Consider the following 56549-nt stretch of genomic DNA (forward strand, 5'->3'; position numbering starts at 1 on the left):
GGCTGAGTCGGTTTCTGCGGCGTCACCGGTTTTTGTGGTACGACAGGGTCAGCCGGGTCCTGTGGATCAACCGGGTCGACAGGATCTACCGGGTCAATCGGGTCAACAGGATCTTCCGGAGACAGCGCGCTGCTCAGATACCAGTTCTTAACATTCTGGCCTTCGCCGCGCTGCAGGGTGTAGTCATAGGCGCCAGCAATGATACGCCCGTTCTGTTTAAACTCGCCGTCAGAATCCCCACCCACACTAATCAATTCGATACCGTCAGTGGTAAGGCCGCCTGCGCCGCCTGCGTTCAGCACCTTGACGTTGGTGGTGCCGCTGGTGTTGCCGCTGATCAGCAGACGGTCGGTCGGAGAACTGTCATCACCCAGTTGGGCGTTCATCACGATATTACCGTTATTACCGCGATAATTACCGTCCACGGTCAGGGTTTTGAAGGTGGCAGCATCACGCGTCAGTTTACGCGTCTCAGTTGCAGGTGGCATAAAGGTCAGCGTGGAACCGTTCAGTGTCAGGTTAGTGATGTTGGAATCACCCACCATATCCCACTGACTGTTGCTGCCATTCAGCGCGAGGTTGATGGTACCAGTGCCTGCAGTCGCCGTATCGCCATAGATGTATGAGTTATCACCGGTGGCAATATTAATGCTATGCACACCTCTCGCATACATTTTCCCCCAGGCGACTAACTTATTGTTATCAACAATATTTGTTGAGCCGGTAGTACCGGTGCTATAGCCATAGATGGAGTAAACCGTACCAGCGGCGGAATCATAAGATGCCTGGCTGCCTAAGGTGACGTTCCCGGTAAAGCGATCGGTAGAACCCTGTTGTTCCACTAAATAAACATTATTCCCGCCCTGGGACTGGATGTTAATGTTTTTAATTACTGTATCGGTCGTCGCGCCTGTGACGCTGTCGCTGTAATACCCGGTTAACGTCGCTGCATTTCCGCCAGAAACTTTCACGCTGGCGTCATTAATACGGTACTTTGTGGCCCCCTCCCGCTCAGAATCGCGCAGCCGGATGCCATCAACGGAGTTATTCCCTGATACATCCACCGTAATTTTGTTGATGGCGACGCTTGTTGTTCCCATCTGACTGATGCTTTCGAAACCAGTCACACTTCCACCGGCGCTGGGCCCGGCTTCGCCACGACTGATCGCCTTGATCGAAAGTTCGTTAAACGAGACGTTGTTGGTCAGGTATTCCGGGGTCCAGTCATCGCCACGTCCATGATAGACCGTATCCCAGATTTCAACCCCCCTCGCACTGCCACTGATAATATCGAGATCAATGGTTGTCTTCCCGGCGAAGGTGACATCATCGTCCATGATACCAATCCCTTCGAGACCGCCTGGAGAGCCCTCAAACATCTTGATATTCACGTTACCTGTAAAGTTGGCCTCTTTACCTTCTAAATCCAGTGCAGCATGATGTCCACGTCTGGAAAGTGGATCCTCGTCAATATAAGTAATATTGACGTTTTCTGCATTGAGGATAGCGTCCTGCCGGGTCTCAATATTTCCTGTTGTGATGGTAGTCGTTCCTTTTAGATCAGCACGCGTACTACCACTAAGATAAATAGCGCTGACGGTATTGGTATCGCCAACCCTGGTTTCATGTTCGTTAATGGTCAGGTTTTCAGCCTTCAGCACGCCAGTATTTGTCAAACGAATGGCATCAGCCCTGTAATTACCATTCGTTAAATAATCGAACATGTAATTGAGAGTGAAATTCTTGCCAAGATCGACTGTACCGGCCTTAGCCGTAATGAAATAACCGGGATTATAATAAACGGAATCATCCGGATAGTCCCCGGCGCTGGTGATGGTCGTGTTATCCCCCATCGTTACCCGCGCATCATCAGCATCGATGTTGATATAGGACACATTGCTGCCGGTCGGCAGGTTGACGGTGCGATTGTCCGATGCGGTTGAGTCATCAATAATAATACTGGCAGGTGCCGATGCAGCAACGACGGCTGCAGAGGACAATATTGCGCTGACAAACAACGCTATTTTAGTAGGTTTGAAAGACGTACTCATATAATACGATCCTTGTTTTTCCCATGGATATTAAATAAAAAAATTATTCCATTACACTTCCGAACAAAATTCCTCATATGACCAGGAGCAACCAGCGAATTCAGATATGTTGCAGCGGCCAAAATCACACTTAATACCTGTGAGTTTCGGTATTAAGTGAAATAATTGCCTGGAATATTTTACCAATCCAGATTATTTCAAGTTTGTTCAAACCAGGTAATACACGCATTGTATTTTCGAAGTTTAGAGAGGTGATCTCAAATGAAATAGCTTTAAACGCGGAACAAATTAGTGGTTCAAATCACGGGGGAAAAGATCGCCATCACGCTGTTTTTTAAGTCTTTTTTACAATAATAATCATTTAAGATGCTATTGATTATTCTTAAGTGAGACCTTAAAACAATTGTGCGAAGATAAAACGAAAGGTATGAATACCGAATTCGTAATGTGGACGTTTGGTTTTTTTGAAGGGAATAGATATAAAAAAACCGCCTGAGAAGGCGGTTACACGACACTGCTTATCATTGATTTTATGCGATAATCCCAATGGTACCCGGAGCGGGACTTGAACCCGCACAGCGCGAACGCCGAGGGATTTTAAATCCCTTGTGTCTACCGATTCCACCATCCGGGCTCGGGATGTAAAGTGGAGGCGCGTTCCGGAGTCGAACCGGACTAGACGGATTTGCAATCCGCTACATAACCGCTTTGCTAACGCGCCTGAGTACTGCCACACCCGCAAAATTGCCGATGCCTTAAACTGGAGCGGGAAACGAGACTCGAACTCGCGACCCCGACCTTGGCAAGGTCGTGCTCTACCAACTGAGCTATTCCCGCATCATCAAGCGTGGTTAATCACTTGATTTTATTGTCGTCTGGCAATCTGTGCTGCCGTTCGATGCGTTGCATTCTACTTACCTGACGCACTGAGTCAACGATATTTTTCGCATTCAGGATCGTTTGCTGAATTTTGCGGCGAAACGATCACTGTTCAAGCAAATCGCCGCGTGCAGCGTTGAGATACTGCAGCATGGACCACAACGTCAGCACGGCAGCCACGAAGAACAGGCCAATACCAGCCCACTCCACCCAGTCGTTCGGACGCCACAACATCCACACCAGCGCCGTCATTTGCGCCGTGGTTTTCACTTTGCCGATCCACGATACCGCCACGCTGCTGCGTTTACCCAGCTCCGCCATCCACTCGCGCAGCGCCGAGATAATGATCTCACGGGCGATCATCGTCGCCGCTGGCAGCGTGACCCACCAGGTGTGATAGTGCTCGGCCACCAGCACCATCGCGATCGCCACCATGACTTTATCGGCCACAGGATCGAGAAAGGCGCCAAAACGGGTGCTCTGGTTCCAGCGACGCGCCAGAAAGCCATCGAACCAGTCGGTTACCGCTGCCACCAGGAAAATCAGCGCACACAGAAACGGCGCCCAGGTGAATGGCAGATAAAACGCCAGTACAAAGAATGGGATAAGAATGACGCGAAACAGAGTGAGCAACGTAGGGATATTAAATTGCATGGTGACGGTAACTATCTGTTGTCAGTAAAATATTAGCCCTATGTTGCTACAGAGCCCCTAATGTTTCAACGAGTAGTAGATCTTTTCTGCCAGACCGTGCGATATGCCCGGTACTTTGGCAATTTCCTCAACACTCGCTTTCTGCAAACCTTGCAGACCGCCCATGTACTTTAACAACATCTGGCGGCGCTTTGGCCCCACGCCTTCGATGGTCTCAAGCGTACTGGTGCTCTTAACCTTAGCGCGTTTTTTCCGGTGCCCGGTAATCGCGTGATCATGCGATTCGTCGCGGATATGCTGGATAACATGCAATGCAGGCGAATCCGGCGGCAGACTGAACCCCTCGCCTTCCGGTTCGAAGAACAGCGTTTCCAGACCGGCTTTACGATCTGACCCTTTTGCCACACCGAGCAAAATCGGGTGATGTTTGTCCCACGTGACGTCCAGCCCGGCAAACACCGCTTTCGCCTGCCCCAGTTGGCCTTTACCACCATCAATAAGAATGACGTCGGGGATTTTGTTGTCATCAATCGCCTTGCCGTAACGACGGCGCAGCACCTGATTCATGGCCGCGTAATCATCACCCGGCGTGATGCCAGCAATATTATAGCGGCGATACTCGGCGCGCAGTGGGCCATTTGTGTCAAACACCACGCAGGAAGCAATGGTCTGTTCGCCCATCGTATGACTGATGTCAAAACACTCCATGCGCTTAATTTCAGGCAGTTTGAGCACCGTCGCCAGCGCCGTTAAGCGCTGAGTGATGGTCGACTGCTGCGACAGCTTCGTCACCAGCGCAGTCGCCGCATTGGTGCGGGCCAGTTTCAGGTAACGGGCACGGTCACCGCGCGGCTTCGTCTGCACGTTGATCCGCCGTCCGGCGAATTCAGAGAGGGTATCCGCCAGCAGGGTTTTATCCGTAAGGGCGAAATCGAGCAGGATCTCAGACGGCAGGGTCCGCGACTGACTTCCCTGCAGGTAAAACTGCCCGACAAACGTCTCGACGATTTCGCCTGGTTCTGTGCCACCCGGCACTTTCGGGAAATAGCTGCGGCTACCCAGCACTTTCCCCTGGCGAATAAACAGCACATGGACGCAGGCCATGCCGGCATCGAACGCGACGCCGATAACGTCGAGATCGTCGCCAGTATTGGAGACAAATTGTTTCTCTGTGACCCGACGCACGGCCTGGATCTGGTCACGAATGCGCGCCGCCTCTTCAAATTCCAGCGACTGGCTGGCTTTTTCCATCCGTGCGATCAGCTGTGTCAGCACCTGATCATCTTTCCCGGAAAGGAACAGGCGAACGTAATCCACCTGCCGGGCGTACTCGTCCTCACTCACCAGCCCGGCCACGCACGGCCCGAGACAACGGCCAATCTGATATTGCAGACAGGGGCGAGAGCGGTTGCGATAAACGCTGTTCTCGCACTGGCGAATCGGGAAGATTTTTTGCAATAGCGCCAGCGTTTCCCGTACCGCATAACCGTTCGGGAACGGGCCGAAATATTCCCCCCTGGCGTGCTTCGCACCGCGGTGGATAGCCAGACGCGGGTGGGTATCGCCGCTGAGGAAAATGAACGGATAGGATTTGTCATCCCGCAACAGCACGTTATAGCGCGGTTGATACAACTTGATGTAGTTATGCTCCAGCAGCAATGCTTCCGTCTCGGTATGGGTCACGGTCACGTCGATCTGGGTGATTTGCGCCACCAGCGCTTCGGTTTTACGGGAGGCGAGATTGCTGCGGAAATAGCTGGAAAGCCGTTTTTTCAGGTCTTTCGCTTTACCGACATAAATAACCGTGCCGCCGGCGTCGTACATACGATAAACGCCGGGCTGGCTGGTAACAGTCTTCAGGAAGGCTTTCGAATCAAACACATCACTCACTGATTTGCTAACGACTCCGCATTGCACAGGCCATGGCGAATTGCCAGGTGCGTCAGCTCAACATCGCCATGGATGTTAAGTTTACTAAACATTCTGTAGCGGTAGCTGTTCACCGTTTTAGGACTGAGATTCAATTGTTCTGAGATCTCATTGACCTTCTGACCTTTGGTGATCATCAGCATAATCTGCAATTCGCGTTCAGACAAACTGGCAAATGGCGATTCTGTTTTTTCCGGCTCTATCTGACTCAGCGCCATTTGCTGAGCGATGTCAGAAGCAATGTAACGCTGACCGGCGAAGACCGAACGAATGGCATTCACAACGTCCTGTGGCGCGGCCCCTTTACTCAGGTAACCTGCCGCTCCCGCCTGCATAACCCTGGCGGGGAGTGGGTTTTCAGTATGCACTGTCAGCATAATGACTTTGGTGTCGACACAGGCGCGGGCAATTTTCCGCGTCGCTTCGAGTCCACCAATGCCGGGCATGTTCATATCCATCAACACGACGTCGACAGCATTTGCGCGGCACCATTTAACGGCATCCTCACCGCAGCACACTTCGCCGGCAACTTTAATACCCTTTATATCTTCCAGAATGCGTCGTATCCCTGCGCGCACCAGTTCGTGGTCATCAACAAGAAGGACGTTGATCAAAGGAATAATCTCCAGAATAGGGATAACGCTACTGATTCTATATCACTACTATATTAACGGGTTTTATCTTAACTTTGAAACTTTAAAAATGTCCTGCTCCGCATTTTACTCCTTTTTCTGGAAATCAGACTGTACATCTACTGGAAAGCCACCTGAAACATAGGCTCTGTATTGAGTTTTTTTAAGCAATTTCCATACACTACTTCCTAAAAACCCAAGAAAAGTCTGAGAGAATAATGACGAAATTAAATATGTAACAAGAATTAACCAGAGAAGAACCTGATTTAAACAATATTGTCGGCCATATATCGGAGCGGCAGTTTAATGTCATCCACAATTGCATTTTTCATTGATAATTAGGACAAAAAACAAGCACTCCATTTTTTGACTAATCTTGTGGTATACTTCGCCGCCTTAACTTTACGTAACGCCTATATACACAATCATCACCAGCAAGCCCGGCGCGACAAGGCCACCGGCGGGATGATGTGAGATGAGCGGAAGACCTTAACGAGGAAATAGATGAGCACACCTGATTTTTCCACTGCCGAAAGTAATCAACTACTTGCCCAGGAAGTCACCTGTCTGAAAGCACTGCTGACGCTGATGCTGCAGGCGATGGGTCAGGCCGACGCGGGCCGCGTGATTATCAAAATGGAAAAGCAAATCATGCAGATGGAAGATGAGGCTCAGGCTGCCGTTTTCTCCAGCACTGTTAAGCAGATTAAACAAGCGTACCGTCAGTAATCACGTTCAGACCGGCTGACGGCACTGCTTCAGCCGGTTTCCCGTCGCGTATCGCGCTCAGATGATCCCCGTTGCCGCCGCATAGCAGGCAATCTGCGTTTTATTCGGCGCGTTGAATTTCTTTTGCATATTCTTCTGATGAAAATTCACCGTATTCTCTGATATAGAGAGGATCATCGCGATTTCTGCGGAGGTCTTACCTTCCGCCGTCCATTTCAGGATTTCCAGCTCCCGCTTGCTGAATCGCATTTCTGCCGGAACCACCATCTCGTCTTCCAGCCGCAGCAGCGCCAGCAGGCTCTGTTCGGTCAGCGTTTGCAACCGAAGCTCCATTTCATCGTCTTCACAGACGGCATAGTCCGGCTCATTTTCCCTCGATACGGATAAAAAGCCCATCGCCCGGTTCGGCAGCATCAGACATTGTGTTACGCCGTTACGCAACCCGTGATCGCGGGCAGAATCCCATAACAATGAAGCGTCACTAAATAAGTCATCGTCCCAGCGTAAATGTCCGCGACTAAAATTCTCTGCTTTCAATACCGGATCGATAGTATGGAATTTCTCCGCCATATAATGCGACCACCAGCGTTCGGGATAGGTGGTATGAATAGAAAGCTTCGGACGCGTAAAAGGAACCGGGTGCCGGACACAGAGCGAAAAATAGTCATATTCCAGCCGTTCGGTTTGCTGCTGCAAAAGCGTAAAGATCTGCTCGCTCGTTGTTATTGCCTGGAAATGTTGCAGCATTTCCCGCCGCCATCTGAAAAAATCATTGTCCCTCATAACCAACGAATAAACCTCTAAGTAATAATCATTATTATGAATCTCGAAATTAGCACATATTTCTTATCTATATGTATGAAATATCCCATTCCGTGAAATAAAAGGAAAATTCGTTCCTCGGAAAAGGTTAATGGCGATGGCTTCCGGGCATACTCACGACGCATCTGCCGTACCAGCCAGATGCGTCGTGGGATACAGAAAATATTACTGAATGAGGAATTTAGCGAGGAACTGGCGAGTACGCGGCTGTTTCGGATCGGCGAACAATGTTTTGGCATCGCCCTGCTCCACGATGCGGCCCTGATCCATAAAAATCGCTCTGTCCGCGACATCGCGGGCAAAACTCATTTCATGGGTGACGATGACCATGGTGCGCTTTTCCTTCGCCAGCTGGCGGATGGTGTTCAGCACTTCACCCACCAGTTCGGGATCCAGCGCCGAGGTCGGTTCATCAAACAGGATCACGTCCGGGCGCATCGCCAGCGCGCGGGCAATCGCCACACGCTGCTGCTGACCGCCTGAAAGACGACGCGGATAGCTGGTTTCTTTCCCTTTCAGCCCCACTTTCTCGAGCAGATCCAGCGCGCGCTCACTGGCATTGGCCTTGTTTTCGCCTTTCACGAACACCGGTCCTTCAATGATGTTTTCCAGCACCGTGCGGTGCGGGAAGAGATTGAAGTTCTGAAAAACAAATCCCACATGCTGGCGCAGACGGCGGATAAGCCCTTTCTGCTGACTGAGCGCCCGGGCGGTATCAATGGTGATATCCCCCACTTTGATCGTGCCGCTTTCCGGTTGTTCCAGCAGGTTGATACTGCGCAGCAGCGTGGTTTTGCCGGAGCCGCTGGGGCCGATGATGGCGACAATCTCACCCTCACTCACTTCCAGATCAATGCCGTGCAGCACCGTCTGTCCATGGAATTTCTTCACCAGGTTTTTGACTTCGATAGCACTCATTTCGGATCACGCTCCTGGCGGTTAAGCTGATTTTCAAAATAGTTTTGCAGGGTCGACAGTACCGTCGCCATCACCCAGTAAATCAGCGATGCCGCCAGATACATGGTGAACACTTCCAGCGTACGCGAGGTGATGAGCTGCGCCTGGCGAAACAGCTCCGGCACCTGAATGGTGGCGGCGAGCGAGGTGTCTTTCACCAGACTGATGAAACTGTTCGACAGCGGCGGCAGCGCCACGCGCGCCGCCTGCGGCAGAATGGCGCGACGCAGCGTCTGCCACGGCGTCATGCCGATACTGGCGGCGGCTTCCCACTGCCCTTTATCAATCGACGAAATGGCGGCGCGCAGCGTTTCAGACGCATACGCGGCGGTATTGAGCGACAGACCAATCATCGCCGCCGGGATCGGATCCAGCTCGATGCCAAACTGTGGCAGGCCGTAGTAGATCATAAACAGCTGCGCGATAAGCGGCGTCCCACGGAAGATGGAGATGTAAAACCGCGCCAGCCATCTGACCGGCCAGAGGGTCGACATGCGCATCAGCGCCAGAATAAACCCCAGCAACAGGCCAAAAATCATGCCACCGATACTGAGCTGAAGGGTAAAAATGGCCCCGTTTAACAGAAACGGCGCCGAGTCGAATACCAGTTGAATACTTTCTTGCATTATCAATTTTCTGCGTTAGATGTGAGGATGGTAAGCAAACAGCGCTGGCGCCCCGCCCGTATGAACAAACAAAATGGCGCCGTCATCCCTGAAACGCTTCTGAGTAATGCCGTCGATAAGCCCGGCCATCGCTTTGCCGGTGTAAACCGGATCGAGCAGGATGCCCTCAAGCGACGCCAGCAGTTTAACCGCTTCCATCCCCGCTTCGTTAGGCATTCCGTAACCAGGGGCGAAGTATTCATCCCACAGCTGAATGTCCGCTTTCGCCTCGAGTTCGAGGCTTCCGGCAATCGCCTGTTGCAGTGCCACCACTTTTGGCTTCTGTTCCGCCACGGTGCGCGACACAGTAACGCCAATCAGCGAAACGTCCGGCAACAGCTGTTCAAGGCCCACCGCCAGCCCGGCGTGAGTGCCTGCGCTGCCGGAAGCAACCACGATTGACGACAAATCCACGACATCTTCACACTGCTGAGCAATTTCCAGCGCGCTTTCGACATAACCCAGCGCGCCCAGTGCGTTCGAACCGCCCACCGGGATCACATACGGGCGAAAGCCCTGCAATTCCAGACGCGTCGCCAGCTCGTCGAGCTGCGCGGTGGGATCGGTCAGCGCGTCGCACATTTCAACCTGGGTGTTGAACAGATCCAGCAGCAAACGATTGCCGTTGGTGAGGTAGTTTTCTGCACGGGTGTTGATGGGGTTTTCCAGGAGCGCGACGCAGTGCAGGCCGAGCTTTGCCGCAACTGCCGCGGTCTGGCGTACGTGGTTGGACTGAATCGCGCCGGCGGTCACCAGCGTATCAGCGCCTTCGCGCAACGCGTCGGCGGCGAGAAACTCCAGCTTGCGCAGCTTGTTACCGCCCATCGCCATCGGCGTGACGTCATCACGCTTGATGAAAATTTCGCGTCCAAGGTGATCGGAAAGGCGAGGCAAAAACTCAAGGGGTGTCGGTGCGCCAATAAATTCCAGCCGCGGAAAGCGTGTTAAATTTTGAAGTGACATAGCATCTCCTGACTCATATGTTTTTATTATGCACGCACTTGCCGTGGAAATAAAAAAAGGCGCCAGAATCAGCGCCTTTTTTAATCAATGGTGCTTATTGGGTCACATCAGCACCAAACCATTTCTCAGACAATGCCTTCAGACTACCGTCTTTTTGCATGTCGGCGATCGCACCGTCAATCGCTTTCAGCAGATCGTCGTTGCCTTTACGCAGCGCCACACCCGCTTCCTGACGGGAGAACGCTTCGCCGGTCACGGCCAGCGTGTTATTGGTTTTCTTCACCAAATCCAGCGCGGCCAGGCGGTCAACCAGAATGGCGTCAATACGGCCGACGCGCAGATCCTGATATTTCGTCGGGTCGTCGTCATAGGTGCGGATATCCACACCCGGAACGTTGCCGCGTAACCACTCTTCGTAATTGGTCCCGAGGCCGACACCCACTTTTTTGCCTTTCAGATCAGCGGCTGTTTTGATAGCGCCTTCATTGCCCTTTTTCACCAGCGCCTGAATACCAGAAACGGTGTACGGCGTGGAGAAGTCATATTTTTTCTTACGTTCGTCAGAGATGGTAACCTGGTTGATGACCACATCGATTCGTTTAGAATCGAGCGCCGCCAGCATCCCGTCCCACTTGGTCGGCTTGAGATCGGCCTTCACGCCAAGGTGTTTTGCCAGTTCATTGGCGAACTCCACCTCAAAGCCGGTCAGCTTGCCATCGTCACCCTGGAAGCTGAACGGAGGATAGGTTCCCTCAAGGCCAACGCGCAACGAACCGCGCTCTTTGACCTGATTTAACAGATTTTCAGCGGCAAACGTTTTGGCGCTAATCCCCGCCATTAACGCCACCGCCATGACACCCATCAGAGCCTGACGGCCAATAAGAGCTAGCTTCATCGTTTTCCCATCATCCCAATAGTTTTAAGTAGTTACTGTAGTGTAAGGTGTTTATCGCCAATGGCAAACACGACTACGCTACATCTTATTCAAATTTAATATATATCCGAGGTTGTGGGATAAGCCAGATTCTGCATCTTTACCGGGGCAGTCAGCGCCTGAAACTGGGCGTACTTGCGCAGGGCGATGCGATAATTATTGGTGCTGGTGGCAGGCAGCCACGGCGCCAGGTTGTCATCTAAATAACCGTTCGTCAGAAGCTCCCGTGGAACATTAAGCTCTGTCAGGTGGTTGCCGAGGCGACGCAGACGGACGACATATTCGCGCACCGTGCCGGGGCTCATGTCGGTCTGCTCGAAAAGGTATTGTTTAAAGCCGATAATATCGAAAAAATCGCTCTGCTCTTTGCAATGCAAATCGCCGCAGAAACGACACAGTGCGACCCAATCCTGGCGCTCCTGTTGCCACTCTTCTTCGTTCATTAAGGTGTCGAGACGGGAAATCGCGATTTTATTGACTATCTCACCGCGCCTGACCAGCGTGATGCGGTCGAGCAACTTATGGCAGTGAGCACAATGCGTTTGGCTATGTTTAAAGTCTTTAAGGTAGCGGCTTAACGGCCGTCTTTTTACTTGCTGCACCGTCATGATAACTCCTGGTTGTCATTGGTTGTGCGGCATTTTTCAGAGGGTAATGAACTCATCAACCGTCTATAACCTACCCAGCTTAGTACGCAGACGTTTGATGGCCTGGCTGTGCAACTGGCTGACCCGCGATTCGCCCACTTCCAGTACCGCGCCAATCTCTTTGAGATTAAGCTCTTCCTGGTAGTACAGCGTCAGCACAAGCTGTTCGCGTTCTGGCAGCGCTTCGATCGCCTCGATCACACGCTGCCGCAAGTTGCCTTCCATTAACTGGAAGAGCGGGTTTTCCTGTTGATTCTCCTCGGTTACCAATTCAATACTGTCGCCATGCTCTTCTCTCCATTCATCGTAAGAGAAAAGCTGACTGTTATTGGTATCCAGAAGCATCTGTCGATACTCCTCAACAGGAATACCGAGTCGTTGAGAGACCTCGGTTTCCGTGGCGTTACGCCCCAGCTCTTGTTCCAGTTGCCCCATCGCCTGCGCCACTTCGCGCGCGTTGCGTCGGACACTGCGCGGCACCCAGTCCCGGCTGCGCAATTCATCCAGCATCGCACCGCGAATGCGTTGCACTGCGTAAGTGGTAAATGCCGTTCCTTGCAGAGCATCGTAACGTTCCACAGCATTCAATAACCCGATGCCGCCCGCCTGAAGCAGATCGTCCAGTTCCACGCTCGCCGGCAACCGCACCTGTAGGCGCAATGCTTCATGGCGCACCAGAGGCACGTAACGCTGCCACAGCGAGTGTTTATCCATTACACCTTCAGCGGTATACAGTGAATTCACGATAAACAGCCCTGCAATAGTTGAGTTATCGGCATGATTATCCGTTCCTGCAGGGGTTTTAATCGGCAGAATAGTGGTCTAAATCGGCGTTTATTTGCAGCTTATGATGCAATTGACTGAAAATTCAGGCGTTATTTTTTACCCTAAGCGAAACGCTTTTAGCCTGTTATACGAGGGGAATGCATGGATACCGCGGGTTGCACGGTATCCGGAAAGACTACTTAAAAACACGCTTATTACTGTTTGAACGATGAATTTTGGCTGGATTGCCAAAAGCGACAGCATTATCGGCCAGATCCTTTGTGACCACCGAACCCATACCGACCACCACATCGTTGCCAATCACCGACTGCTCTTTGATAACGCAGTTCATGCCGAGAAACGTCCCCTCGCCAATCGTCGTTTTACCGCCCAGCGATACCTGGCTGCAGACGACGCTGTGAGCGCCGACATGGCAGTCGTGGCTGATATAAGTGTTGGGCTGGATCAGCGCGTTATCACCGAGCGTGACGTTGCAGGAGATAAACGCCCCCTGCCCGACCAGCACGCCCGCGCCGATTGTAGTATCTTCAGGCACAAACACGCCAGGATGCACCAGTGTCGCCAGGCGGGCTTTTTGCAATACTTTGTTCGCCAGCGTACGGCGATGCGCGGGTTCGCCAAGTGCGATGGAAATTTCCACATCGTGAAAATCCAGCGCCTCAAAGCGGTACACCGGCACGCCGGATACTGATGTCGCGTTGCTCACATCATCAATAAAAAAGATCGCATCCCAGCGCGCGTCAACCTGATTAATCTGGCGGGCAAGCACCAGCGTTTCGCGTCCCTGCCCGCCTGTACCGTAGATACCTAATTTCATGCGACCTTATCCACCTGAGTCAGCCCAACCTGTTGGCGAAATAGGATACACCCTTCGTTGTTTCATATACCAGATATTGTCCATGCTTTCGGTGGAGTCAGCGCCCCTGCAACTACACCAGGAGCTGAATCAACGATAGATCGTCACCGAATTTCACGCTTTCAATATATTGATGAAACTGCGCGCTGGTCTGAGTGTTGTGCTGTGTCAACGAGTGGAAACTATAGATTGCATCAATGACATCGTCTTCTGTCACCCGTCCTTTTTCATATAAACGTCCTGCCAACAGCGTTTTGATGAAATAAAATTCTGAGACAATAAGGTACAAATTGCTGAAGAGATTTTTCCCATTTCCTAACGGAAAGGCGCTCTGCCAGAATTTATACTTAACAAGATTATGAAAAGCATAATGATGGCATGCCAGCATGTTTCCGGCGTTATCCTGCCATCCGGTTTCAATTTTCGCCATCTGAGCACTGGATTTTTTATCATCCGCAAACAACTCAAATAATCTGTCCATGGTCTTGATAAATTCAAGCAGTACCAGGGCTCCGCGTGACGCTGACTTAGCTTTGAAGAAATTTTGCATTAAAAAGATCACAGCGCTTTTAAGATTGTAATTCTGGTTAACTCCTGCCAGTTCGTTTTTGATTTTACCGTTCAATAAATCACTGGCAATAACGTGATATACCGCCTCCAGCTGGTCAAAATGTTCATCAATCCGTTCCAGTTTCTCAGCAAAGAGTAAAAATTTGACGATCCCATAGAGATTCTCTTCAACGGACAGGGTATCGATATTCAGTATATTGAGACAAAACAAACCGATAATTTTCGTTTGGACACTCGCCTTTTCGGCTTTGTTAAATCCGTTGTGGAGCTCGATGGTACTATCCATGGTCATAGCATAGGGATCGGCGATCAGGAGCCGGCTTGCTTCCGGGCAGGATAAGTTAATCCCTTTCTCAATTTCACTTTTGTAAATTCTCTTCAGCCGCGGAAATGTCGCGCAGGTATCACTTAACGCATCACCCCCAAGCGATGAATGAATAGAACAGAGACGTTCTGAATTCATAAAGGGGCAATTTTTATTACCATCAGAAAAGATAATTTCTCCCCACGCTGCGTGGCTCTTTTTAGTGACTTTAATGCTTTGCTGCGCAAGATGTCTAATGGCGTTGTCTTTGCTGTTCTGATAACGGCGGACTGAAGCTTTATCCAGCGTAATAGCCCACCCCTGACAGCAATGTTCGCGGCAACTTCCCCCTACACATGAAAAGTCAGTAACCAGTTTTGGTTGAGTAATAGTGATCTGTTTCATAATGGTTTTCCTGACTTTCAGTAGATAAAAAAAAACCCCGCCGAAGCGGGGTCGGATATGCGCTATATTAACGCAGCAGAGACAGCATAGTCTGCGGAACCTGGTTTGCCTGAGACAGAACAGAAGTACCAGCCTGCTGCAGGATCTGCGCGCGGGACATGTTGGAAACTTCAGTTGCGTAGTCAGCATCCTGGATACGGGACTGAGCAGCAGACAGGTTGTTGATAGAGTTATTCAGGTTGTTGACGGTAGATTCAAAACGGTTCTGAATCGCACCCATGTTAGAACGTGCAGTATCAACAGCTTCAATTGCGGTATCAACAGCATCAACAACAGTTTTAGCAGTGGCGTTATCAGTAATAGCGGTGCCGAGATTACCGCCACCAATAGTTGCCGACTTAGCATCAATCAGCGCTTTGTTATCAATGGTGATGGTATCATTAGCAGTGGTACCCGCGCCAACCTGAATATTCAGTGTTGTTACAGAACCATCCAGCAGGTTTTTACCGTTGAAGTTCGCAGAACCTGCGATACGGTCAATTTCAGCCAGACGCTGTGTGATTTCAGTATTGATGGAGTCCAGATCAGTGTCACCGTTGGTGTCGTTTGCTGCCTGAACCGCCAGCTCACGGATACGCTGTAAGTTGGTGTTGATTTCGTTCAGGTTACCTTCAGCGGTCTGAACCAGAGAGATACCGTCGTTCGCGTTACGAGCCGCCTGAGTCATCCCACGAACCTGGGAAGTCATACGGTTAGCAATCGCCTGACCAGCTGCATCATCTTTTGAACTATTGATACGCAGACCAGAGGACAGACGCTCAATAGCAGTGCCCAGAGAAGACTGAGATTTGTTCAGATTGTTCTGAGTGGTCAGGGACAGCAGGTTAGTATTGATAACTGACATAATTCATTTTCCTTCATATTGGATTCTAGGGTCGGTGCCTAACACCCACGGCGTCTCTCACCGTCAACAGGGGTATCGGCGGCAGTTAAAAAGACTTTAGAATCAAATTCAAAAAAATGGCAACTACTTGATAATTAATGATTTTTAATTTTATTATTTTATCTTCGGTTTGTTTTAGTCTTTATTTGAGTCAAATTTTCGCCAGCACGAATTTTTCATTATTATTAGCTCAGGTTCACTGGATATATTCTCTAAAGTAAAACCTGCCTCTCCCATCTCTGTTTAACCAATCCGGTTATAAAACCGACAAACGCCTGTGTTATTCCGGGGATTATTTTTTCATCTGATGTGTAAACTTTCCTGACACTGCGCCGATAAGAGTCTGAAACGCCCATAGACATCAAGGAAAATTTGTATGGCTTCAATCAGCAACCTCGGTGCAGGAACAAGTCTGGACCTGAACACGCTCTGGAAACCGCGGAACAGAGCAAGCTGACTACCATCACTAACCAGCAGAGCACTTACAATGCCCAGCTGAGTGCGTGGGGTAAACTGCAAAGCTCTCTGCAAAGTCTTCAGACCGCTACGGCGGCACTAGGGAAAACGGATACCTGGAACTCGGCCTCTGTCACCAGCACCAACACGTCGTTTACCGCAACGACGACAAGCGGAGCGCCAGTGGGTTCCTATACGGTTAACGTGTCGAAAGTTGCCAAAGCGCAGGTGTTAACCACCGCCAGCATGGCCAGCAGTTCTACTCAACTGGGCAGCACGACCGGCGGGACACGGACCCTTACGATTACCCAGCCGGGAACCAAAGATCCGCTCAAAATTGAGTTGTCTGACTCGGCAGATACTTCGTTGAATGGCATCGCCAAAGCGATCAACAACGCGGGTGGTAATGTTAACGCCAGCGTGATTAAAGCCACTGATGGCAACTATCGCCTGATGCTGACGTCAAAAACGACCGGTACGGATGGCGATATGACCATTACTGTTACCGGCGATGACACGTTACAGAATGCGATTGGCTACGATTCGACCACCAAAACCGGTGCGATGAACCTGCAGTCTGCCTCGCAGAACGCCAAACTGACAGTCAATAACATTGAAATTGAACGTCAGTCGAACACCATTACCGACGTTTTACCTGGCATTACGCTGTCACTGAAAAGTGAAAGCACGGCGGACGAAACGCTGGAAGTGTCGCGCGCCACCGATGCCAACAAAAAGGCAATTACCGATTGGGTGAATGCGTATAACTCGCTGCAATCCACTATCAACAGCCTGACCAAGTATGTGGCGGTTGATGCGGGCGATACCCAGTCCAGTTCCAACGGCCCGCTGATAGGCGACAGCCAGGTGCGTTCTGTGCAGTCTCAGTTGCGTGGCCTGCTGACCGAAGTTCAGGGTAGCGGTGCCTACAAACTGATGTCGCAGTTGGGAATTACCCAGGATCCGACCATTGCCGCTGACGGTACGCTCGGCAACCTGAAAATTGACGATACGAAGTTAACGAAAGCATTAACTGATAACCCGGACGCGATTCAGGATTACTTCATCGGCGACGGTAAAACCACCGGTTTCGCTACCCAGATGAATAACACCCTGACCACCATGCTCAGCACCACGACGGGCAAAGAAGGGATCGTGCAGAATGCGAAAGATGGCATTAACAGCACCCTGAAAACCCTGGATAAGCGTTACGACGATATGCAGGCGTCTATCGATGCCACCATGGCGCGTTATAAGACGCAGTTTACCAACCTCAGTACGCTGGTGAACAAACTGACTAATACGTCGAACTACCTGACTCAGCAGTTTAATTCGAGCAGTTAAGGAAAGGATATGTATAACCATTCTGGTGCTCAGGCATACCAGAAAGTGGGGCTGGAGAGCGCGGTGCTCAGCGCCAGCCCCCATCAGCTTGTCGTGATGTTATTCGATGGGGCGTTAAGCTCTATGGTACGGGCGCGGCTGTTTCTTGAGCAAGGCAATATCGCCGCCAAGGGCGAAGCGCTGTCCAAAGCGATCAACATCATTGAGAACGGCCTGAAAGCGGGTCTTAACATGGATGTTGGGGGCGATCTGCCCCATAACTTGTCAGCGTTATATGACTATATGGTGCGGCGCCTGTTGCATGCCAATCTGCGCAATGATGCCGGGGCAATTACTGAAGTTGAACAGTTGCTGGCTAACATTGCCGATGCCTGGAAACAGATAGGCCCGAACTCACCATCAACCCAGGACTCGTTCTGATGACAGACTTCACCTCATCCCTGCATAACTGGCACGCGCTTTTTGCTTTAAGTAACACTATGCTCAACCTCGCCCGGGCCGGGAGGTGGGATGAGCTGATTGATCATGAAGTCAAATATGTCTCGTTAGTGGAAGAGATTGCGCTGAACCCTTTGCCAGCGGGCAATGCGATGCTGCAGGAAAAAGCACGCGCTCTGCTGGTGAAGATCCTCAGCAACGAGTCTGAGCTCAAAACGCTGTTGCAGTCCCGGATGTCGGAACTGCAGACGCTGATTGACCAGACCGGCAAGCAGAAGTCGCTGACCACGGCGTACGGAAAACTGTCCGGCAACATTCTTATCCCGAACGAATTTAATCCCTGATTACCCCCTTCGTTAAGGATACGCCATACTCCAGAGGTCAGTCTGTTGGCCATCTGGAGCGAGGCGCATGAACAATCCCACCTTATTACAATGTTTTCACTGGTATTACCCCTCCGGGGGCGAGCTATGGCAGGAAGTGGAAGCCCTGGCCCCCAATCTTAACGAAATCGGCATTAATATGATCTGGCTGCCACCCATCAGCAAAGGCGCGTCCGGCGGCTATTCGGTGGGTTACGACACCTACGATCTGTTTGACATCGGTGAGTTTGACCAGAAAGGTTCCGTCGCGACAAAATACGGCGACAAGGGGCAATTACTCTCTGCCATCGACGCCCTGCAACGGCACGAGATTGCCGTGCTGATCGATGTGGTGGTCAACCACAAAATGGGGGCCGATGAAAAAGAGCCGGTGCGCGTGCAGCGCGTCAACAACAGAATCGCACGCAAATCGACGATGAGATCATCGAATGCGAAGCCTGGACCCGTTATACCTTCCCTGCCCGTCAGGGCAAATATTCACAATTCATCTGGGATTACAAATGCTTTAGTGGCATCGACCACATCGAAAACCCGGACGAGGATGGTCTCTTTAAGATCGTCAACGACTACACCGGCGACGGCTGGAACGATCAGGTCGATGATGAAATGGGTAACTTCGATTATCTGATGGGTGAGAACATCGATTTCCGCAACCATGCGGTGACCGAAGAGATTAAATACTGGGCGCGCTGGGTCATGGAACAGACGCATTGCGACGGGTTTCGCCTTGACGCGGTGAAGCACATTCCGGCCTGGTTTTACAAGGAGTGGATCGAGCACGTGCAGGAGGTGGCGCCGAAGCCGCTGTTTATTGTCGCCGAGTACTGGTCCCATGAAGTGGACAAGCTTCAGCAGTACATCGATCAGGTCGGCGGGCAAACAATGCTCTTTGATGCGCCGTTACAAATGCATTTTCATGAAGCATCGCTGAAAGGCCGTGATTACGACATCAGTCAGATTTTCACTGGCACGCTGGTGGAAGCCGATCCTTTCCACGCCGTAACGCTGGTCACCAATCACGATACCCAGCCGCTACAGGCGCTCGAGGCCCCGGTCGAACCCTGGTTCAAACCGCTGGCTTATGCGCTGATCCTGTTGCGCGAAAACGGCGTGCCGTCGGTGTTTTACCCGGATCTGTTTGGCGCCAGCTATGAAGATACCGGCGGCGACGGCAATACTTATCAGATTGAAATGCCAGTAATTGAGCAGTTACACGAGTTGATCGACGCCCGTCAGCGCTTCGCTCACGGCGTGCAGACGCTCTATTTTGATCACCCTAACTGCATCGCGTTCAGCCGCAGCGGTACCGATGAAGCGCCCGGTTGCGTGGTGGTACTTTCCAACGGTGACGATGGAGAAAAGACGCTCACGCTGGGGGAAAACTACGGCGGCAAACGCTGGGTGGATTTTCTGGGTAACCGCGAAGAAGCGGTAGAAACCGACGATGAAGGCACCGCGACCTTTACCTGCAACGCAGGCAGCGTCAGCGTGTGGGTGATAGAAGAGATCCTCTGATGACACTCCCCGGCGGCGTTGCGCCTGCCGGGGAATTATTATCACCAGGGCTTATTCTGCTAAACCGTTTTTCGCCATCGCGTCCGCGCATTCCGGCGTCGGACGATCAACTCGCTGCAACTCCAGTCGATCATACTCAAGAACGCCATCGTCAATATCAAGGCTGTAGGCCGCCAGTTTACTGTTCGCGACCACATTATAGTAATCATCATCGCGCTGCATCAGTTTGCCGCGCACCGCTGTTACGCGCTGCCACTGGCGGCAATCGAGCGTATCGCCCTCTTTGGTAATAATCAGGCTGGCGATGGCTTCCGGGCTGACCATCACGCTTTGCGGGCCTTTCGACTGCCAGTAACCCGCCAGTTGCGCGGGTGCCGGTGCTTTCACCACCGCATTGTAATTATCGACCTGCACACAACCCGCCAGCATCAGCATCGTGCTCGCTATGACTAATTTCTTCATCACTCATCCTGCAAACGGAGAAAAAAATATTGTGGCATTAACGGATGCGCTCCGCCACCCTTTCGCCGTGCAGAAAAATCTGACGCAGATTTGATTTCAGTGGGGATATCTTTCGGAATTTTCTAATAAATATTGAGGTAACGCTCATTTTCCAGGCAAAAGCCGGACTAGTGTAAGGGTAATTTCCCGGAGGACCTACCTATGAAAAAGTTACTGATATGCTGTCTGTTCGGCAATACCGCGAATTCGCTGGCGAAAAAGATGCAAAAGGTGGCGGATGAACAGGGTTACCCGGTTCTGATCAGCGCCGTGGGGCTGGAGAATTTTGCCAGCGTCGCCCCTGCTTTTGATGCATTTCTGCTCGCGCCGCACGTGCAATATAAACTCGAAGAACTGAATACGATTATTGCGGATTCCCGCCCGATTTATGTCATCGAAAGCTTACCCTTCGCCTCACTGGATGGCGAAAAAGTGCTGATGTTTGCTTTAGAGCAAATGCCAGAGCTGGCTGAATAGTTTCCCACACCAGGCGACTCAGGGAGGAGTCGCGGCAACATGCCTCTGTGCCACTACACCTGCATCGACATCATTTCCTGGTATGCCGACACCAGTTTATTACGCACCTGAATGCCCATTTGCAGTGAAACGGACGATTTTTGCAGATCGGTCATCACGTCATTCAGCGCGACGCCCGGTTCACCGATAGAAAATTTTTCCGCCTGAATGCGTGCGGTGTTCTGCGTGTCGCTGATGCGATCCAGTGCAGCGGTCAGTTGCCCGGCGAAACTGATGCTCTGCTGAGGCGCTTCCACCTGATTTTTCGCAGCACTCACCGCCATCTGCATCTGATTCAGAACGCCTTCGATCCCCTGAACAGCCATGATAATCCCCTGGTTAGATTTTTCTGGTGATGAGATTACCAGCTTGTCAATAAGATAAAGGCGCTAATTAGCGATAAAAAAACAGGTTATTTAACCCATAGAAAATCCTGAAGCATCAAATAATGACATGGCTTTCTTTATGCGATTGTCGACCCGGGAGTCTGTTTTGTTTCTGAATCTCTTTTTCGCCACTGGCCAGGATTTACGAGGTGCGCAATGAGCGCGACTGCAACGACCACGCCACATACTAAAATTCCAGAGTGGGTCAATCGCCTGCGTTCCAATCCCCGGATCCCCTTGATGGTGGCAAGTGCCGCTGCGGTCGCTATCGTCGTCGCACTGGTACTGTGGGCAAAAAGCCCGGACTACCGCACCCTGTTTTCGAATCTGTCTGACCAGGATGGCGGCGCGATCGTCACCCAGTTGCAGCAGATGAACGTCCCCTATCGTTTCGCCGACAATGGCGGCGCGATTGAAGTCCCGTCCGATAAAGTACACGAGCTGCGTCTGCGTCTCGCGCAACAGGGGCTGCCGAAAGGCGGCGCGGTCGGTTTTGAACTGCTGGATCAGGAAAAATTCGGCATCAGCCAGTTCAGTGAGCAGGTGAACTACCAGCGTGCGCTGGAAGGCGAACTGGCCCGCACGATTGAAACCCTCGGCCCGGTGAAAGGCGCGCGCGTGCACCTCGCCATGCCGAAACCGTCGCTGTTTGTCCGTGAACAGAAGTCCCCTTCTGCTTCCGTCACCCTTAACCTTGAAACCGGGCGTGCGCTGGATGAAGGGCAGATTGCCGCCGTGGTGCACCTCGTCTCCAGCGCCGTCGCTGGGTTGCCGCCGGGTAACGTGACGCTGGTCGATCAGGGCGGACACCTGCTGACGCAATCCAACACCGGCGAACGCGACCTCAACGACGCGCAACTGAAATATGCCGCCGATGTTGAAAGCCGCATACAGCGCCGCATTGAAGCCATCCTTTCCCCGGTAGTCGGCAACGGTAATGTCCATGCGCAGGTCACCGCGCAGATCGATTTCGACAACAAAGAACAGACCGAAGAGCAGTATCGTCCGAACGGCGATGCCAGCCAGGCGGTATTACGTTCACGTCAGGTGAATGAGAGCGAACAGATTGGCAGCCCGTATCCGGGCGGCGTGCCGGGTGCGCTCTCCAACTCGCCGGCCCCGGCGCCGACCGCGCCGCTGTCAACGCCACCAGCGAACCAACAGAACGCTCAGAACAACACGCAGCGGACGGAAAACAACGGCCCGCGCAATACCCAGCGTAACGAAACCAGCAACTACGAAGTTGACCGCACCATCCGCCATACCAAAAAGAACATTGGCGATATCCAGCGTCTCTCCGTTGCTGTGGTGGTGAACTATCGCAACCTGCCGGACGGCAAACCCCTGCCGTTAACCGCAGAGCAACTGAAACAAATTGAAGATCTGACCCGCGAAGCCATGGGCTTTACCGATACGCGCGGCGATACCCTGAACGTGGTGAACTCACCGTTCAACAGCACGGACGACACCGGCGGCGAACTGCCGTTCTGGAAACAGCAGATGTTTATCGATCAGCTGATGTCTGCCGGTCGCTGGCTGCTGGTGGCGCTGGTCGCGTGGCTGCTGTGGCGCAAAGCCATCCGTCCGCAGATCCTTCGTCGTCAGGAAGAGATCAAACTGGCGCAGGAAGAAGCCCGACTTCGTCAGGAAACGGAAGACGCGGTGGAAGTTACCCTCAGCAAAGACGAAGTGGTACAGCAGCGTCGTGCTAACCAGCGTCTGGGCGCTGAGGTGATGAGCCAGCGTATTCGCGAAATGTCAGATAACGATCCGCGCGTTGTGGCGCTGGTCATTCGCCAGTGGATGAGTAACGAACATGAGTAACAATCTTACAGGAATCGATAAAAGCGTCATCCTGCTGATGACCATTGGCGAAGACCGCGCGGCGGAGGTATTCAAACACCTCTCCACCCGTGAAGTACAAACGCTCAGTTCGGCCATGGCCAACGTGCGTCAGATTTCCAACAAACAGCTTACCGAAGTGCTGGCAGAGTTTGAGCAGGAAGCCGAACAGTTCGCCGCGCTGAACGTCAACGCCAACGAATACCTGCGTTCGGTGCTGGTCAAGGCGCTTGGCGAAGAGCGTGCCGCCAGCCTGCTGGAAGATATTCTCGAAACCCGAGAAAGCACCAGCGGTATCGAAACGCTCAACTTTATGGAGCCGCAGAGCGCCGCCGACCTTATTCGCGACGAGCACCCACAGATCATCGCTACTATCCTTGTGCACCTCAAGCGTGCGCAGGCCGCCGATATTCTGGCGCTGTTCGACGAGCGTATGCGTCATGACGTGATGCTGCGTATCGCCACCTTTGGCGGCGTCCAGCCAGCGGCGCTGGCGGAACTAACCGAAGTGCTCAACAACCTGCTCGACGGTACCAACCTCAAACGCAGCAAAATGGGCGGCGTGAGAACGGCGGCGGAAATTATCAACCTGATGAAAACGCAGCAGGAAGAAGCGGTTATCACCGCCGTGCGCGAATTCGACGGCGAGCTGGCGCAGAAAATTATCGACGAAATGTTCCTGTTCGAAAACCTGGTCGACGTCGACGACCGCAGCGTCCAGCGCCTGCTGCAGGAAGTGGATTCCGAATCGCTGCTTATCGCGCTCAAAGGCGCCGAACAGCCGCTGCGCGAGAAATTCCTGCGCAACATGTCGCAGCGTGCTGCCGACATACTGCGCGACGACCTGGCCAACCGTGGCCCGGTACGTATGTCTCAGGTCGAGAACGAACAGAAGGCAATTCTGCTGATTGTCCGCCGTCTGGCGGAAACCGGCGAGATGGTGATCGGCAGCGGAGACGATACCTATGTCTGATACCACGCCGTGGAAGGTCTGGCTGCCTGACGATCTGGCGCCCCCGCTCCATGAGTTTATCCCTGAGATAAATGAGCCGGAACTGGAAAGCGAAGGGTTTGAAGAAGAAGCGTTAAGCGAGGAGCAGAAGCTCCAGCAACAGCTGGCGCAGATGCATATGCAGGCGCATGAGCAGGGCTATGCCGCCGGTCTGAAAGAAGGTCGCACTGCTGGTCACGAACAAGGGTATCAGGAAGGTTTGTCACAGGGGCTTGAACAGGGTCTGAAGCAGGCGCAACAACAACAGGCGCCGATCCACGCCCGCATGCAACAACTGGTGAGCGAGTTCCAGCACACGCTGGACGCGCTTGACAGCGTCATCGCCTCGCGGCTGATGCAGATGGCGCTGGAGGCGGCGCGTCAGGTGATTGGCCAGACGCCAACCGTCGACAACTCGGCGCTGATTAAGCAGATCCAGTTGCTGCTGCAACAGGAGCCGCTGTTCAGCGGCAAGCCGCAATTGCGCGTTCACCCGGATGATTTACAGCGCGTGGAAGAGATGCTCGGCGCCACCCTCAGCCTGCACGGCTGGCGTTTGCGCGGCGACCCTACGTTGCACCACGGTGGCTGCAAAGTCTCGGCGGATGAAGGCGATCTCGATGCCAGCGTGGCGACGCGCTGGCAGGAGTTGTGCCGTCTTGCCGCCCCTGGAGCCTGCTGATGACTGCCCGACTGACGCGCTGGCTGAACACGCTGGATAATTTCGAGGCCAAAATCGCCCAGCTTCCGGCGGTGCGGCGTTATGGTCGCCTGACCCGCGCCACCGGTCTGGTGCTGGAGGCGACAGGTCTGCAATTACCACTCGGCGCGACCTGCATCATCGAACGCCAGGATGGCAACGAGACACAGGAAGTGGAAAGCGAAGTGGTCGGTTTTAACGGTCATCGCCTTTTTTTGATGCCCCTGGAAGAAGTGGAAGGGATTTTGCCCGGCGCGCGCGTATATGCCCGCAGCATGACGGGTGAAGGTTTGCAAAGCGGCAAACAGTTGCCGTTGGGGCCGGCGCTGCTCGGTCGGGTGCTGGATGGCAGTGGCAGACCACTGGACGGCCTGCCCGCACCGGATACCACCGAAACCGGCGCGCTGATTACGCCGCCATTTAACCCGTTGCAGCGTACGGCCATCGAGCACGTGCTCGACACTGGCGTACGTCCGATTAACGCCCTGCTCACCGTCGGCCGCGGTCAGCGTATGGGGCTGTTTGCCGGTTCCGGGGTCGGGAAAAGCGTCCTGCTCGGCATGATGGCGCGTTACACCCAGGCGGATGTGATTGTCGTCGGGCTTATCGGCGAACGTGGCCGTGAAGTAAAAGATTTTATTGAAAATATTCTCGGTGCCGATGGTCGCGCCCGTTCCGTGGTGGTTGCCGCCCCGGCTGACGTGTCGCCGCTGCTGCGTATGCAGGGCGCTGCCTATGCCACCCGTATCGCCGAAGATTTTCGTGATCGCGGGCAGCACGTTTTGCTGATCATGGACTCCCTCACCCGCTACGCGATGGCGCAGCGTGAAATCGCCCTGGCGATCGGTGAGCCGCCAGCCACCAAAGGTTATCCGCCGTCGGTGTTTGCCAAACTGCCGGCGCTGGTAGAGCGCGCGGGTAACGGCATCAGCGGCGGGGGCTCGATCACCGCATTTTATACGGTGCTGACTGAAGGGGATGACCAGCAGGATCCGATTGCCGACTCGGCACGCGCTATTCTGGATGGTCATATCGTGCTTTCCCGGCGTCTGGCCGAAGCCGGGCACTACCCGGCCATTGATATTGAAGCGTCGATCAGTCGTGCGATGACCGCGCTGATTACTGAGCAACACTACGCACGGGTTCGTCATTTTAAACAGCTGCTCTCCAGTTTCCAGCGCAACCGCGATCTGGTGAGCGTCGGGGCCTATGCCAAAGGCAGCGACCCGATACTGGACAAAGCCATTACGCTCTGGCCACAGCTGGAAGCCTTTTTACAGCAAGGTATTTTTGAACGCGCAGGATGGGAAGATTCGCTACAGGCGCTGGAATTGATATTCCCGTCAGCGTGATGAAGCAGGAGGACAGCAGTTATGGCGGAACATGGTGCATTAACGACGCTAAAAGAGCTGGCCGAAAAGGATGTCGAAAATGCGGCGCAACGCCTGGGTGAGATGCGACGCGGCTGCCAGCAGGCAGAAGAACAACTGAAGATGCTGATGGATTATCAACTGGAATATCAACACAACCTCGCCGGGGATATGTCCCGCGGGATGGGCAGTCTGCGCTGGCAAAATTACCAGCAGTTTATCGACACGCTGGAAAAAGCCATCGACCAGCACCGACAACAGCTGGCGCAGTGGACACAGAAAGTGGATCAGGCGCTGAATTTCTGGCGCGAGAAAAAGCAGCGTTTGCAGGCATGGCAGACGCTACAGGACAGACAGGCCGCCGCCGCACAGATGGCGGAAAACCGTCTCGATCAGAAAAAGATGGACGAATTCGCTCAACGCGCAACCTTAAGGAAACCCGAATGATTACGTTGCCGAAACTTATCCTTAGCGATACCGATGCCGCCGCGGGTCAAACGGCGAAATTTTCTGGTGATGCGCAGGATTTTCTCTCACTGCTGGCGGGTGCGCTCAGCGGTAAAGGTACTGGCGAAGGCAAAACCGCGCTGACGCTGGCTGATCTGCAAAATGTCGCTGCCGGGTTGCCGAAAGGCGATATTAAAACCAGCGCGCAAAAACTGAGCCAGCTGTTGAATCAGCAGGACGACGCAGCGACGCTGACTGACCCGAACACGCTGTCGGACGCGCAGGCGCTGCTGACTTCCCTCACCTCACGCCTGACAGGTGTTGATGCGTCACAGGCTGTCGCCCGGACCAGCAACAGCAAAGACGCCCTGAAAAACCCGGCCGACACCACCACACTCAGCGACGACGAACTGGCAAGCCTCAGCGCGCTGATGGCGATGCTGCCGCAGGCGCAGACTGTTACGGCGCCGCACGCCGTGACCGCGAATGCCGCCACGTCTGGCGCGTCAGTGTCAGGGCTGGCAACGGCGACCGCCGCCCGCGCGGGCGCTGACAACGCGCTGCCTGGAATGACGACGAAAGGCAATGCGAAAGAACCGGCGCAGGCCGCGAAAGGCGCTGAGAACGCTGCGTTTGCGCAGACCACGCCGCTGGCCGCCAGCGCCACCGTGCATGCCGAGGCCGACAGTACGCTTACCACCACCGCATCCACCACGCCACTGGCCCCCGTAATGAGCCATACCACCGCACAGCCGGCGGCAGTGCCGTCTGCCGCCGCGGCGACGGTAAACGCTCCGCTCGGCAGCCCGGACTGGCAGCAGTCGGTGAGCCAGCACATTACGATGTTCACCCGTCAGGGCCAGCAGACCGCTGAACTGCGTCTGCACCCGGAAGAGCTTGGCCAGGTGCATATCACCCTCAAGATGGACGATAACCAGGCGCAGTTGCAGATGGTGTCGCCGCACAGCCACGTTCGCGCCGCGCTGGAAGCTGCACTGCCGGTTCTGCGCACACAACTGGCTGACAACGGCATTCAACTGGGGCAGAGCAGCATCAGCAGTGAAAGCTCCAGTGGACAACAGCAACAGCAGTCTTTCGCACAGCAACAGCACGCGTCGGGTTCTTCCGGCAATGGCGGGCTGCAGGCGGAGAATGACGAGGCCGTACTCGCGCCCGCCAGTCTGCAATCCCTCTCGCGGGGCAACGGCGCTGTCGACATCTTCGCCTAACGCCAGAGGTAGCGTGATTATTCCCGTCTTTTCCGCGCTTTGACCGACGCGCGAGACGGGATAATCAACCGATAAGCTGTAAACAGGATGACCGTAACAGATGACAGACTCTGCTCTCAGTAAAAAACGTAAGCGCTCGATCTGGGTCCCGCTGCTGGTGCTGGTGACGCTCGCCGCCTGCGCTACCGCGGGCTATAGTTACTGGCGTATGCAGCAGCAACCTACCCCGGTAGCCGCTAACCAACCACCGCCGCCTCCGGCGCCGGTGTTCTATGCTCTTGATACCTTTACGGTAAACCTGGGGGATGCTGACCGCGTTCTGTACGTCGGTATCACGCTGCGTCTTGGAGACGAAGCGACCCGCTTGCGCCTTAGCGAATATTTGCCAGAAGTACGCAGCCGTCTGTTGCTGCTCTTCTCACGCCAGAACGCCAATGAACTTGCCACCGACGTCGGCAAGCAGAAACTGGTCGAGGCGATTAAGAGCACGCTGTCTCAGCCGCTGGTTGCGGGTCAACCCAAGCAGGAAGTGACTGACGTTCTGTACACAGCATTCATTCTGCGGTAATCACATGGGCGATAGCATTCTTTCTCAGGCCGAAATCGACGCACTGCTTAACGGTGACAGCGATCAATCCGATGAGCCGCAAGCGGGCCATCTGGGCGATACCGATATTCGTCCTTACGATCCGAATACCCAGCGTCGCGTGGTGCGTGAACGCCTGCAGGCGCTGGAAATTATTAACGAGCGTTTTGCCCGTCAGTTCCGTATGGGGCTGTTCAACCTGCTGCGCCGTAGCCCGGATATTACCGTCGGGGCGATTCGTATTCAGCCCTATCATGAGTTTGCCCGTAACCTTCCGGTGCCGACGAACCTGAACCTGATCCACCTGAAGCCGTTGCGCGGCACCGGGCTGTTTGTGTTTTCACCGAGCCTGGTGTTCATTGCGGTCGATAACCTGTTTGGCGGCGATGGTCGTTTCCCGACGAAAGTGGAAGGCCGCGAATTTACCCATACCGAACAGCGGGTCATCAACCGTATGCTGAAACTGGCGCTGGAAGCCTACAGCGACGCGTGGAAAGCCATCAACCCGCTGGACGTTGAATACGTGCGTTCCGAAATGCAGGTGAAGTTTACCAATATCACCACCTCCCCGAACGACATTGTAGTTAATACGCCGTTCCATGTTGAAATCGGCAACCTGACCGGGGAGTTCAATATTTGCCTGCCGTTCAGCATGATCGAGCCGCTACGCGAAGTGCTGGTTAACCCGCCGCTGGAAAACTCCCGCAGCGAAGACCAGAACTGGCGTGAGAATCTGGTGCGCCAGGTGCAGCATTCGGAACTGGAACTGGTCGCCAATTTTGCTGATATCTCCATGCGATTGTCGCAAATTCTGAAGCTCCAACCCGGCGACGTGCTGCCCATTGATAAGCCCGATCGCATTATTGCCCATGTCGACGGTGTACCGGTGTTGACCAGCCAGTATGGCACGCTCAACGGTCAATACGCGCTACGCGTAGAGCATTTGATAAACCCGATACTGAATTCGCTGAATGAGGAACAGCCCAAATGAGTGATATTAATAACCCGTCCGACGAAAACAGCGGAGAAGTGGACGATCTGTGGGCTGAGGCGTTAAACGAGCAGAAAACCACGACGGGTAAAAACGCCGCTGACGCGGTATTCCAGCAACTGGGCGGCGGCGATGCCAGCGGCACATTGCAGGATATCGATTTGATCATGGATATACCGGTGAAATTAACCGTGGAGCTGGGCCGCACCCGAATGACCATTAAAGAGCTGCTGCGTCTGACGCAGGGTTCCGTGGTATCGCTGGATGGTCTGGCGGGTGAACCACTGGATATTCTGATTAATGGCTACCTGATTGCCCAGGGTGAAGTGGTCGTCGTTGCCGACAAATACGGCGTGCGTATTACTGACATCATTACGCCGTCCGAGCGGATGCGCCGTCTGAGCCGTTAAGATGAAAACCCAGGCTACCGTTACTCAGCCAACCGTTAATAGCACATCGCCGCTGATGCAGGTCAGCGGCGCCTTGCTGGGCGTAATCCTGTTGATTCTCGCTGCCGCCTGGCTGGTGAAACGCGTCGGTTTCGGCGGCATTAAACCAGTGGGATCGCGTAGCCTGAAAGTCAGCGCCAGCACCGCCCTTGGCCCGCGCGAACGCGTGGTGATTGTGAATGTGGATGATGCCCGCCTGGTGCTCGGTGTAACCGCAAGCCAGGTCACCCTGCTGCACACATTGCCTCCCGCCCCCGCGGAGAGTGAAGAACAGAAAGCGGCGGCTCCCGATTTCTCCTCGATGATGAAGAACATAATGAAGCGTTCCGGGAGATCCTGATGCGCCGTGTATTACGCCTTTCACTGCTGGCGCTGTGGTTGTTGTCCCCTGCCGCCTTTGCCCAGTTACCGGGACTTGTCAGTCAGCCATTACCCAACGGCGGCCAGAGCTGGTCGCTGCCGGTTCAGACGCTGGTATTCATCACCTCACTGACTTTTATTCCGGCCATTCTGCTGATGATGACCAGCTTTACCCGCATCATCATCGTCTTTGGTCTGCTGCGAAACGCGCTCGGTACGCCGTCCGCGCCACCAAACCAGGTACTGCTTGGGCTGGCGCTGTTTCTCACCTTTTTTATTATGTCACCAGTGATCGACAAAATTTATGTCGACGCTTACCAGCCATTTAGCGAAAACAAAATTTCGATGGAGCAGGCGCTGGATAAAGGCGCGCAACCGCTGCGCGAATTTATGCTGCGCCAGACCCGGGAAGCCGATCTGGCGCTGTTCGCCCGTTTGTCCAATACCGCGCCGTTGCAAGGACCGGAAGCGGTGCCAATGCGCATTTTGCTACCGGCGTATGTCACCAGCGAACTGAAAACCGCCTTTCAGATCGGTTTCACCATTTTCATTCCGTTTCTGATTATCGACCTGGTGATCGCCAGCGTATTAATGGCGCTCGGGATGATGATGGTGCCTCCCGCCACCATCGCCCTGCCCTTTAAGCTCATGCTCTTCGTGCTGGTCGATGGCTGGCAGTTGCTGATCGGTTCTCTGGCGCAAAGTTTTTACAGTTAAGGAGCCCGACAATGACACCCGAATCAGTCATGATGATGGGCACGGAAGCGATGAAAATAGCGCTGACGCTAGGAGCGCCGTTATTGTTGGTCGCGCTCATCACCGGTCTGCTGATCAGTATTCTGCAGGCCGCCACGCAGATTAACGAAATGACGCTGTCGTTCATTCCGAAAATCATCGCGGTGTTTATCGCCATTATCGTCGCCGGACCGTGGATGCTGAACCTGCTGATTGACTATGTGCGTACACTGTTCACCAATCTGCCCTATATCATTGGGTAACCCGCCATGTTGCAGGTGAGTAGCGATCAGTGGCTGCACTGGCTAAGCCTCTACTTCTGGCCGATGCTGCGCGTGCTGGCGCTGATTTCTACTGCTCCCATTCTTAGCGAAAGAGCCGTCCCCAAACGGATTAAGCTGGGGCTGGGTTTTATCATTACGTTTATTATCGCGCCGACGCTGCCGCCGACCGACGTCACCCTGTTTTCCCCCAATGCGCTGTGGCTGGCGATGCAACAGGTGATGATTGGCGTGGCGCTGGGATTCACCATGCAGTTTGCGTTTGCCGCCGTGCGGTATGCGGGGGAAGTGATCGGTCTGCAGATGGGCCTGTCATTCGCCACCTTCGTCGATCCGAGCAGCAACCTGAACATGCCAGTGCTGGCGCGTATCGTCGACATGCTCGCCATGCTGCTGTTCCTGGTGTTTAACGGCCACCTGTGGCTGCTGTCGCTGCTGGTGGATACCTTCCATACGTTGCCCATCGGCGGCGAACCTATCAACAGCAACGCGTTCATGGCGCTTTCCCGTGCCGGGGGGCTTATCTTCCTCAATGGACTGATGCTGGCGCTGCCCATCATTACACTGCTGCTGACCATCAACTTTGCATTAGGCATGCTTAACCGAATGGCACCTCAGCTTTCAGTGTTCGTGATCGGCTTTCCGATTACGCTCACCGTCGGGATTTTGTTGATGTCGGCACTGATGCCATTGATTGCTCCTTTCTGCGAACACTTATTTAGTGAGATTTTTGACCTACTTGCGGATATTATTAGTGAGTTGCCGAAAATAAATTCCCCCTGACAGTTGTATTGTTACTCTAAGGAAATTCTTAAAATAAAACTTTAAAAACATCTTCCAGGATATATCTGGTGCGGCTTATTTGTTTTTAAGCAGTTCACAGAACATAACATTTACTTTACTTTGAGATGATTCCTGGCAAATTATAAGACACTTTACGGGATAGTTGAGGTCGCCTGTTTGCCTTCGCCTGCTCTTTTAAACTTTAAATTCAGGCCGTTTGGCAGTGGTAAGGTGATGGGTTAATTATCGTTACACATTGAGTGAGGGTATGCCATGTCAACGATTATTATGGATCTATGCAGTTACACCCGGCTTGGATTGACCGGGTACCTGGCAAGTCGGGGGGTGAAAAAGCGTGATATCTGCGATGTCGACAACGTCGACTTACTCGCCAAAGTCTGTGACGCACGTCAGCCGTCTGTCGTGTTCATTAATGAAGATTGCTTCATCCACGACCCGGGAAGCAGTCAGCTGATCAAGCAGATCATTAATCAACATCCCAGGACACTGTTCATTGTATTCATGGCAATAGCAAATATTCATTTCGATGAGTATTTACTGGTCCGGAAAAATTTGCTTATTAGTTCTAAATCAATAAAACCGGAATCATTGGATGATATTTTAGGCGATCTGCTGAAAACAGAAGAAGATAGCGTTACGCATATTAATCTGCCAACACTGTCATTAAGCCGCACAGAATCCAGTATGTTAAAAATGTGGATGTCGGGACAAGGAACGATCCAGATTTCAGATCAGATGAATATTAAAGCTAAAACCGTATCATCACATAAAGGTAATATTAAAAAGAAAATAAAAACGCATAATAAACAGGTTATCTATCATGTTGTTCGACTGACCGATAACGTGACCTCAGGCATTTACGTCAATATGCGTTGATCCTGACAAACTGGCGGCAGGGGCCGCCGTTTGTCAGATACCTCAATACCCTACTCTACCTTCTCGACAAAAATGCCGTCCGCATGACCGAGTTCATTAAAGAACCAGATGCCTAACGGATAATCTTCCAGTGATACCAGATACATCGTCCCTTCGCTGAACGTTTCAATCGCCAGCACTACGCCTGGACGTCGCGGACCGCCATCCGTCTTCACCGTCACCCGGTCATTCACCTGCATACATGTCATCTCCTGATTGCTTTTGTGCAGTGTAGAACAAATCAGAATGCCTGACAGCGTCTGCGGGCGTGAATGATGATTTTATCGACGTCTATACTTACTGGGGTAGCCGCATGTGTTGAGAGGTAAGTTAATGAAAACCGCCAAAGAGTACAGTGACACCGCCAAACGCGAGGTGAACGTTGACGTTGATGCCTTGCTGGCGGCCATTAATGAGATCAGTGAAAGCGAAGTGCACCGGTGTGCCGATGACCCACATCACGTCAGCGTTGATGGGCGCGAGTATCACACCTGGCGTGAACTGGCCGAAGCTTTTGAGCTGGATGTGCATGATTTCAGCGTGTCTGAGGTCAATCGCTAGCCAGCTTTAGCTGAAAAAAATCCCGACGCCAGTGTGGGTCGGGATGAAAACTTGCGACTGCAAGAAGCACTTGAAAATTCGTTACACCAGGAAATCTGATGCGATGGAAACATTATCCGCAATTATTTTGCGAGACAAGGATTATTCTTAAGGGAAATAATTGAAATCGCCTGATTTTTACTCAGACTCTTCAGCAATCCCGCGCGCCGACTGGTATTTAAGGGATCGGTTCCAGGCGGATTATTTTACCGTTGTGCGAATTTTTAGGATTATTCTTAGCTCATAAAGCAAATCAGGCTAAAAAGGGTTATCGTTTATAACGAACCCGCGTCTGTCGCGCACACCCGGTTTCGCCCGTCCTGTTTCGCCTGATACAAACGGCGATCGGCCACAGACTGCAGCAGTTCAAAATCATACTGGCCGTTTTCATCGCTGCTGCTGACCCCCAGCGACGCGCTGATGCGCATCGTCGTTCCTTTCCCCACCAGGATTTCACGCACGTTGATGCGATCCCGGATACGCTCGGCAATCTCCAGTGCCGTTTCGCGGGACGCTCCTGGCAGCACTACGCAGAACTCTTCACCGCCAACACGCCCGGCGATGTCAGTATCGCGGATTTTACTGCTGATGAGACTGGCAGCATGCGAGAGCACCCGATCGCCCGCCTGATGGCCGAATTCGTCGTTGATGCGTTTAAAGTGGTCGAGGTCAATCTGAATGACCGAGATCGGCTGTTGCTTCAGTTTGCATGCTTCGACCGCATCAAACGCACGCTCAAACAGCGCGCCACGGTTATAGAGCCGGGTCAGCGCATCGTACCAGGCTCGCCATTGCAGCGACTCCTGTAGCCCCGCCATGTTGGCGACCATCCGGCGGATCACCCACCAGGCAATGAGCAGCATGAAAGTAAACAGCATCCATACCAGCGCCAGCGCGATGGTGATGGTGCCAAAGTCGCCGCGCACGCCTTCATGCAGGCGGTGAATACGCAACAGCACGCCGTCAAAATTACGCAGTTTTTCCCAGCTGATATAACTGGTCATCAGTCGTAGTCCACCACGATTATCATAACCAAAATCATTGGCCAGCTGCGCCTCTTCCCGCACCGTCAGACGCAACGGATAGTCGTTGGCGCCTGCCGATGTTGCAATCAGATTCATGCGGCTGTCGTAGAGCTGGTATTCACCCTCTTTCTCCCCTTCCACCGCACTCACTCATCAAAACGTCTTCATCTCGCTGACGGAAAAATCCATCGCCAGCACGCCAAACCAGTAATGATCGACGTCGATGGGCACGGAGGCCGTGACTAACTGGGCTTCTGTTGCGATGCTGTCGGTTTCCTGGATAGTATTCCAGCGAATGCCTCGTGCCGGGTTGTTACGCTGCGACTGCATGGCAAACCACGGACTGGTCACCAGCCCGTAATAGGTGGAAATAATGGCCTGCGGATTCTGTTCCGGATCGCTTGAAAGAAAAAAGCCCCCGCGCGACACGTACAGCATACGCTCCGCCAGGCGCTGCGTAGTGTGAGACAGCCGCAGCAGATAGCCCAGCTCCAGCGTGGCGGTGATTTCATTTTCCAGCAGCGAATTTTCACGGGTGAGAATGGACGTTTTATTGACGAAATCATCAGATACACCGTACACCGGCAGCGTGCGGCGCTTATCGAGCACGATATTCCATTCAGGCGCGTAGCGCTTCTGTTCGAAGTCGCCTCGCGCGTTGTCGAGCACTTCAAACGCCAGCGGCGTGCTGATGGCGGACTGGACGCCATTGCGGAAAAAAAGCAGCCGATCGACATTAAACTGAAGCTGCGCATCCATTTCATGCGCTACGTTTTCGAGGTTATTGCGCTGGCTTGAGATGTAGGCATCTTCAAGCACGACAATCTCACGCCAGGTCAGTAGCGTTGAGAAGAAAAGTACAATGATGAAACAAAAATTGACCACCCGTCCCGGATTTTTACGGCGACTGAGCATTTTCAGCCACGACGGTTTCTCCACGGATGTTTCACGGTGCACACGAACCCCTGATTGTCCCGCCAGGACACAGTCAGATTAACCAGTAAAACGCCCGGCGAAATCGCCGGGCGTTGTTGTTACGCCTCGTCCCTACCCCGACCGTCGCCGGGTATCAGTTCGTCCTCACGGAAAGCTTCCCGCTTCACGCCGAAACCGTCATACCAGCGACACTCCACCATTCCGCTGGAATAGCCGGTAACGACCATACGCGGCCCGCCACTTTTAGGCTTAACTTCATCACTGACCAAAAAGACCATCATTGCCTCCTGTATCAGGGTGAAACTTTTTCACCTTAGACGAAGTTCGCCCGTTTTGCATAATGACAGACCGATTTTTACCCTTGTGACGGACGTAAACGACTCACTACATTCACCACCGCCAGCACCACCGCACCGACGATAAAGCCCAGCACGAGGTTAAACAGTGTTGGCAGCAACCATTGCACCGCACTCGCCTGTTCGGCGGTGAAGTGTTCAATGGCGTGATGCAGTGGCGCCAGCCCGTGGACAATAATCCCGCCGCCAACCAAAAACATTGCCAGCGTTCCCACGATGGAAAGCGATTTCATCAGCCACGGCGCGATAAACAACAGGCTCTTGCCCAACGCCTGCGCCAGCACGCTGGTTTTAGCCGCCAGCCAGTAACCCATGTCATCCAGCTTGACAATGACGCCCACCAGACCATACACGCCAATGGTCACCAGAATGGCGATCCCTGACAGGATCAGCACCTGATTGAGCAATGGCGAATCGGCGACGATGCCGAGCGTAATCGCCACAATCTCTGCCGAAAGGATAAAATCGGTGCGGATCGCCCCTTTGATTTTATCGTGTTCGACCACGCGCATATCCTGATTCGCCAGCGCCTCAAGACGCTGCTGGCGCGCCTGTTCATCATTCTGATGCTTACGGGCATGCAGGGTATGCACCACTTTTTCCACCCCTTCATAGCAGAGAAAAGCCCCGCCGATCATCAACAACGGGGTGATAGCCCAGGGCAAAAAGGCGCTGATCAGTAGCGCCAGCGGCACCAGGATCACCTTGTTAACAAAAGAGCCTTTGGCAACGCCCCAGACCACCGGCAGCTCACGGTTTGCCCGCACGCCGGAGACCTGCTGCGCATTGAGCGATAAATCATCCCCCAGTACGCCTGCCGTTTTCTTTGCCGCCAGTTTGCCCATCACCGAGATGTCATCCAGCAGCGTCGCAATATCATCCAGAAGTGTTAAAAGACTTGAACCCGCCAAAATCGTATTCCTTTGTTTTTTGGTATGTACGGATAAAGTATGAAGTAAAATTCCGCACCTGCATATAGACCTTGCTGTCAACAAAATTAATACATTGTTGTGACAACTAAAGCTCTCGCCAGCCCGGTCGTTTTGACGTTTACTATAAGCCACCTTTCTATTTTGCCGTGAGGAAGTATGCGCGTCCGACAGTTACTGCCGCTCCTGGGATCGCTTTTTGCGCTCTACATCATCTGGGGATCCACTTATTTTGCTATCAGTATCGGCGTGGAAAGCTGGCCGCCGTTCATGATGGCGGGCGTTCGTTTTCTCTGTGCCGGTGTTTTACTGTTAGGTTTTCTGCTGGCGACCGGACATAAGCTTCCGGCGCGCCGCCCGCTGCTGAATGCCGCGCTGATTGGCGTGTTGCTGCTGGCGGTGGGTAATGGTTTTGTGACGGTCGCTGAGCACCAGCATGTGCCGTCAGGGATCGCCGCGGTGATGGTAGCCACCGTGCCGTTGTTCACCCTCTGCTTTAGCCGCTTCTTCGGTATCGCCACCCGCAAGCTCGAGTGGCTGGGCATCGCCATTGGTCTCGCCGGGATTGTGCTGCTTAACAGCGGCGGCAATCTGAGCGGCAACCCGTGGGGTGCGATCCTGATTCTGATCGGTTCCGTCAGTTGGGCGTTTGGCTCGGTGTACGGTTCACGTATTGAACTGCCAGTGGGCATGATGGCGGGCGCGATTGAGATGCTGGCGGCAGGAATCGTGCTGATGTGCGCGTCGCTCATGACCGGCGAGAAACTGACCGTCATGCCGTCGATGTCCGGTTTTCTGGCGGTGGGTTATCTGTCGCTGTTTGGTTCAATTATCGCCATTAATGCGTATATGTACCTGATCCGTAACGTCTCCCCGGCGATCGCCACCAGCTACGCGTACGTGAACCCGGTGGTTGCCGTTCTGCTGGGCACCGGCTTTGGCGGCGAGCATCTTTCTCAGATTGAATGGCTGGCGCTGGCGGTGATTATTTTCGCCGTGGTGCTGGTGACGCTGGGTAAATATCTGATGCCGGGTCGCCCGGAGGTTACGCCCTGCGAAGTGAAGAAGTAATGCCGTGAGTGTCGATCTGCGCAGCGGTGCCGCCGCCGCAGATCCACTCTTCCAGCCGCGCGGTTAAGGCGTCGTCGCTGAGTTTTTTCCGCCCCCGCAGCGCGCATTCCCACACCACCAGCACCCGCCAGCCCTGCTCGATCAGCAACGCGATATCACGCTCGTCACGAGTTACGTTTTTACCGATTTTCTCCAGCCAGAAATCGGTACGGGTTGCGGGCACTTTAAATAAGTAGCAGTCGTGGTGATGCCAGAAACAGCCGTGGGTGAAAATGACGCACTGATAGTCAGCGACCACAAAATCAGGCCGCCCCGGCAGTGACGCGTCCTGAACGGTATACGCAAACCCGGCAGACGCCAGCAGCAACGCGAGCCGTTTTTCGATAGCCGTATCCCGCGTACCGATGGCGCGCATGTTTTTGCTGCGGGTGGCTTTATCGTGAACGTCCGCCACGTTTTGCCTCTTTTTCCCGCAGTGCCACGGCCTGCAAAATGCGCGACTCCAGCATTTTCGCCACCGCCGCGAAAGCCGGCACCACCACCGAATTACCAAACTGCCGGTAAGCCTGGGTGTCCGATACCGGAATGCGGAACTGATATCCCTGCGGCGATTCAAAACCCATCAGGCGGGCGCATTCACGTGGCGTCAGACGACGCGGGCGGCGCTGCTGATTTTGCGGATCATCAAAATACTGTTCGCCGAGCGGTTTATCCCAACCGCGATCCACCAGGATTTCGGCGCCATCTTTGTAGTAACGGGCAGACAGCGTTCGCGCCACGCTGTGTGGATTGGTGGGGTCAACCATGCCGAAACCAAACCCGTTGCCGCGCGCCTGATGCTTTTTCGCGTAGCGATAGAGGTATTTCCACAGCACGGGCGTCAGAATGAATTTGGCGTCGACCGTTGGCTCAAGCAATTCACCAAAGGTCGGACGGCGCGACGGATAAAACGCGGGGATATCGCGCAGAGTGAACCCCTGCTGCAGATGTAAATCGCGACGAAAACCAACCAGCACGATGCGCTCCCGGTGCTGCGGTAAGAAGTGCTGCCCGTCGATAATCTTCGGATCGTCCGGCCCCATCTCGGCAGCATCCGCGACGTCATAACCGAGCTCATCAAGCGTCTGCATGATAATGCGGAAAGTTTTGCCTTTATCATGGCTCTTCAGGTTCTTGACGTTTTCCAGCACGAAGATCGCCGGTCTGCGGGCGTCAATAATGCGCACCACATCGAAAAATAATGTTCCCTGCGTATCACAGGCAAACCCGTGGGCACGCCCGAGGGCGTTTTTCTTCGAGACACCCGCCAGCGAAAACGGCTGACAGGGAAAACCGGCCAGCAACACATCATGTTCGGGAATGACCGCGCGGATATGCTCTGCGGCAGCAACATCAGTGATGTCCGGGCGATGGCTGAGGGTGACATCGCGGATGTCTTCATTAAATTGATGCTGAACGGGGTCGCAGTACCAGTTCGCTTTGTAAGTGCGAACCGCGTGTTTGTTCCATTCGCTGGTGAAAATGCACTGGCCGCCGATGGCTTCAAACCCGTTGCGAATGCCGCCAATGCCAGCGAAGAGATCGACAAAGCGGAACGCGTAATGCGGATGGTGCTGCGGCGGTTTTGGCAGCAGTGCGGAGAGCCGTGTGCATTCAGTTTCACTCAGCCGCTTGTCCGCCCGCGCCATCTCCACCACGCGTTTGAGGATCGCGGGACTCCAGTGCTGTTCCCCCACCGCATTAAGCTGCGCAACCAGGGTTTTGACATCATAAATGCTCATCAACCGGGTCAGGAGCGCATTGGGATCCACCGCGTTCGCTTCAGCGGTTGGCGATGTCGGGACGTTGAACGAGATGTTTTCCTGCATGGGCGTAACCGGACAAGACAAAGTTGGACAGAGAGTATCACAAAAATGCGCGACCAGTCGCCGCGCCGGACGTGTTGCTACTCTTCGGTTTGTTGCGGACGGGTAACCCAGGCAATGTAGCCGAGAATAACCCCGACAAGACTCAGCATCATGAAGCCCAGCAGCGCCCCCAGCCATTTTCCGACGGTAGATCCCAGTTCGCCATCAAGCGTCGCGCCGGGAAAGGCATGTACCTGGCTTATCACCCAAAAATAACGCGCCATCGCCCAGACAAAATAGCCGCAGAAGGCATAGAAAACCCACAATGCCAGTTTGCCGCCAGGGCCGCGTTTTACTCGTTCTTCCATATTGGGTTCTCACCTCTTGTCCTGTCGATGATGTTCTACGTGATAACGTGTCCGCAATTGTGATTGTCGTCACAGTATAGCGGGTAATTCGGGAGGCGATAGTATTTTGCCAGTGGCTTTGCAGGTCGGTAAGCGTGCCAGGCCTCTCGTTTCTGCCTTCCATTTATTATTTTGGTGTATTTATTTGCGTTATTAATAGCCCATCCAAATAATTAAATCATCCGGTTGCGGACTTTTATTTTTACATATTTCGTGTCATTATCTCTTCGTTATTAGCCTTAGTTGTTTTACACTGCCCTCGTTATAACTTCCTGATTAATACTTTACCCAACCTCCCCGTTGGGTATTTTTTTTGCCCGGTTTCCACACATAATAGCAATCGATTATTCATGAGTTTCTATAACGCCATTCAATTCATTAAAAATCAACAAGATAAATAAATCTCATTTAAACATTCATTATATTTATATCGCTCCATTTAGAAACATTTTGCAATATTACAAATAATTTAATTACATTTTTCCCTTAAATTAAAATGAACTATATGGCTAGTATTCCCCCTGTAATCCATGACGGCATTACAAATATTCACGTCAATTATAATCCGAAGGGAATATATAATGAAAAGAAAAGTTCTGGCAATTATTGTGCCTGCCTTATTAATGGCTGGCGCTGCAAATGCGGCTGAGATGTATAATAAAGACGGCAATAAAGTTGACCTGTACGGCAAAGTGGATGCGCGCCATACGTTTTCCGATAACACGGGTGACGACGGTGATGAAACTTACGTCCAGATCGGTTTTAAAGGTGAAACCCAGATTACCGACCAGCTTACCGGCTATGGCCAGTGGGAATACAAAACCTACGCCAATGACACCGAAGATGCCGGTGACACATCCTTTAACCGCCTGGCGTTCGCGGGCCTGAAGTTCGGCAATTACGGCTCTTTTGATTATGGCCGTAACTATGGCGCGGTGTACGACATTGAAAGCTGGACCGATATGTTGCCTGTCTTCGGTGGCGATTCCTACACCTGGACTGACAACTTCATGGTTGGCCGCGCCAACGGTGTGGCAACCTACCGCAACGCAGACTTCTTCGGTCTGGTCGATGGCCTGAACTTCGCGCTGCAGTACCAGGGCAATAACGAAGGTTCCAATGCTAGTGAAGATCAGGAAGGCACCAAGAACCGTGGCGGTTCAGAAGCTCGTTACGATAACGGCGACGGCTACGCGCTGTCCACCACTTATAACTTTGACTTTGGTCTGAGCCTGGGTGCGGCATACTCCGCTTCAGACCGTACCAATGATCAGGTAAATGCGGGCAGGGCTAATTCCTACTATGGCAGCAAAAACGCTGGCGGCGAAAACGCTGAAGTCTGGACGTTTGGCGCGAAGTATGACGCGAACGACATCTATCTGGCGATGATGTATGCCGAAACCCGCAACATGACGCCGTACGGTGATGCTGAAACCGGTGGTATTGCCAATAAAACGCAGAACTTTGAAGCGGTTGCGCAGTACCAGTTCGACTTCGGTCTGCGTCCGTCACTGGCGTGGGTCTACTCGAAAGGGAAAGATCTCGGCGGCAACGACTACAACACAGGTAATGGCTACGACTATGTAGACCAGGATCTGGTGAACTACATTGAAGTCGGTGCGTACTACAACTTCAACAAAAACTTCACTGCCTACGTTGATTACAAAATCAACCTGCTGGATGAAGATGATAACTTCTATTCCGACAACGGCATCTCCACTGATGACGTCGTCGGCGTAGGCATGGTTTATCAGTTCTGATGTTAAAAAACCGGGGAAGCCACTTCCCCGGTCTTGTTTTAGCCCGAAGACGTGATGCGTCACCGGGACCACCATTGAGGCCCGAACCCAGTTACATAACTATGAATAATGGCTAAGCTTTTCCACTTATTAACTAACAGAACACAAACCGCTTTATTCATTTTCCTGCTATTCATTACCATTTAAATCATTTCCTTTCTCTCTCTCCTGTGACCATGATTTTTGGCTGAGAAACATCTTTCTGGGGATCTAACATGAATAAAAGAAACAGGATATTGGCCTGGACGCTGGCTTTTTCCACCTTCGGCGGAGTAAGCCTTCCGGCACTTGCGGAAGGGAATATTAGTATTGCGCAGCAATTTGGTATCGGTTATTTAATTCTTGATGTGGTACGTGACCAGCATCTTATCGAAAAAGAGGGGAAAAAAGAGGGGCTGGATATCAAGGTTGAGTGGCGCACCATTTCCGGGGCAACCGGGATGAATGAAGCGCTGCTTTCTGGCGCACTGGACGTTGCGTCAGCAGGCGTTCCCCCTTTACTGACATTATGGGATCGCACCAAAGGTCAGCAAAATGTGAAAGCCATCGCCTCGCTGGGTTCGATGCCCAATTATTTATTGAGTAATAACCCGGCGGTAAAAAGTATTAAAGATCTGACCGAAAAAGACAGAATTGCCGTTCCGGCAGCCGGGGTCGGTTTTCAGTCCCGGACATTACAAATCGAGACGGCGAAATTATATGGCGACAAAGACTTCAAGCGCTTCGATAATATTAGTGTCAGCTTACCGCACCCGGATGCCAGTGCAGCATTAATTGCCGGTGGTTCGGAAATTACTACCCATTTTTCCAGCCCACCGTTTCAGTATCAGGCCCTTGAACACAGTAATGTGCATAAAGTGCTCAGCTCCTATGATGTGCTGGGTGGACAGGCGACTTTTAATGTTCTCTATACCACGCAGAAATTCCATGATGAAAACCCGAAAACCTATAAAGCGTTTTATCGCGCACTTAGCGAAGCCACGAATATCATAAACCGTGACAAAAATGCGGCGGCCGAAACGTATATCCGCGTCGAGAAATCACGACTGCCCTTACCGCTGGTACAAAAAATTGTCAACGATCCGGAAATCAGCTTTACGATTTCCCCTGAGCGTACCGGCGTATATGCGGAAAAACTCCATGAGCTTGGCGTACTGAAAAATAAAGCTGACTCCTGGAAGGATTATTTCTTTAACGAAGCATGGGAAAACCCAGGCAGTTAAACCGTAATACCGGAGGCTCAGATGGTCACTCAGCACCCCGACGGCCCGCTGCTGCAGGTCCGTAATGTCGATATTGAATACCGTACTCGTGAACGGCAAGTGCGCGCGACGCATGATGTCAGTTTTGAGGTCTGGCCGGGTGACCGCTTTATTCTGCTTGGGCCGTCAGGCTGCGGGAAATCGAGTCTGTTGAAAGCCACTGGCGGTTTTCTCACCCCACGCAGTGGTCAAATTTCACTTGCAGGTACGACGGTTAGTGCTCCCGGCCCGGAACGGATGATGGTATTCCAGGAGTTCGATCAATTACCGCCATGGAAAACGGTGCTGGAAAACGTCATGTTTCCGTTGCTGGCCAGCCGGAAAGCCAGTCGTTCACAGGCAAAAGAGGCGGCGCTGCATTTCCTTCACAAAGTGGGTCTGGCGGATTTTGCCGATGTCATGCCCCATATGCTCTCCGGTGGAATGAAGCAACGTGTCGCCATCGCGCGTGCGCTGGCAATGAAACCACGCATCCTGCTGATGGACGAACCTTTTGCGGCGCTGGATGCGCTGACCCGACGGACAATGCAGGAGGAGCTGCTTGCTCTCTGGGAAGAAGAGCACTTTACCCTGCTGTTCGTCACTCACTCAATTGAAGAGGCACTGGTGGTAGGCAACCGTATCCTGGTGCTCTCACCGCACCCAGGACGTGTCAGGGCAGAACTTAATTGCCATCAGTTCACACTGAATGATTTTGGCAGCGAGGCGTTCCAGCACGCCGCTCGTCATATTCACCATCTGTTATTCCCGACTCTCGGGAATACCCCGTCTCATTCATCCGGCGAGGAGCCAGATTATGTCCCGGTTACCGTACATTCGTCCTGAATTCGAACACGAATTACCGCCACTGCGAAATCTGCCGGTGGAAACACCGCTGCCCTTAAGTCAGCGCTTGTGGAATCAGACATGGCTGCGCAAGTGTCTGATTGTGGCCCTGGTACTGGTGCTCTGGGAGATAGCCGCACGGATGCAGCAAAACGACCTGATGTTACCTGGCGTACTTCAGACGCTGCAGGCGTTCAGCGAAGACATGCGCAATGGTGAACTGCCTGAAAAAATCATCAATTCACTCAGCACACTATTGAAAGGATATCTGGCAGGCAGCGCGCTGGCATTGATTGCCAGCGCACTGGCAGTAACCACACAGTTTGGCCGCGATCTGCTCAGCACAATAACCGCTATGCTGAATCCACTACCTGCCATTGCTTTGCTACCACTGGCTCTGCTGTGGTTTGGGTTGGGGAATGCCAGCCTGATATTTGTACTGATTCATTCCGTGATGTGGCCAGTCTCGCTGAATACCTGGTCTGGCTTTAGCAGTGTGCCAGAAACGCTACGCATGGCGGGACGCAACTACGGCCTCAGCGGACCTCGCTATGTCATCCTGATCCTCATTCCGGCATCGTTACCCGCCATCCTTTCCGGTCTCAAGATCGGTTGGGCTTTTGCCTGGAGAACGCTGATCGCTGCTGAACTGGTATTTGGCGCATCCAGCGGCGAGGGAGGCCTGGGCTGGTATATATTCCAGAATCGCAATGAGTTGTTCACTGACCGGGTATTTGCCGGACTGTTAACCGTCATCGTGATCGGCCTGTTGGCCGAAGGCGTGATATTCGCCAGTCTGGAAAAGATCACTGTGAAGCGCTGGGGAATGCAGCGGTAATTCTGTCTCCTCCAGTGGAGGCAACATTCTGGTTTAACGGTTCTGGGAATTACGGGAGGTCATCACGAGTAAGGCCGATATCCTTCAGTTGTTCATCGCTCAACTTTTTTAGCGCAAGGTGTGATTTCCGGCGTAATTGTACTCTTTGAAGATATTTGATAATGCAAAGGGAAAAGGAGATAGTATTCGATATTGTTTTATATAATAAATATTTAATAAAACAATAACCGCGCTTTCTTTTGCAGTCCATTTTAGATGCCTGTTAATCAATTTAAAATAAACTGACAATATTTATTGTATTGTCAGTTTAAATATCGAGCTCATATGGAATACAAATTTTTAAAGTTATTTTTCTTTTTCAATCAATCTGTGTGATGCAGTAGAATCTAAGTCCAGAGCATATATTTTCTTTAACTCTGCGATACAGGCCAGACTTGTTTCACCAAATGCACACTTACCCTCAAACGCGTGAAGGACTATCCCTTCAACCAGATCCCCTAAGCTAATGTCGTGATACTCCGCCAGACCTTTTAGTACCTTCAGGATACGTTTTTCTATACGGAATCCCGTTTGCACCCGTTCGATGTTGAGCGAATCAGTCATGTGTTGTTCCCGCCTTGTTGTGATCTTGGTAACTTGTTACCAATGTAATTTCAATTTTCAGCGATGTCAAGGCAAAGACGGGGCAAAAAAAAACGGCTCTCTGTAAAGAGAGCCGTCATGCCATGCGGGAATTGTGAATTAATGCAGGTCGAATCGATCCAGGTTCATCACTTTCACCCAGGCCGCGACGAAATCCTTCACAAACTTCTCTCGCGCATCATTGCTGGCATACACTTCGGCCAGCGCACGCAGCACGGAGTTAGAACCAAATACCAGGTCTGCACGGGTTGCGGTGTACTTCACCTCCCCACTCTGACGATCGCGCCCTTCAAACAACTCACCCGATTCGTCCGTCGCTTTCCACTCTGTACGCATGTCCAGCAAATTCACGAAGAAATCAGTGCTGAGAACGCCAGGCCGGTCGGTAAAGACGCCGTTCTTACTGCCATCAAAGTTTGTTCCCAGAACACGCATCCCACCGACCAGTACTGTCATTTCCGGCGCTGTCAGCGTCAACTGTTGCGCTTTATCGATCAGGAGTGATTCAGTGGTGGAAACATCCAGCCGTGCGCGATAGTTACGGAAGCCATCAGCGATAGGCTCAAGCAGTTCAAACATCCCGATATCTGTTTGGTCCTGACGGGCATCCACACGACCCGGCGTAAACGGTACGCTGACGCTTACCCCCGCCGCACTGGCGGCCTGCTCAACGCCTACAACGCCGGCCAGCACGATGATATCGGCCAGAGAGGCTTTGCCCGTCGATTTCTGAAGATTTTCCAGGACGGGTAATACACGTGCAGCCGCAGCGTTAACGTCCCAGTCACGCTGTGGCGCTAATGCCAGGCGCGCACCGTTAGCCCCGCCACGCTTGTCGCCGCCACGGAACGTAGAAGCAGAAGCCCAGGCCACAGAAACCAGTTCGCTGACAGACAGTCCGGAAGAGGCAATCGCCGCTTTCAGGTTAATGATATCTTCTTCGCCTGGCTGATATTCCGGCAGCGGTAAAGGATCCTGCCAGATGAGATCTTCTTTTGGGACTTCCGGGCCAATGTAACGCGCTTTCGGCCCCATATCCCTGTGTGTCAGTTTGAACCAGGCGCGGGCAAACGCTTCGTTAAATGCCTGCGGATCGTTCATGAAACGACGAGAAATTTTTTCGAACTCTGGATCAAAACGCAGCGTCAGGTCGGTGACCAACATCGTCGGTTTACGTTTTTTCGACGGGTCGAACGGATCAGGAATAATTTCTGGCGCATCCACGGCTTCAAACTGGATCGCCCCTGCCGGGCTACGCGTTTGCACCCACTCATATTTGAACAGGTTTTCAAAGAAGTAGTTGCTCCACTGGGTCGGCGTTTGCGACCAGACAACTTCCAGACCAGAGGTAATGGCATCTGCGCCCGCACCACTGCCGAAGCTGCTTGCCCAGCCCAAACCCTGAGCTTCAATAGGTGCGGCTTCCGGGTCCGGCCCGACATGAGACGCCGCTGCCATACCGTGCGTTTTACCGAGCGTATGTCCACCGCCGATCAGTGCCACGGTCTCTTCGTCATTCATTCCCATGTTGCCGAAAGTGGCGCGAATTGCCGCCGCCGCAGAAAGCGGTTCGCCGCTATGGTCCGGCCCTTCCGGGTTCACGTAAATAAGCCCCATCTCGGTTGCGCCCAGCGGTGCTTTTGCCAGCGCTTCCGGATGACGATGAGTCAACCAGGCTTTTTCATCACCCCAGTTAACATCCAGGTCCGGTTCCCAAACGTCTTCTCGTCCCGCACCGAAACCAAAGGTACGGAAACCTGCATTTTCCAGCGCCACGTTGCCCGCCAGAATAAACAGATCCGCCCAGGAGATTTTTTGCCCATATTTTTGCTTAATTGGCCACAGCAAACGACGCGCCTTATCCAGACTGACGTTATCTGGCCATGAATTCAGTGGCGCAAACCGCTGTTGACCGCGACCAGCGCCACCTCGTCCGTCAATGGAACGGTAGGTGCCTGCTCCGTGCCAGGCCATACGAATGAAGAGACCCGCGTAGGTTCCCCAGTCAGCAGGCCACCATGGTTGAGATTCGGTGAGAAGCGCCCGGAGATCACCTTTTAGCGCGGAATAATCTAACTTACTAAATTCTTTACGGTAATCGAAGTCCTCACCCAATGGGTTCGAACGACTGGAATGCTGATTTAATAAATCTACACGGAGTTGGTTAGGCCACCAGTCACGACTGGCTGTCCCTGCTCCGGCACTCTGGTCATGCCCGCCTTGGTGGAACGGACATTTCCCGGTAGAGAGGGTGTTATGGGTATCATCGGACGTGCTCATATCTAAGCTCCTTCTAGGGTTTTAGCGTTACGATATACACCAACAAAGACAAAATATAGTCAAAACAATCCATCTATTTGATAGGCCATACCTTTTATATTTTTCGTTGTGGAGGCAGGGTTTACCCTTCGATGTGAAAGAAGAATAACAGGACAATATTGCACAATGTCTGACATAAAGTGGCAATTTACAATAATGCAGAAAGATGAAGATTAGCCCGACTCTGGACTTAAAAATGTGACGTTAGCCCGCGCCGATCAGGGTAAAAATGGTGAAGAATTCCCTCTTTGGATTTTCTCAGGTTTTCTCAATGGGATTTTTATCACTGAAACGAGGCGGGGTAAGTGTTTGAATAATGGCGGAGAGAGGGGGATTTGAACCCCCGGTAGAGTTGCCCCTACTCCGGTTTTCGAGACCGGTCCGTTCAGCCGCTCCGGCATCTCTCCGTTTTATGGTTGCCATCATGCCAGGATCTTTGGCATTTTAACAGACCCGGTACCTCCAATTCTGTTCAAGTGACGAGTTTGCGAGCAAAACGATGATTAAGTGGCCCTGGAAAGCACATGACACAAGCCCCAATCCCCAGATCAACTGGGAGCAGGCGCTGGCTATTCCTGTTTTAGCGAACCTTTCGGATGATGAGCAGATGAAGCTGGTTCATCTTGCTGACCGTTTTTTACAGCAAAAGCGGCTGGTTGTCCTGCAAGGGCTGGAACTCACTGCGGAGCAACATGCCCGCATTGCGCTGCTGTTCTGCTTACCGGTACTTGAGCTGGGCCTCGAATGGCTGGATGGTTTTCATGAAATCCTCATCTACCCCGCCCCCTTCGTGGTGGATGATGAGTGGGAAGACGACATCGGACTGGTACACAATCAGCGGGTCGTGCAGTCAGGGCAAAGCTGGCAGCAGGGGCCGATTGTGCTGAACTGGCTTGATATTCAGGACTCCTTCGACGCCTCCGGTTTTAACCTGATCGTTCATGAAGTGGCGCATAAGCTCGACACCCGTAACGGTGATCGCGCCAGCGGCGTGCCGCTGATCCCGCTGCGCGAAGTGGCCGGGTGGGAACATGACCTGCACGCAGCAATGAACAACATTCAGGATGAAATCGACATGGTTGGCGAAAGCGCCGCCAGCATTGATGCCTACGCAGCGAGCGATCCGGCGGAATGTTTTGCCGTGCTGTCAGAATACTTTTTTAGCGCCCCTGAGTTCTTTGCGCCCCGCTTCCCGGCGCTGTGGCAGCGTTTCTGCCAGTTTTATCAGCAGGATCCGCTGGCGCGTTTACGCGAAAATGGCGTGAGTATCGATGATAACTCGCCGGTAGTTCACTAAAACACCAGCCTGCGCTAAATTCATTCAATTGAATCAGCAGGTTAATTTTAGTGTTGACACAAAAAAGGGGAGCCATTAGTATTCGCCCCGTTCACACGATTCCTCTGTAGTTCAGTCGGTAGAACGGCGGACTGTTAATCCGTATGTCACTGGTTCGAGTCCAGTCAGAGGAGCCAGATTTCAGAAAAGCCTGCTTTCGAGCAGGCTTTTTGCTTTTCTAGATCTGGTAATCGATAGCCGTCTCTTCCGGCTCCATCGCCTGCTGCTTGATCTCTTCAAGCGACAACCCGGCATTACACAATTCAATAAACCGCCAGACGTAGTTACGTTGTAACTGACCGCGTTTTAACCCCAGCCAGACCGTATTTGCATCAAAAAGATGACGGGTTTCCAGACGCGTGAGCGTGTCGGATTCCTGATGATCGCCTGACTGTTCCGCCACCAGCCCAATGCCCAGCCCTAATTCGACGTACGTTTTGATGACATCCGAATCCTGGGCGCTGAGCACAATGTCCGGCACCAGTCCCCGACGGTTAAAGGCTTCATCAATGCGCGAGCGACCAGTGATCCCCTGACGATAGGTGATCAGCGGCCAGCGGGCGATATCATCAAGCGTCAACGGCGAGATCTGGGTCAGCGGATGATTTTTCGGCACCAGCAGGCTGTGATACCAACGAAACCACGGGAACGCAGCGAGGGTTGGGTCATTACTCAACCGCTCGCTGGCAATACCGATATCCGCCCCGCCATTATGCAGCAGCGCATCGATTTCCTGCGGCGTGCCCTGAATCAGCTCCAGGCGCACGTCGCTGTACAATTCGCGAAACGCCTTAATGACGGGGGGCAGGCTGTAACGCGCCTGGGTGTGCGTGGTCGCGATAGTCAGCACGCCTGTCGCATCATTGGTGAACAGATCGGCGAGACGACGGACGTTGCTCGCCTCATTCAGAATACGCTCAGCAATGACCAATAATGCTTTGCCAGGCTCCGTCATCCCCAGTAGTCGCTTACCGCGGCGGATGAAAATCTCAATCCCCAGTTCTTCTTCCAGCTCGCGGATATGGCGGCTCACGCCGGATTGCGACGTGTAAAGCATGTTGGCGACTTCTGTCAGGTTGTAATCCTGCCGCGCTGCCTCGCGGATTATTTTAAGTTGCTGGAAATTCACCCTTCCCTCCGGGACCATCAGACATACTGCTATTGTTAGAGTCTGCGCTTCCGGCGAACAAATAATAAAAACCAGCATCTTATTCCAGTCAGGAATAACGCTTAGCTGACCAACTGCAATTCCCGGTTTTCGAGCGTCGGGCGACTCACCAGCGACATCAAAATCTCTTTCACCGCCTGCGCCTGTGGTGATAGCGAACCGCGTGCGGACACGTTCAGCGACAGCGGCAGGCTCATTGACGGTGCAGAGATGCGCGCCATCCAGCCGTTAGCGGCGCTGCACAGCGAGCTTGCCGCCGATTCAGGCAGTACGGTCACGCCCATTCCGCTGGCGATAGCCGCGGTCAGCGTGGAGATAGAGTCAATTTCCCCGACGATTTTCGCCGTCAGACGGCGCAGCGAGAACGCTTCATCCACCCGCGCCCGCACCGCACTGTAATCGCGCGGCAAGAAGAGATTCATTTCAGCCACCAGCGCCAGGTCAACCCCCTGCCCCGGACAATCGCGTGTGCCGACAACGTAGAGTTCTTCTTTGAGCAGCGGTTGGCTGTTGATCCCGGCAACCGGCGCGCGGTCATACAGCACCGCCATATCGAGCTGGCCGCTCAGGAGTTTGTCGTTCAGAATCGCGCCGCTGTTTTCATGCAGATAAACCAGCACGTTCGGCAGTTCATTGCGCACGGTCTGCAATAACGGCATGGTGACGGATGATGCCGCCGTTCCCGGTGCGAGCCCAATGGAAACCTGCCCGCTCAGCGTCTGACCAACATGGCTCACTGCCATATGCGCCTGCTCGCACTGACGCAAAATCGTCCGCGCGTGGGTGTACAAAATTTTCCCGGCCTCGGTTGGCGTGACACCCCGCTTGGTGCGGATCAACAGTTGCTGATCCAGTTCCCCTTCCAGAGTAGCCACCTGCTGACTCAGCGCCGGTTGCGCGATGTGCAGCACTTCTGCGGCCTGCGTCAGGCTACCGATGTCGACGATTTTCACGAAGTACTTCAGTCGTCTTAAATTCATATTGCCCCCTGTCCGGATTGCCATGCCCTTATGGGCGGTCTTATAACTAGCCGGAAATATTGCAATATGCTTGCCAGCTTTTAATAACACCCCGCCAGCGCCGATAAATAAGCGTTTCTGATGAATTTCGCTATTTTTGCGCAACAGTCAGCAGAAGCCGCTATGCCCCATCAGGGGTAATTTGCACCACCACAGTGCAGCACTGTTCAATAAACCGACAATGCGCCTGATATCGCTGAAATTGTCAGCAGTCAGCATCTGACAGGCCAACCGGCCTTTGACAAAGGCCAATAGCGCCGTTAATATGCGCCCCGTTCACACGATTCCTCTGTAGTTCAGTCGGTAGAACGGCGGACTGTTAATCCGTATGTCACTGGTTCGAGTCCAGTCAGAGGAGCCAGATTCAAAAAAGCCTGCTTTCGAGCAGGCTTTTTGCGTTATGTGATGCCAAAACGCTGGCGGTACTGCCCCGGCGTCACGCCCGTGATTTTGCGAAAAATCTTGCGAAAGGCGGACGGGTCGGCATACCCCACTTCCCAGGCAATATGATCGACAGAACGTCCCGTCAGTTCCAGTGCATCCCTGGCTTTCATGATTCTGACCTGCTGCACATATTCCGTTGGCCGGATCCTCGTCGCTTTCTGAAAACGGCGCAGAAAGGTTCGTGGCGTCATGCCAGCCAGGGCGGCCATCTCTTCAATGCTTTGCTGATCAGCATAGCTGGCATGAAGCCGGTGCTGAACACGCAGGATCTCACCATCGCCATGTTCGAAATCCGGGATAAAGGCCGCATAGGTGCTTTGTTCCCGGCGGGGTGGATCGATAAGTAAAAAACGGGCCGTGGCCAGCATGGTTCCGGTTCCCAGCAATTTTTCAATAAGCGTCAGACCGAGATCAGTCCAGGCCAGGATACCGCCCGCCGTAATAATATCGCCATCGTCGATCACCATATTTTCCGCCGCCACCTCCACCGCCGGAAAACGCTCCGCTAACGCCTGCGCGAAGGCCCAGTGCGTTGTCGCACGGCGATGATCGATAAGCCCGGTTTCCGCCAGCACGAACGCCCCCGCGCAGACCGAACACAATGTAACGCCCTCGTGATAAAGCGTGTTCATCCAGTGAGCCGGTACCGCCATCGATACCATTTTCGAGGGAACCACCAGCCCCGGCGGCGCAATCACATGACTCAGACGATGGGGTTCATCCGGGTGGCTGTCCCAGACGCACTCCACCGTCTCGTCATCAGGTTTTACCTGCCAGTGTGACACCCGGATCGCCCGCAGACGCGACTCACCAGAGATGCTCTCCGCCCAGTCAGCGGCGATCCTGAACATATCTGTCAGCCCATACACCGCCGCAAGCTGGCAGTCGGGGTAAATCAGCAGGCCGATCTCCGCCACTACCGTTCGTTCAGCAGAATTTATCATTTGTCAGTTTTAACCCTGATAATGTCATTTTTGACAATTCTATCCACTCCTGCATTGCTGAACAATAGGTTCGTCAGACAACAACCATGATGACCTGAACACAAGAGCGTGCCTCTCTCTCTGGCCCAGGGCATCACATGACTCTCATCACAAACAGGAGATATTCCTATGAGCAACGGCATCATCACCACCAAAGACGGCACCCGGATTTTTTACAAAGACTGGGGTCCGAAGAACGCGCAACCTGTCGTGTTTCACCACGGCTGGCCGTTAAGCGCTGACGACTGGGACAGCCAGATGTTGTTCTTTTTATCCCACGGTTATCGCGTGATTGCCCATGACCGTCGTGGTCACGGCCGTTCCGACCAGACCGATACTGGCAACGAGATGAACACCTATGCCGCAGACGTTGCCGAACTTGTCCGCGTGCTGGATCTGAAAAACGCCGTGCATATCGGTCATTCCACTGGCGGCGGTGAAGTGGCGCGCTATGTCGCCCGCGCCGAAAAAGGCCGTGTGGCGAAAGCGGTACTGATGGGCGCTGTGCCGCCGATCATGCTCAAAACCACGGCGAACCCGGAAGGACTGCCGATGTCGGTATTCGACGGTTTCCGTACTGCACTGGCGAATAATCGCGCGCAGTTCTTTATCGACGTGCCGTCAGGCCCGTTCTATGGCTTCAACCGTCCAGGCGCGAAAGTCATTAAGGGTCTGATCGACAACTGGTGGCGTCAGGGCATGGCCGGGGGAGCCAAAGCACAATATGACTGTATCGCCGCGTTTTCTGAAACCGACTTTACCGACGATTTAAAAGCCATCACGGTGCCGGTTCTGGTGATGCACGGCGAAGACGATCAGGTCGTACCGATTGACGACTCCGCCCACAAGGCCATCACACTGCTGAAACAGGGCACGCTGAAAACCTACCCGGGCCTGTCACACGGGATGTTCGCCACGCACCCAGACACCATCAACCCGGACTTGCTGGCGTTTATCAGGGCGTGAGTTCTGAAAAAAGAGCCGGCCCTGCTCACAGCGGGTGTCCGGCTCCATCGTTTAAATCTTCGCCACTCTGGTGATTCATCCTTTTGCCACCTTTTGTTTCACAATCCTGTGACATACTATCCGGTAATCCAGAATCGCTGAGACAAGGAGTAAATGATGAACACTACAGGTCATGGGCTGACGCCGGAGCAGGCGCTGACGCAGCTTGAAGCACTGTATGAAGAGTCAGTCGGTGCACTGCGCAGCGCGATTGGTGAGTACATTCGTGACCATACGCTGCCGGATACCGAGGCCCGCGCCAGAGGGTTGTTTGTGTACCCTGAGCTGTCGGTTTCCTGGAACGGGACCGCGCCGGACGCGCCGAAAACCCGTGCCTACGCCCGCTTTACACACGCGGGCTGCTACACCACCACCATTACGCATCCTGCACTGTTTCGCAGCTATTTGCTGGAACAACTGACGCTGCTGTATGAAAACTACGGCGCACACATTTCTGTTGCCCGCTCGCAGCATGAAATCCCCTATCCTTACGTAATAGATGGCTCGACGCTGACGCTGGATCGCTCAATGAGCGCCGGGCTGACCCGCCACTTCCCGACCACCGAGTTGTCGCAGATTGGCGATGAAACCGCAGATGGCCTGTTCCATCCTGGCGAGTTTTATCCGCTGTCGCATTTTGACGCCCGCCGGGTTGATTTCTCGCTCGCACGCTTGCGCCACTACACCGGTACGCCGGTCGAACATTTCCAGCCGTTTGTGTTGTTCACCAACTACACACGCTATGTTGATGAGTTTGTCCGCTGGGGATGCAGCCAGATCCTCGACCCGGAAAGCCCGTACATCGCCCTTTCCTGTGCGGGCGGGATCTGGATCACCGCGGAGACCGACGCGCCGGAACAGGCGATTTCTGATCTGGCCTGGAAAAAACATCAGATGCCCGCCTGGCACCTGATCACCAAAGACGGTCAGGGCATCACGTTGATTAACATTGGCGTCGGCCCGGCCAACGCGAAAAACATCTGCGACCACCTGGCGGTGCTGCGCCCGGACGTCTGGCTGATGATTGGTCACTGCGGCGGCCTGCGCGAAAGCCAGGACATTGGCGATTATGTGCTCGCCCACGCTTACCTGCGCGACGATCATGTGCTGGATGCCGTGCTGCCGCCGGATATTCCTATTCCGAGCATTGCGGAAGTGCAGCGTGCATTGTATGACGCGACCAAGCAGGTCAGTGGCATGCCGGGCGAAGAGGTGAAACAACGCCTGCGCACCGGTACGGTCGTCACTACCGATGACCGCAACTGGGAGCTGCGCTATTCCGCGTCGGCACTGCGTTTTAACCTCAGCCGGGCGATCGCTATCGATATGGAAAGCGCCACCATCGCCGCACAGGGTTATCGCTTCCGTGTGCCGTATGGCACGCTGCTGTGCGTTTCTGACAAACCGCTGCATGGCGAAATCAAACTGCCGGGGCAGGCAAACCGGTTCTATGAAGGGGCGATTTCTGAACACTTGCAGATTGGCATCCGCGCGATTGACCTGCTGCGTGCCGAGGGCGAACGCCTGCATTCTCGCAAGCTGCGTACTTTCAACGAACCTCCGTTCCGTTAATTATCAGGTGAAATTATGACAACGACATCGCCTCTCAATGCCCTGCGTAACATGCTGCAGGCGCAAAATCTGGACGGTATGTTTGTGCCCCGCGCCGACCCGTTCCAGAGCGAGTACGCCGCGCCTCACGATGACAAACTGGCGTGGCTGACCGGGTTTACCGGCTCGGCCGGGCATGCGCTGGTACTGCGTGACCGGGCGATTATTTTCGTCGACGGGCGCTATCAGGTGCAGGTGCGTCAAGAAGTGGATTTGAACGAGTGGGAAATCCGCCATCTGCATGACGATCCGCTGGCGGAGGTGATGGACACCGAACTGCCTGTCGGGAGCCGCATCGCCTTCGAACCGCTGCTGATGGTCAACAGCCAGTACGAAAGTCTGCGGGCCACCCATTGCAAAATGGTGGCGCTAACGGAAGATCCGTTTAATACCATCTGGACTGACCGCCCTGCCGCGCCGCGCGGCAGGATCCGCGAAATGCCGGTCGAAGTGAGCGGTGAAAGCAGCGCCAGCAAGCGCGAGCGCATCGCTGCGTTGCTGGCGGAAAAAGGCGTCGATTATCTGGCGATTTCCCAGCCGGATAACATCGCCTGGCTGCTCAACGTGCGCGGTGCGGACATCGCCATGAGCCCGGTCGTGTTGTCGTTTGCCCTGCTGAGTCATTCCGGCGAGCTGGAATGGTTTGTCGATAGTGAAAAAACCACGCAACTGCCATCGGCCTTGCTTGAATCCGTCAATCTTTCGCCGATGGAAGCGTTTATTCCCCGTTGCCAGCAGGTTGCCATTGGCAAACGCGTAACGCTCGACAGTGATTATTCGCCGGTTGCCGCCCGCTTTGCGGTGGAAAAACATGGCGGCGAAGTGGTCTGGCAGCCGGATCCGATCACCTTTATCAAGGCGAAGAAAAATCCTGTCGAGCTGGAAGGTTACCGCGACAGCCACCGTAAAGATGGCGCGGCGTGGGTAAATTTCCTCGCCTGGCTGGCGCATGAAGTTCCGGCGCGGGAAGCGGCAGGCAACCCGCTCACCGAGCTGGAGGCACAGGCGCAGCAACTGCTGTTTCGTCAGCAACAGGATGGTTTTATCGAGCAGAGTTTCGGGACTATTTCCGCCTCGGCCAGTAACGCGGCGATGTGTCATTACCACTCCAGCGAAGCGACCAACGCCGCGATCACCAGCAAAAACTTTTACCTCAACGACT

At 53.3% G+C, this 56549-nt stretch carries 56 protein-coding genes, 6 tRNA genes and 3 pseudogenes (2 of these 65 cut by a window edge); 32 read left to right on the forward strand and 33 right to left on the reverse strand.

All coding sequences use genetic code 11. The annotated features are described in order from the left end of the window. The 7 genes from QMG90_RS13190 to uvrY all read right to left on the reverse strand — a co-directional run. Positions 1–2051: the 5' portion of an autotransporter outer membrane beta-barrel domain-containing protein gene (locus tag QMG90_RS13190; protein WP_283280105.1), read on the reverse strand. 982 nt of this gene lie to the left of the window's left edge; the window shows 2051 of its 3033 coding nt (coding positions 1–2051); its start codon is at positions 2049–2051; its stop codon lies off the left edge, out of view. Positions 2052–2598: 547 nt separating this feature from the next. Next, positions 2599–2685 (reverse strand) — tRNA-Leu (locus QMG90_RS13195). A gap of 13 nt (positions 2686–2698) precedes the next feature. Beyond that, positions 2699–2772, reverse strand: a tRNA-Cys gene (locus tag QMG90_RS13200). Positions 2773–2812: 40 nt separating this feature from the next. Next, a tRNA-Gly gene (locus tag QMG90_RS13205) sits at positions 2813–2888 on the reverse strand. A 147-nt stretch (positions 2889–3035) separates the two neighbouring features. Beyond that, positions 3036–3584, reverse strand: a complete 549-nt coding sequence (pgsA, locus tag QMG90_RS13210) for a CDP-diacylglycerol--glycerol-3-phosphate 3-phosphatidyltransferase (protein WP_038153316.1) — start codon at positions 3582–3584, stop codon at positions 3036–3038. 57 nt (positions 3585–3641) lie between these two features. Next, the gene (gene uvrC, locus QMG90_RS13215; RefSeq protein ID WP_283280107.1) at positions 3642–5474 is read right to left on the reverse strand and encodes an excinuclease ABC subunit UvrC; all 1833 of its coding nucleotides are present in this window, start codon (positions 5472–5474) and stop codon (positions 3642–3644) included. Next, positions 5471–6127 carry a UvrY/SirA/GacA family response regulator transcription factor gene (gene uvrY / locus QMG90_RS13220; RefSeq protein ID WP_283280108.1) on the reverse strand — a complete coding sequence of 219 codons (657 nt, stop codon included), beginning with the start codon at positions 6125–6127 and terminating at the stop codon, positions 5471–5473. Before uvrY ends, uvrC begins: the two co-directional genes overlap by 4 nt. Before the next feature lie 522 nt (positions 6128–6649). On the opposite strand from uvrY, the gene QMG90_RS13225 reads away from it, so the two are divergent. Further along, positions 6650–6874 (forward strand): DUF2594 family protein, encoded by a 225-nt coding sequence (locus tag QMG90_RS13225; RefSeq protein WP_283280109.1) that lies wholly within the window; start codon positions 6650–6652, stop codon positions 6872–6874. A gap of 57 nt (positions 6875–6931) precedes the next feature. Here the strand turns inward: QMG90_RS13225 and sdiA are convergent, their stop codons facing one another. From sdiA to QMG90_RS13275, 10 genes are all read right to left on the reverse strand, one after another. Continuing rightward, a complete protein-coding gene (gene sdiA, locus QMG90_RS13230) occupies positions 6932–7657 on the reverse strand; it encodes a quorum-sensing transcriptional regulator SdiA (RefSeq protein WP_283280110.1) in 726 nt (241 codons plus the stop codon). Between the two features lie 204 nt (positions 7658–7861). After that, the gene (gene tcyN, locus QMG90_RS13235; protein WP_283280111.1) at positions 7862–8614 is read right to left on the reverse strand and encodes an L-cystine ABC transporter ATP-binding protein TcyN; all 753 of its coding nucleotides are present in this window, start codon (positions 8612–8614) and stop codon (positions 7862–7864) included. Further along, positions 8611–9279: a cystine ABC transporter permease gene (gene tcyL / locus QMG90_RS13240; protein ID WP_283280113.1), complete on the reverse strand. Its 669-nt coding sequence runs from the start codon at positions 9277–9279 to the stop codon at positions 8611–8613. Before tcyL ends, tcyN begins: the two co-directional genes overlap by 4 nt. Before the next feature lie 15 nt (positions 9280–9294). Further along, complete coding sequence (gene dcyD / locus QMG90_RS13245; protein WP_283280114.1) at positions 9295–10281, reverse strand: D-cysteine desulfhydrase; 987 nt, start codon at positions 10279–10281, stop codon at positions 9295–9297. Between the two features lie 94 nt (positions 10282–10375). Further along, positions 10376–11176 (reverse strand): cystine ABC transporter substrate-binding protein, encoded by an 801-nt coding sequence (tcyJ, locus tag QMG90_RS13250; RefSeq protein WP_038153298.1) that lies wholly within the window; start codon positions 11174–11176, stop codon positions 10376–10378. A gap of 95 nt (positions 11177–11271) precedes the next feature. Beyond that, positions 11272–11823, reverse strand: a complete 552-nt coding sequence (gene fliZ, locus QMG90_RS13255; protein WP_283280115.1) for a flagella biosynthesis regulatory protein FliZ — start codon at positions 11821–11823, stop codon at positions 11272–11274. Positions 11824–11886: 63 nt separating this feature from the next. Then, entirely contained in the window at positions 11887–12606 is a 720-nt protein-coding gene (locus QMG90_RS13260) for an RNA polymerase sigma factor FliA (RefSeq protein WP_049849606.1), read from the reverse strand. 217 nt (positions 12607–12823) lie between these two features. Beyond that, positions 12824–13465, reverse strand: coding sequence for a NeuD/PglB/VioB family sugar acetyltransferase (locus QMG90_RS13265; RefSeq protein WP_283280116.1), 642 nt, complete (start codon positions 13463–13465; stop codon positions 12824–12826). A gap of 112 nt (positions 13466–13577) precedes the next feature. Next, the gene (gene fliB, locus QMG90_RS13270) at positions 13578–14783 is read right to left on the reverse strand and encodes a flagellin lysine-N-methylase (RefSeq protein ID WP_283280117.1); all 1206 of its coding nucleotides are present in this window, start codon (positions 14781–14783) and stop codon (positions 13578–13580) included. A gap of 67 nt (positions 14784–14850) precedes the next feature. Continuing rightward, positions 14851–15687, reverse strand: coding sequence for a flagellin N-terminal helical domain-containing protein (locus QMG90_RS13275; RefSeq protein ID WP_283280118.1), 837 nt, complete (start codon positions 15685–15687; stop codon positions 14851–14853). A gap of 415 nt (positions 15688–16102) precedes the next feature. Between QMG90_RS13275 and fliD the strand changes: the two are divergent. The 4 genes and pseudogenes from fliD to amyA all read left to right on the forward strand — a co-directional run bounded on the left by fliD (position 16103) and on the right by amyA (position 19862). Further along, positions 16103–17526 (forward strand): annotated as a pseudogene (fliD, locus tag QMG90_RS13280) (flagellar filament capping protein FliD). A gap of 9 nt (positions 17527–17535) precedes the next feature. Then, positions 17536–17946, forward strand: a complete 411-nt coding sequence (fliS, locus tag QMG90_RS13285; protein WP_038153283.1) for a flagellar export chaperone FliS — start codon at positions 17536–17538, stop codon at positions 17944–17946. Then, entirely contained in the window at positions 17946–18308 is a 363-nt protein-coding gene (gene fliT, locus QMG90_RS13290; protein WP_283280119.1) for a flagella biosynthesis regulatory protein FliT, read from the forward strand. The genes fliS and fliT overlap by 1 nt, the downstream gene beginning before the upstream one ends. A gap of 67 nt (positions 18309–18375) precedes the next feature. Beyond that, positions 18376–19862: pseudogene (gene amyA, locus QMG90_RS13295) on the forward strand (alpha-amylase). A gap of 51 nt (positions 19863–19913) precedes the next feature. Here amyA and yedD read toward each other — a convergent pair. Beyond that, positions 19914–20324: a lipoprotein YedD gene (gene yedD, locus QMG90_RS13300; RefSeq protein ID WP_283280120.1), complete on the reverse strand. Its 411-nt coding sequence runs from the start codon at positions 20322–20324 to the stop codon at positions 19914–19916. 201 nt (positions 20325–20525) lie between these two features. On the opposite strand from yedD, the gene QMG90_RS13305 reads away from it, so the two are divergent. Beyond that, positions 20526–20840 carry a PTS sugar transporter subunit IIB gene (locus QMG90_RS13305; protein WP_038153273.1) on the forward strand — a complete coding sequence of 105 codons (315 nt, stop codon included), beginning with the start codon at positions 20526–20528 and terminating at the stop codon, positions 20838–20840. A gap of 53 nt (positions 20841–20893) precedes the next feature. Here the strand turns inward: QMG90_RS13305 and fliE are convergent, their stop codons facing one another. Beyond that, positions 20894–21205 (reverse strand): flagellar hook-basal body complex protein FliE, encoded by a 312-nt coding sequence (gene fliE / locus QMG90_RS13310; RefSeq protein ID WP_283280121.1) that lies wholly within the window; start codon positions 21203–21205, stop codon positions 20894–20896. A gap of 216 nt (positions 21206–21421) precedes the next feature. Between fliE and fliF the strand changes: the two genes are divergently transcribed. The 14 genes from fliF to rcsA all read left to right on the forward strand — a co-directional run bounded on the left by fliF (position 21422) and on the right by rcsA (position 32926). Continuing rightward, positions 21422–23089, forward strand: a complete 1668-nt coding sequence (gene fliF / locus QMG90_RS13315) for a flagellar basal-body MS-ring/collar protein FliF (RefSeq protein ID WP_283280123.1) — start codon at positions 21422–21424, stop codon at positions 23087–23089. Beyond that, the gene (gene fliG / locus QMG90_RS13320; RefSeq protein ID WP_054180721.1) at positions 23082–24080 is read left to right on the forward strand and encodes a flagellar motor switch protein FliG; all 999 of its coding nucleotides are present in this window, start codon (positions 23082–23084) and stop codon (positions 24078–24080) included. The genes fliF and fliG overlap by 8 nt, the downstream gene beginning before the upstream one ends. Further along, entirely contained in the window at positions 24073–24780 is a 708-nt protein-coding gene (gene fliH, locus QMG90_RS13325; protein WP_283280124.1) for a flagellar assembly protein FliH, read from the forward strand. The genes fliG and fliH overlap by 8 nt, the downstream gene beginning before the upstream one ends. After that, positions 24780–26150 carry a flagellar protein export ATPase FliI gene (gene fliI, locus QMG90_RS13330; protein ID WP_283280125.1) on the forward strand — a complete coding sequence of 457 codons (1371 nt, stop codon included), beginning with the start codon at positions 24780–24782 and terminating at the stop codon, positions 26148–26150. Before fliH ends, fliI begins: the two co-directional genes overlap by 1 nt. Positions 26151–26171: 21 nt before the next feature. After that, complete coding sequence (gene fliJ / locus QMG90_RS13335) at positions 26172–26615, forward strand: flagellar export protein FliJ (protein ID WP_283280126.1); 444 nt, start codon at positions 26172–26174, stop codon at positions 26613–26615. Then, complete coding sequence (fliK, locus tag QMG90_RS13340; protein WP_283280128.1) at positions 26612–27844, forward strand: flagellar hook length control protein FliK; 1233 nt, start codon at positions 26612–26614, stop codon at positions 27842–27844. Before fliJ ends, fliK begins: the two co-directional genes overlap by 4 nt. Positions 27845–27944: 100 nt before the next feature. Continuing rightward, positions 27945–28412, forward strand: coding sequence for a flagellar basal body-associated protein FliL (fliL, locus tag QMG90_RS13345; protein ID WP_038153246.1), 468 nt, complete (start codon positions 27945–27947; stop codon positions 28410–28412). A 4-nt stretch (positions 28413–28416) separates the two neighbouring features. Next, entirely contained in the window at positions 28417–29421 is a 1005-nt protein-coding gene (gene fliM / locus QMG90_RS13350; RefSeq protein WP_038153243.1) for a flagellar motor switch protein FliM, read from the forward strand. After that, the gene (gene fliN, locus QMG90_RS13355; RefSeq protein ID WP_283280130.1) at positions 29418–29831 is read left to right on the forward strand and encodes a flagellar motor switch protein FliN; all 414 of its coding nucleotides are present in this window, start codon (positions 29418–29420) and stop codon (positions 29829–29831) included. Before fliM ends, fliN begins: the two co-directional genes overlap by 4 nt. 1 nt (position 29832) lies before the next feature. Then, positions 29833–30210 carry a flagellar biosynthetic protein FliO gene (gene fliO, locus QMG90_RS13360; RefSeq protein WP_283280131.1) on the forward strand — a complete coding sequence of 126 codons (378 nt, stop codon included), beginning with the start codon at positions 29833–29835 and terminating at the stop codon, positions 30208–30210. Further along, entirely contained in the window at positions 30210–30947 is a 738-nt protein-coding gene (gene fliP, locus QMG90_RS13365) for a flagellar type III secretion system pore protein FliP (RefSeq protein WP_283280133.1), read from the forward strand. Before fliO ends, fliP begins: the two co-directional genes overlap by 1 nt. An 11-nt stretch (positions 30948–30958) precedes the next feature. Beyond that, the gene (gene fliQ, locus QMG90_RS13370) at positions 30959–31228 is read left to right on the forward strand and encodes a flagellar biosynthesis protein FliQ (protein WP_283280134.1); all 270 of its coding nucleotides are present in this window, start codon (positions 30959–30961) and stop codon (positions 31226–31228) included. Between the two features lie 6 nt (positions 31229–31234). Then, complete coding sequence (gene fliR / locus QMG90_RS13375; RefSeq protein ID WP_283280135.1) at positions 31235–32029, forward strand: flagellar biosynthetic protein FliR; 795 nt, start codon at positions 31235–31237, stop codon at positions 32027–32029. 273 nt (positions 32030–32302) lie between these two features. Beyond that, the gene (rcsA, locus tag QMG90_RS13380; protein ID WP_283280136.1) at positions 32303–32926 is read left to right on the forward strand and encodes a transcriptional regulator RcsA; all 624 of its coding nucleotides are present in this window, start codon (positions 32303–32305) and stop codon (positions 32924–32926) included. Positions 32927–32976: 50 nt separating this feature from the next. Here the strand turns inward: rcsA and dsrB are convergent, their stop codons facing one another. After that, a complete protein-coding gene (dsrB, locus tag QMG90_RS13385; protein WP_054180733.1) occupies positions 32977–33165 on the reverse strand; it encodes a protein DsrB in 189 nt (62 codons plus the stop codon). A 133-nt stretch (positions 33166–33298) separates the two neighbouring features. Here dsrB and yodD point away from each other — a divergent pair, with 133 nt between their 5' ends. Beyond that, on the forward strand, positions 33299–33526 hold the full coding sequence (yodD, locus tag QMG90_RS13390) for a YodD family peroxide/acid resistance protein (protein ID WP_038153224.1): 228 nt from the start codon (positions 33299–33301) through the stop codon (positions 33524–33526). Positions 33527–33840: 314 nt separating this feature from the next. Here yodD and dgcQ read toward each other — a convergent pair. The 3 genes and pseudogenes from dgcQ to QMG90_RS13405 form a co-directional block, all read right to left on the reverse strand. Beyond that, positions 33841–35529, reverse strand: a pseudogene (gene dgcQ, locus QMG90_RS13395) (cellulose biosynthesis regulator diguanylate cyclase DgcQ). 95 nt (positions 35530–35624) lie between these two features. Further along, on the reverse strand, positions 35625–35804 hold the full coding sequence (locus QMG90_RS13400) for a YodC family protein (protein WP_283283961.1): 180 nt from the start codon (positions 35802–35804) through the stop codon (positions 35625–35627). Positions 35805–35881: 77 nt separating this feature from the next. Next, positions 35882–36793, reverse strand: a complete 912-nt coding sequence (locus QMG90_RS13405; protein WP_283280138.1) for a DUF808 family protein — start codon at positions 36791–36793, stop codon at positions 35882–35884. 177 nt (positions 36794–36970) lie between these two features. On the opposite strand from QMG90_RS13405, the gene yedA reads away from it, so the two are divergent. After that, entirely contained in the window at positions 36971–37882 is a 912-nt protein-coding gene (gene yedA, locus QMG90_RS13410; RefSeq protein ID WP_283280140.1) for a drug/metabolite exporter YedA, read from the forward strand. Here yedA and QMG90_RS13415 read toward each other — a convergent pair. The 3 genes from QMG90_RS13415 to drpB form a co-directional block, all read right to left on the reverse strand. Continuing rightward, complete coding sequence (locus QMG90_RS13415; protein ID WP_283280142.1) at positions 37857–38336, reverse strand: very short patch repair endonuclease; 480 nt, start codon at positions 38334–38336, stop codon at positions 37857–37859. The genes yedA and QMG90_RS13415 overlap by 26 nt on opposite strands. After that, on the reverse strand, positions 38317–39750 hold the full coding sequence (locus QMG90_RS13420) for a DNA cytosine methyltransferase (protein ID WP_430381662.1): 1434 nt from the start codon (positions 39748–39750) through the stop codon (positions 38317–38319). Before QMG90_RS13420 ends, QMG90_RS13415 begins: the two co-directional genes overlap by 20 nt. A gap of 77 nt (positions 39751–39827) precedes the next feature. Continuing rightward, on the reverse strand, positions 39828–40097 hold the full coding sequence (gene drpB / locus QMG90_RS13425; RefSeq protein ID WP_283280143.1) for a cell division protein DrpB: 270 nt from the start codon (positions 40095–40097) through the stop codon (positions 39828–39830). A gap of 620 nt (positions 40098–40717) precedes the next feature. On the opposite strand from drpB, the gene ompC reads away from it, so the two are divergent. From ompC to QMG90_RS13445, 4 genes are all read left to right on the forward strand, one after another. After that, positions 40718–41896 (forward strand): porin OmpC, encoded by a 1179-nt coding sequence (gene ompC / locus QMG90_RS13430; RefSeq protein ID WP_283280144.1) that lies wholly within the window; start codon positions 40718–40720, stop codon positions 41894–41896. A 254-nt stretch (positions 41897–42150) separates the two neighbouring features. Further along, positions 42151–43158, forward strand: a complete 1008-nt coding sequence (locus QMG90_RS13435) for an ABC transporter substrate-binding protein (protein ID WP_283280145.1) — start codon at positions 42151–42153, stop codon at positions 43156–43158. 21 nt (positions 43159–43179) lie between these two features. Next, positions 43180–44022: an ABC transporter ATP-binding protein gene (locus QMG90_RS13440; RefSeq protein ID WP_283280147.1), complete on the forward strand. Its 843-nt coding sequence runs from the start codon at positions 43180–43182 to the stop codon at positions 44020–44022. Then, positions 43994–44860, forward strand: a complete 867-nt coding sequence (locus QMG90_RS13445; RefSeq protein WP_283280148.1) for an ABC transporter permease — start codon at positions 43994–43996, stop codon at positions 44858–44860. Before QMG90_RS13440 ends, QMG90_RS13445 begins: the two co-directional genes overlap by 29 nt. A 49-nt stretch (positions 44861–44909) precedes the next feature. Here QMG90_RS13445 and QMG90_RS13450 read toward each other — a convergent pair whose 3' ends face one another. The 4 genes from QMG90_RS13450 to QMG90_RS13465 form a co-directional block, all read right to left on the reverse strand. Further along, entirely contained in the window at positions 44910–45110 is a 201-nt protein-coding gene (locus QMG90_RS13450; protein ID WP_283280149.1) for a DUF1127 domain-containing protein, read from the reverse strand. A gap of 95 nt (positions 45111–45205) precedes the next feature. Beyond that, positions 45206–45463, reverse strand: coding sequence for a hypothetical protein (locus QMG90_RS13455; protein WP_283280151.1), 258 nt, complete (start codon positions 45461–45463; stop codon positions 45206–45208). A 138-nt stretch (positions 45464–45601) separates the two neighbouring features. Beyond that, complete coding sequence (katG, locus tag QMG90_RS13460; RefSeq protein WP_283280152.1) at positions 45602–47782, reverse strand: catalase/peroxidase HPI; 2181 nt, start codon at positions 47780–47782, stop codon at positions 45602–45604. Positions 47783–48138: 356 nt separating this feature from the next. After that, a tRNA-Ser gene (locus QMG90_RS13465) sits at positions 48139–48228 on the reverse strand. A 92-nt stretch (positions 48229–48320) separates the two neighbouring features. Between QMG90_RS13465 and mtfA the strand changes: the two genes are divergently transcribed. Then, complete coding sequence (gene mtfA, locus QMG90_RS13470; protein ID WP_283280153.1) at positions 48321–49118, forward strand: DgsA anti-repressor MtfA; 798 nt, start codon at positions 48321–48323, stop codon at positions 49116–49118. Positions 49119–49218: 100 nt separating this feature from the next. After that, positions 49219–49294: transfer RNA gene (locus QMG90_RS13475), tRNA-Asn, on the forward strand. A gap of 41 nt (positions 49295–49335) precedes the next feature. Here QMG90_RS13475 and cbl read toward each other — a convergent pair. Both cbl and nac read right to left on the reverse strand, forming a co-directional pair. After that, entirely contained in the window at positions 49336–50286 is a 951-nt protein-coding gene (cbl, locus tag QMG90_RS13480; RefSeq protein ID WP_283280154.1) for an HTH-type transcriptional regulator Cbl, read from the reverse strand. Positions 50287–50387: 101 nt separating this feature from the next. Further along, positions 50388–51305 carry a nitrogen assimilation transcriptional regulator NAC gene (gene nac, locus QMG90_RS13485; protein ID WP_283280155.1) on the reverse strand — a complete coding sequence of 306 codons (918 nt, stop codon included), beginning with the start codon at positions 51303–51305 and terminating at the stop codon, positions 50388–50390. Positions 51306–51629: 324 nt separating this feature from the next. Between nac and QMG90_RS13490 the strand changes: the two genes are divergently transcribed. Beyond that, positions 51630–51705, forward strand: a tRNA-Asn gene (locus QMG90_RS13490). Positions 51706–51742: 37 nt separating this feature from the next. On the opposite strand, the gene QMG90_RS13495 is transcribed toward QMG90_RS13490, so the two are convergent. Beyond that, entirely contained in the window at positions 51743–52732 is a 990-nt protein-coding gene (locus QMG90_RS13495) for a GlxA family transcriptional regulator (protein ID WP_283280156.1), read from the reverse strand. Positions 52733–52900: 168 nt separating this feature from the next. Between QMG90_RS13495 and QMG90_RS13500 the strand changes: the two genes are divergently transcribed. The 3 genes from QMG90_RS13500 to QMG90_RS13510 form a co-directional block, all read left to right on the forward strand. Continuing rightward, positions 52901–53737, forward strand: coding sequence for an alpha/beta fold hydrolase (locus QMG90_RS13500; protein ID WP_283280157.1), 837 nt, complete (start codon positions 52901–52903; stop codon positions 53735–53737). A gap of 156 nt (positions 53738–53893) precedes the next feature. Continuing rightward, complete coding sequence (locus QMG90_RS13505; protein ID WP_283283964.1) at positions 53894–55348, forward strand: AMP nucleosidase; 1455 nt, start codon at positions 53894–53896, stop codon at positions 55346–55348. Between the two features lie 15 nt (positions 55349–55363). After that, on the forward strand, positions 55364–56549 hold the 5' portion of the coding sequence (locus QMG90_RS13510) for an aminopeptidase P family protein (protein WP_283280158.1). The gene runs 593 nt beyond the window's last position; 1186 of the gene's 1779 nt are visible here — the first part of the coding sequence; it begins with the start codon at positions 55364–55366; its stop codon lies off the right edge, out of view.

The organism is Trabulsiella odontotermitis, assembly GCF_030053895.1.
GTDB classification, from domain to species: Bacteria; Pseudomonadota; Gammaproteobacteria; order Enterobacterales; family Enterobacteriaceae; genus Trabulsiella; species Trabulsiella odontotermitis_C.

Excerpts from the sequence above, each read along its gene's own strand:
- pgsA (WP_038153316.1), bottom strand. The coding sequence starts at position 3,584 with ATGCAATTTAATATCCCTACGTTGCTCACTCTGTTTCGCGTCATTCTT.
- QMG90_RS13225 (WP_283280109.1), top strand. The coding sequence starts at position 6,650 with ATGAGCACACCTGATTTTTCCACTGCCGAAAGTAATCAACTACTTGCC.
- sdiA (WP_283280110.1), bottom strand. The coding sequence starts at position 7,657 with ATGAGGGACAATGATTTTTTCAGATGGCGGCGGGAAATGCTGCAACAT.
- tcyN (WP_283280111.1), bottom strand. The coding sequence starts at position 8,614 with ATGAGTGCTATCGAAGTCAAAAACCTGGTGAAGAAATTCCATGGACAG.
- tcyL (WP_283280113.1), bottom strand. The coding sequence starts at position 9,279 with ATGCAAGAAAGTATTCAACTGGTATTCGACTCGGCGCCGTTTCTGTTA.
- dcyD (WP_283280114.1), bottom strand. The coding sequence starts at position 10,281 with ATGTCACTTCAAAATTTAACACGCTTTCCGCGGCTGGAATTTATTGGC.
- tcyJ (WP_038153298.1), bottom strand. The coding sequence starts at position 11,176 with ATGAAGCTAGCTCTTATTGGCCGTCAGGCTCTGATGGGTGTCATGGCG.
- fliZ (WP_283280115.1), bottom strand. The coding sequence starts at position 11,823 with ATGACGGTGCAGCAAGTAAAAAGACGGCCGTTAAGCCGCTACCTTAAA.
- QMG90_RS13265 (WP_283280116.1), bottom strand. The coding sequence starts at position 13,465 with ATGAAATTAGGTATCTACGGTACAGGCGGGCAGGGACGCGAAACGCTG.
- fliB (WP_283280117.1), bottom strand. The coding sequence starts at position 14,783 with ATGAAACAGATCACTATTACTCAACCAAAACTGGTTACTGACTTTTCA.
- QMG90_RS13275 (WP_283280118.1), bottom strand. The coding sequence starts at position 15,687 with ATGTCAGTTATCAATACTAACCTGCTGTCCCTGACCACTCAGAACAAT.
- fliS (WP_038153283.1), top strand. The coding sequence starts at position 17,536 with ATGTATAACCATTCTGGTGCTCAGGCATACCAGAAAGTGGGGCTGGAG.
- fliT (WP_283280119.1), top strand. The coding sequence starts at position 17,946 with ATGACAGACTTCACCTCATCCCTGCATAACTGGCACGCGCTTTTTGCT.
- yedD (WP_283280120.1), bottom strand. The coding sequence starts at position 20,324 with ATGAAGAAATTAGTCATAGCGAGCACGATGCTGATGCTGGCGGGTTGT.
- QMG90_RS13305 (WP_038153273.1), top strand. The coding sequence starts at position 20,526 with ATGAAAAAGTTACTGATATGCTGTCTGTTCGGCAATACCGCGAATTCG.
- fliE (WP_283280121.1), bottom strand. The coding sequence starts at position 21,205 with ATGGCTGTTCAGGGGATCGAAGGCGTTCTGAATCAGATGCAGATGGCG.
- fliF (WP_283280123.1), top strand. The coding sequence starts at position 21,422 with ATGAGCGCGACTGCAACGACCACGCCACATACTAAAATTCCAGAGTGG.
- fliG (WP_054180721.1), top strand. The coding sequence starts at position 23,082 with ATGAGTAACAATCTTACAGGAATCGATAAAAGCGTCATCCTGCTGATG.
- fliH (WP_283280124.1), top strand. The coding sequence starts at position 24,073 with ATGTCTGATACCACGCCGTGGAAGGTCTGGCTGCCTGACGATCTGGCG.
- fliI (WP_283280125.1), top strand. The coding sequence starts at position 24,780 with ATGACTGCCCGACTGACGCGCTGGCTGAACACGCTGGATAATTTCGAG.
- fliJ (WP_283280126.1), top strand. The coding sequence starts at position 26,172 with ATGGCGGAACATGGTGCATTAACGACGCTAAAAGAGCTGGCCGAAAAG.
- fliK (WP_283280128.1), top strand. The coding sequence starts at position 26,612 with ATGATTACGTTGCCGAAACTTATCCTTAGCGATACCGATGCCGCCGCG.
- fliL (WP_038153246.1), top strand. The coding sequence starts at position 27,945 with ATGACAGACTCTGCTCTCAGTAAAAAACGTAAGCGCTCGATCTGGGTC.
- fliM (WP_038153243.1), top strand. The coding sequence starts at position 28,417 with ATGGGCGATAGCATTCTTTCTCAGGCCGAAATCGACGCACTGCTTAAC.
- fliN (WP_283280130.1), top strand. The coding sequence starts at position 29,418 with ATGAGTGATATTAATAACCCGTCCGACGAAAACAGCGGAGAAGTGGAC.
- fliO (WP_283280131.1), top strand. The coding sequence starts at position 29,833 with ATGAAAACCCAGGCTACCGTTACTCAGCCAACCGTTAATAGCACATCG.
- fliP (WP_283280133.1), top strand. The coding sequence starts at position 30,210 with ATGCGCCGTGTATTACGCCTTTCACTGCTGGCGCTGTGGTTGTTGTCC.
- fliQ (WP_283280134.1), top strand. The coding sequence starts at position 30,959 with ATGACACCCGAATCAGTCATGATGATGGGCACGGAAGCGATGAAAATA.
- fliR (WP_283280135.1), top strand. The coding sequence starts at position 31,235 with ATGTTGCAGGTGAGTAGCGATCAGTGGCTGCACTGGCTAAGCCTCTAC.
- rcsA (WP_283280136.1), top strand. The coding sequence starts at position 32,303 with ATGTCAACGATTATTATGGATCTATGCAGTTACACCCGGCTTGGATTG.
- dsrB (WP_054180733.1), bottom strand. The coding sequence starts at position 33,165 with ATGCAGGTGAATGACCGGGTGACGGTGAAGACGGATGGCGGTCCGCGA.
- yodD (WP_038153224.1), top strand. The coding sequence starts at position 33,299 with ATGAAAACCGCCAAAGAGTACAGTGACACCGCCAAACGCGAGGTGAAC.
- QMG90_RS13400 (WP_283283961.1), bottom strand. The coding sequence starts at position 35,804 with ATGGTCTTTTTGGTCAGTGATGAAGTTAAGCCTAAAAGTGGCGGGCCG.
- yedA (WP_283280140.1), top strand. The coding sequence starts at position 36,971 with ATGCGCGTCCGACAGTTACTGCCGCTCCTGGGATCGCTTTTTGCGCTC.
- QMG90_RS13420 (WP_430381662.1), bottom strand. The coding sequence starts at position 39,750 with ATGCAGGAAAACATCTCGTTCAACGTCCCGACATCGCCAACCGCTGAA.
- drpB (WP_283280143.1), bottom strand. The coding sequence starts at position 40,097 with ATGGAAGAACGAGTAAAACGCGGCCCTGGCGGCAAACTGGCATTGTGG.
- ompC (WP_283280144.1), top strand. The coding sequence starts at position 40,718 with ATGAAAAGAAAAGTTCTGGCAATTATTGTGCCTGCCTTATTAATGGCT.
- QMG90_RS13435 (WP_283280145.1), top strand. The coding sequence starts at position 42,151 with ATGAATAAAAGAAACAGGATATTGGCCTGGACGCTGGCTTTTTCCACC.
- QMG90_RS13440 (WP_283280147.1), top strand. The coding sequence starts at position 43,180 with ATGGTCACTCAGCACCCCGACGGCCCGCTGCTGCAGGTCCGTAATGTC.
- QMG90_RS13445 (WP_283280148.1), top strand. The coding sequence starts at position 43,994 with ATGTCCCGGTTACCGTACATTCGTCCTGAATTCGAACACGAATTACCG.
- QMG90_RS13450 (WP_283280149.1), bottom strand. The coding sequence starts at position 45,110 with ATGGACTGCAAAAGAAAGCGCGGTTATTGTTTTATTAAATATTTATTA.
- QMG90_RS13455 (WP_283280151.1), bottom strand. The coding sequence starts at position 45,463 with ATGACTGATTCGCTCAACATCGAACGGGTGCAAACGGGATTCCGTATA.
- katG (WP_283280152.1), bottom strand. The coding sequence starts at position 47,782 with ATGAGCACGTCCGATGATACCCATAACACCCTCTCTACCGGGAAATGT.
- mtfA (WP_283280153.1), top strand. The coding sequence starts at position 48,321 with ATGATTAAGTGGCCCTGGAAAGCACATGACACAAGCCCCAATCCCCAG.
- nac (WP_283280155.1), bottom strand. The coding sequence starts at position 51,305 with ATGAATTTAAGACGACTGAAGTACTTCGTGAAAATCGTCGACATCGGT.
- QMG90_RS13495 (WP_283280156.1), bottom strand. The coding sequence starts at position 52,732 with ATGATAAATTCTGCTGAACGAACGGTAGTGGCGGAGATCGGCCTGCTG.
- QMG90_RS13500 (WP_283280157.1), top strand. The coding sequence starts at position 52,901 with ATGAGCAACGGCATCATCACCACCAAAGACGGCACCCGGATTTTTTAC.
- QMG90_RS13505 (WP_283283964.1), top strand. The coding sequence starts at position 53,894 with ATGAACACTACAGGTCATGGGCTGACGCCGGAGCAGGCGCTGACGCAG.